The organism is Nostoc sp. DedSLP03 (assembly GCF_034530815.1).
Classification (GTDB): Bacteria; Cyanobacteriota; Cyanobacteriia; order Cyanobacteriales; family Nostocaceae; genus Nostoc.
The window spans coordinates 57,672-110,923 of record NZ_JAVRCK010000018.1 but is presented as its reverse complement, the minus strand read 5'-3'; the positions used below and the strand labels follow the sequence as shown (position 1 = coordinate 110,923).

The 53,252-nt window shown below is 41.7% G+C and carries 42 protein-coding genes and 1 tRNA gene (1 of these 43 only partly in view); 19 read left to right on the top strand and 24 right to left on the bottom strand.

Annotated features, from left to right (window positions below):
- Window positions 1-459: 459 nt before the first annotated feature.
- Together RM368_RS11495 and RM368_RS11490 are read right to left on the bottom strand one after the other, a co-directional pair.
- Complete coding sequence (locus tag RM368_RS11495) at window positions 460-4,602, bottom strand: PAS domain S-box protein (protein WP_322694183.1); 4,143 nt, start codon at window positions 4,600-4,602, stop codon at window positions 460-462.
- Window position 4,603: 1 nt separating this feature from the next.
- Entirely contained in the window at window positions 4,604-4,858 is a 255-nt protein-coding gene (locus RM368_RS11490; protein ID WP_322694182.1) for a helix-turn-helix transcriptional regulator, read from the bottom strand.
- A gap of 620 nt (window positions 4,859-5,478) precedes the next feature.
- Here RM368_RS11490 and RM368_RS11485 point away from each other — a divergent pair.
- A complete protein-coding gene (locus tag RM368_RS11485; protein ID WP_322694181.1) occupies window positions 5,479-6,510 on the top strand; it encodes a 1-acyl-sn-glycerol-3-phosphate acyltransferase in 1,032 nt (343 codons plus the stop codon).
- A gap of 21 nt (window positions 6,511-6,531) precedes the next feature.
- On the opposite strand, the gene RM368_RS11480 is transcribed toward RM368_RS11485, so the two are convergent.
- Together RM368_RS11480 and rppA are read right to left on the bottom strand one after the other, a co-directional pair.
- A complete protein-coding gene (locus RM368_RS11480) occupies window positions 6,532-6,696 on the bottom strand; it encodes a helix-turn-helix transcriptional regulator (protein WP_322694180.1) in 165 nt (54 codons plus the stop codon).
- Between the two features lie 234 nt (window positions 6,697-6,930).
- Window positions 6,931-7,635 (bottom strand): two-component system response regulator RppA, encoded by a 705-nt coding sequence (gene rppA, locus RM368_RS11475; protein ID WP_322694187.1) that lies wholly within the window; start codon window positions 7,633-7,635, stop codon window positions 6,931-6,933.
- 76 nt (window positions 7,636-7,711) lie between these two features.
- On the opposite strand from rppA, the gene hisG reads away from it, so the two are divergent.
- From hisG to RM368_RS11460, 3 genes are all read left to right on the top strand, one after another.
- The gene (gene hisG / locus RM368_RS11470) at window positions 7,712-8,356 is read left to right on the top strand and encodes an ATP phosphoribosyltransferase (protein ID WP_322694179.1); all 645 of its coding nucleotides are present in this window, start codon (window positions 7,712-7,714) and stop codon (window positions 8,354-8,356) included.
- Between the two features lie 523 nt (window positions 8,357-8,879).
- Window positions 8,880-10,328: a sensor histidine kinase gene (locus RM368_RS11465; protein ID WP_322694178.1), complete on the top strand. Its 1,449-nt coding sequence runs from the start codon at window positions 8,880-8,882 to the stop codon at window positions 10,326-10,328.
- Window positions 10,329-10,663: 335 nt separating this feature from the next.
- The gene (locus RM368_RS11460; protein ID WP_322694177.1) at window positions 10,664-11,380 is read left to right on the top strand and encodes a hypothetical protein; all 717 of its coding nucleotides are present in this window, start codon (window positions 10,664-10,666) and stop codon (window positions 11,378-11,380) included.
- A gap of 112 nt (window positions 11,381-11,492) precedes the next feature.
- Here RM368_RS11460 and RM368_RS11455 read toward each other — a convergent pair whose 3' ends face one another.
- Both RM368_RS11455 and RM368_RS11450 read right to left on the bottom strand, forming a co-directional pair.
- Window positions 11,493-12,572, bottom strand: coding sequence for a tetratricopeptide repeat protein (locus tag RM368_RS11455; RefSeq protein ID WP_322694176.1), 1,080 nt, complete (start codon window positions 12,570-12,572; stop codon window positions 11,493-11,495).
- A gap of 97 nt (window positions 12,573-12,669) precedes the next feature.
- Window positions 12,670-13,299 carry a sigma-70 family RNA polymerase sigma factor gene (locus RM368_RS11450; protein WP_322694175.1) on the bottom strand — a complete coding sequence of 210 codons (630 nt, stop codon included), beginning with the start codon at window positions 13,297-13,299 and terminating at the stop codon, window positions 12,670-12,672.
- Window positions 13,300-13,495: 196 nt separating this feature from the next.
- Between RM368_RS11450 and RM368_RS11445 the strand changes: the two genes are divergently transcribed.
- Window positions 13,496-14,092, top strand: coding sequence for a glyoxalase-like domain protein (locus tag RM368_RS11445; RefSeq protein ID WP_322691325.1), 597 nt, complete (start codon window positions 13,496-13,498; stop codon window positions 14,090-14,092).
- 166 nt (window positions 14,093-14,258) lie between these two features.
- Window positions 14,259-14,825: a Uma2 family endonuclease gene (locus tag RM368_RS11440; RefSeq protein WP_322694174.1), complete on the top strand. Its 567-nt coding sequence runs from the start codon at window positions 14,259-14,261 to the stop codon at window positions 14,823-14,825.
- 46 nt (window positions 14,826-14,871) lie between these two features.
- On the opposite strand, the gene RM368_RS11435 is transcribed toward RM368_RS11440, so the two are convergent.
- The 5 genes from RM368_RS11435 to pstS form a co-directional block, all read right to left on the bottom strand.
- Entirely contained in the window at window positions 14,872-15,153 is a 282-nt protein-coding gene (locus RM368_RS11435) for a hypothetical protein (protein ID WP_322694173.1), read from the bottom strand.
- Between the two features lie 124 nt (window positions 15,154-15,277).
- Window positions 15,278-16,084 (bottom strand): phosphate ABC transporter ATP-binding protein PstB, encoded by an 807-nt coding sequence (gene pstB / locus RM368_RS11430; protein ID WP_322694172.1) that lies wholly within the window; start codon window positions 16,082-16,084, stop codon window positions 15,278-15,280.
- Between the two features lie 56 nt (window positions 16,085-16,140).
- On the bottom strand, window positions 16,141-17,022 hold the full coding sequence (gene pstA / locus RM368_RS11425; RefSeq protein WP_292871905.1) for a phosphate ABC transporter permease PstA: 882 nt from the start codon (window positions 17,020-17,022) through the stop codon (window positions 16,141-16,143).
- Between the two features lie 19 nt (window positions 17,023-17,041).
- Complete coding sequence (gene pstC / locus RM368_RS11420; protein ID WP_322694171.1) at window positions 17,042-17,992, bottom strand: phosphate ABC transporter permease subunit PstC; 951 nt, start codon at window positions 17,990-17,992, stop codon at window positions 17,042-17,044.
- A gap of 148 nt (window positions 17,993-18,140) precedes the next feature.
- A complete protein-coding gene (gene pstS / locus RM368_RS11415; protein ID WP_322694170.1) occupies window positions 18,141-19,322 on the bottom strand; it encodes a phosphate ABC transporter substrate-binding protein PstS in 1,182 nt (393 codons plus the stop codon).
- A 668-nt stretch (window positions 19,323-19,990) separates the two neighbouring features.
- Here pstS and RM368_RS11410 point away from each other — a divergent pair.
- The 4 genes from RM368_RS11410 to RM368_RS11395 all read left to right on the top strand — a co-directional run bounded on the left by RM368_RS11410 (window position 19,991) and on the right by RM368_RS11395 (window position 24,768).
- Complete coding sequence (locus RM368_RS11410) at window positions 19,991-20,578, top strand: biotin transporter BioY (RefSeq protein WP_322675294.1); 588 nt, start codon at window positions 19,991-19,993, stop codon at window positions 20,576-20,578.
- 94 nt (window positions 20,579-20,672) lie between these two features.
- A complete protein-coding gene (gene lspA / locus RM368_RS11405) occupies window positions 20,673-21,149 on the top strand; it encodes a signal peptidase II (protein WP_289795760.1) in 477 nt (158 codons plus the stop codon).
- A 220-nt stretch (window positions 21,150-21,369) separates the two neighbouring features.
- Window positions 21,370-22,119: a hypothetical protein gene (locus RM368_RS11400; protein ID WP_322694169.1), complete on the top strand. Its 750-nt coding sequence runs from the start codon at window positions 21,370-21,372 to the stop codon at window positions 22,117-22,119.
- 378 nt (window positions 22,120-22,497) lie between these two features.
- On the top strand, window positions 22,498-24,768 hold the full coding sequence (locus tag RM368_RS11395) for a transglycosylase domain-containing protein (protein WP_322694168.1): 2,271 nt from the start codon (window positions 22,498-22,500) through the stop codon (window positions 24,766-24,768).
- Window positions 24,769-24,844: 76 nt separating this feature from the next.
- Here the strand turns inward: RM368_RS11395 and RM368_RS11390 are convergent, their stop codons facing one another.
- The 3 genes from RM368_RS11390 to RM368_RS11380 all read right to left on the bottom strand — a co-directional run bounded on the left by RM368_RS11390 (window position 24,845) and on the right by RM368_RS11380 (window position 27,351).
- Window positions 24,845-25,210, bottom strand: a complete 366-nt coding sequence (locus RM368_RS11390; RefSeq protein ID WP_322694167.1) for a four helix bundle protein — start codon at window positions 25,208-25,210, stop codon at window positions 24,845-24,847.
- A gap of 87 nt (window positions 25,211-25,297) precedes the next feature.
- Window positions 25,298-26,728, bottom strand: coding sequence for a DUF4335 domain-containing protein (locus RM368_RS11385; protein ID WP_322694166.1), 1,431 nt, complete (start codon window positions 26,726-26,728; stop codon window positions 25,298-25,300).
- Window positions 26,725-27,351 carry a DUF3038 domain-containing protein gene (locus tag RM368_RS11380; protein ID WP_322675299.1) on the bottom strand — a complete coding sequence of 209 codons (627 nt, stop codon included), beginning with the start codon at window positions 27,349-27,351 and terminating at the stop codon, window positions 26,725-26,727. The genes RM368_RS11385 and RM368_RS11380 overlap by 4 nt, the downstream gene beginning before the upstream one ends.
- Window positions 27,352-27,924: 573 nt before the next feature.
- Here RM368_RS11380 and RM368_RS11375 point away from each other — a divergent pair.
- Together RM368_RS11375 and RM368_RS11370 are read left to right on the top strand one after the other, a co-directional pair.
- Complete coding sequence (locus tag RM368_RS11375) at window positions 27,925-28,443, top strand: adenine phosphoribosyltransferase (RefSeq protein ID WP_322694165.1); 519 nt, start codon at window positions 27,925-27,927, stop codon at window positions 28,441-28,443.
- Window positions 28,444-28,556: 113 nt separating this feature from the next.
- On the top strand, window positions 28,557-29,603 hold the full coding sequence (locus RM368_RS11370; protein ID WP_322675301.1) for an ABC transporter permease: 1,047 nt from the start codon (window positions 28,557-28,559) through the stop codon (window positions 29,601-29,603).
- Between the two features lie 258 nt (window positions 29,604-29,861).
- Here RM368_RS11370 and RM368_RS11365 read toward each other — a convergent pair.
- The 3 genes from RM368_RS11365 to RM368_RS11355 all read right to left on the bottom strand — a co-directional run bounded on the left by RM368_RS11365 (window position 29,862) and on the right by RM368_RS11355 (window position 34,829).
- Window positions 29,862-29,932 (bottom strand) — tRNA-Gly (locus RM368_RS11365).
- A gap of 50 nt (window positions 29,933-29,982) precedes the next feature.
- Window positions 29,983-31,230, bottom strand: a complete 1,248-nt coding sequence (locus tag RM368_RS11360) for a hypothetical protein (protein ID WP_322694164.1) — start codon at window positions 31,228-31,230, stop codon at window positions 29,983-29,985.
- Between the two features lie 68 nt (window positions 31,231-31,298).
- Window positions 31,299-34,829, bottom strand: a complete 3,531-nt coding sequence (locus tag RM368_RS11355; protein WP_322694163.1) for a response regulator — start codon at window positions 34,827-34,829, stop codon at window positions 31,299-31,301.
- A 1,215-nt stretch (window positions 34,830-36,044) separates the two neighbouring features.
- Here RM368_RS11355 and RM368_RS11350 point away from each other — a divergent pair.
- Both RM368_RS11350 and RM368_RS11345 read left to right on the top strand, forming a co-directional pair.
- A complete protein-coding gene (locus tag RM368_RS11350; RefSeq protein WP_416212229.1) occupies window positions 36,045-36,683 on the top strand; it encodes a GNAT family N-acetyltransferase in 639 nt (212 codons plus the stop codon).
- A gap of 1,049 nt (window positions 36,684-37,732) precedes the next feature.
- Complete coding sequence (locus RM368_RS11345) at window positions 37,733-38,287, top strand: hypothetical protein (protein WP_194043947.1); 555 nt, start codon at window positions 37,733-37,735, stop codon at window positions 38,285-38,287.
- Between the two features lie 8 nt (window positions 38,288-38,295).
- Here RM368_RS11345 and RM368_RS11340 read toward each other — a convergent pair whose 3' ends face one another.
- The 4 genes from RM368_RS11340 to RM368_RS11325 all read right to left on the bottom strand — a co-directional run bounded on the left by RM368_RS11340 (window position 38,296) and on the right by RM368_RS11325 (window position 43,730).
- The gene (locus RM368_RS11340; RefSeq protein ID WP_322694185.1) at window positions 38,296-39,444 is read right to left on the bottom strand and encodes a histidinol-phosphate transaminase; all 1,149 of its coding nucleotides are present in this window, start codon (window positions 39,442-39,444) and stop codon (window positions 38,296-38,298) included.
- A gap of 105 nt (window positions 39,445-39,549) precedes the next feature.
- Complete coding sequence (locus RM368_RS11335) at window positions 39,550-40,185, bottom strand: YqiA/YcfP family alpha/beta fold hydrolase (protein WP_322694162.1); 636 nt, start codon at window positions 40,183-40,185, stop codon at window positions 39,550-39,552.
- An 87-nt stretch (window positions 40,186-40,272) separates the two neighbouring features.
- Window positions 40,273-41,649, bottom strand: a complete 1,377-nt coding sequence (gor, locus tag RM368_RS11330; protein WP_322694161.1) for a glutathione-disulfide reductase — start codon at window positions 41,647-41,649, stop codon at window positions 40,273-40,275.
- Between the two features lie 332 nt (window positions 41,650-41,981).
- Window positions 41,982-43,730, bottom strand: a complete 1,749-nt coding sequence (locus tag RM368_RS11325; protein ID WP_322694160.1) for a FecR domain-containing protein — start codon at window positions 43,728-43,730, stop codon at window positions 41,982-41,984.
- A 679-nt stretch (window positions 43,731-44,409) separates the two neighbouring features.
- Here RM368_RS11325 and RM368_RS11320 point away from each other — a divergent pair.
- On the top strand, window positions 44,410-45,726 hold the full coding sequence (locus RM368_RS11320; protein ID WP_322694184.1) for a hypothetical protein: 1,317 nt from the start codon (window positions 44,410-44,412) through the stop codon (window positions 45,724-45,726).
- Window positions 45,727-45,809: 83 nt separating this feature from the next.
- Here RM368_RS11320 and RM368_RS11315 read toward each other — a convergent pair whose 3' ends face one another.
- Together RM368_RS11315 and RM368_RS11310 are read right to left on the bottom strand one after the other, a co-directional pair.
- The gene (locus tag RM368_RS11315; RefSeq protein ID WP_322694159.1) at window positions 45,810-46,631 is read right to left on the bottom strand and encodes a sulfurtransferase; all 822 of its coding nucleotides are present in this window, start codon (window positions 46,629-46,631) and stop codon (window positions 45,810-45,812) included.
- A 394-nt stretch (window positions 46,632-47,025) separates the two neighbouring features.
- Window positions 47,026-47,301, bottom strand: a complete 276-nt coding sequence (locus RM368_RS11310) for a hypothetical protein (protein WP_322694158.1) — start codon at window positions 47,299-47,301, stop codon at window positions 47,026-47,028.
- Between the two features lie 340 nt (window positions 47,302-47,641).
- On the opposite strand from RM368_RS11310, the gene RM368_RS11305 reads away from it, so the two are divergent.
- From RM368_RS11305 to RM368_RS11290, 4 genes are all read left to right on the top strand, one after another.
- The gene (locus RM368_RS11305) at window positions 47,642-48,565 is read left to right on the top strand and encodes a tRNA (5-methylaminomethyl-2-thiouridine)(34)-methyltransferase MnmD (protein WP_322694157.1); all 924 of its coding nucleotides are present in this window, start codon (window positions 47,642-47,644) and stop codon (window positions 48,563-48,565) included.
- A 511-nt stretch (window positions 48,566-49,076) separates the two neighbouring features.
- A complete protein-coding gene (locus RM368_RS11300; protein ID WP_322694156.1) occupies window positions 49,077-50,321 on the top strand; it encodes a two-component system response regulator in 1,245 nt (414 codons plus the stop codon).
- A gap of 204 nt (window positions 50,322-50,525) precedes the next feature.
- Window positions 50,526-51,905, top strand: coding sequence for a bifunctional UDP-N-acetylglucosamine diphosphorylase/glucosamine-1-phosphate N-acetyltransferase GlmU (gene glmU / locus RM368_RS11295; RefSeq protein ID WP_322694155.1), 1,380 nt, complete (start codon window positions 50,526-50,528; stop codon window positions 51,903-51,905).
- A 115-nt stretch (window positions 51,906-52,020) separates the two neighbouring features.
- Window positions 52,021-52,443, top strand: a complete 423-nt coding sequence (locus RM368_RS11290; RefSeq protein ID WP_322694154.1) for a DUF29 family protein — start codon at window positions 52,021-52,023, stop codon at window positions 52,441-52,443.
- Here the strand turns inward: RM368_RS11290 and RM368_RS11285 are convergent.
- A protein-coding gene (locus RM368_RS11285; RefSeq protein WP_322694153.1) for an isoaspartyl peptidase/L-asparaginase crosses the window boundary here: on the bottom strand, window positions 52,434-53,252 show its 3' portion. The gene runs 135 nt beyond the window's last position; the window shows 819 of its 954 coding nt (coding positions 136-954); the start codon falls outside the window, past its right edge — the gene reads right to left on this strand; the stop codon is at window positions 52,434-52,436. The two genes, RM368_RS11290 and RM368_RS11285, sit on opposite strands and share 10 nt — an antisense overlap.

Sequence of the window (53,252 nt, the reverse complement as noted above, 5' to 3'; positions counted from 1 at the left end):
TTATAATTCTAACTTTAAGCCCCAAGCTCATCCCGCCTGGGGCTTTTTGTTTCTCCCAGAAATGCCACATTAGGTGGGTTAATTTAACGCAAGTTCGATGGATAAAAAACGGCAAAAAGCTTGCTAGACATAAAACATGAGAAATTGGGCAGGTGTAGTCGGGAGAGGTTAAGGTCAAATACTATTTGTCAATAAGCAATAGTACTTAAAATATTGCTAAAAGTTGGATCGGAAAGATAATTTTTGAGCAGGCGATCGCGTCATCTTGATACGTATGATTCATTCTTGCCCAATAAGTTCAGTAAAAAAGTTAATTTAATTACCTTGTTCCTGGTCGATTTTCAGGATAATTTCTAATTGAAAAATATTAAGCTTATCTTAAAATCTCACCGATGAGGCAAGTGTAATGTTGCTTTCTGGTTTGAAAGCTTATAAATACAAAATTATGGAGTCTTTCAATTAACAATTGCTACAACTATAAATTAGGTTAGCGATCGCACGAAGTAATTTAGCTGGCTCCACTGGTTTGGTGATATGCTGCCCAAATCCGGCGGCAATTGCCTGTTGATAATCAACCTCACCAGCATAAGCTGTAAGGGCGATCGCGGGAATTTTTCCTCCAAGTTCCGGTGACATAGCTCTAATTTGACGAATCAGCATATAGCCGTCTACTTCTGGCATTCCAATGTCGCTTAACAGCAAATTTGGCTGTAACTGAGGCATAATTCGTAGTGCTTCCATCGCAGATGCCGCCTGGATTACTACCGCACCAGATTGCTCTAATATGAAAGCAATTAACTCTCGTGTATCCCGCTCATCATCCACAAGCAGAACTTTCAACCCCTTGAAGTTGGGCAAATTATCAGCTTGAGAGGCAATCTGATGGCTATTTATATCGACCTGGATGAGCGGTAGCATGACTGTAAAGGTTGCTCCCTGTTCTTCACCCAAACTTTCTGCTTTAACTGTGCCGCCATGTAGCTCAATAATGTGACGAACAATAGCTAATCCTAAGCCCAGTCCGCCGAATTTTCTAGTGGTTGCGCCATCAGCTTGTCGAAAGTAGTCAAAGACGAATGGTAAAAAGTCAGGGCTAATTCCCTTACCTGTATCACTGACTCGCAATTGAACCTGAGACGCAACAGACTCTAAACTGATTTCTATCTTTCCATCTTGGGGTGTAAACTTAATAGCATTGGAAAGTAGATTCCAGATAACTTGCTGCAAGCGATTAAAATCACCTCTGACTAAAAATTTAGAATTTGAAGTTTGGTATTTTAAATTGTTAAGTTGCTGATTAAAATCGATTGAGTCTAAATTTATTTGAGAATTGTCTAATCCCAAATCGTTCGATGGTTCCTGAGCCTTGTCGTTCGCGTAGTGTCCCACAGGGAAAGACTGAGTACCCGCGTCGAAGTCTAAAATCGTAAATTGCAAATCGATCGATTTGGCTTCAGCAGCTAGACGTACAGTTTCTATTGCTGCGGCGATCGCAGTTTCTAGATTCACATGAGCAATATTCAGACTCAGCTTACCTTGGAGAATGCGAGAGACATCCAGTAAATCTTCGATTAATTGGGTTTGCAGCTTGGCATTGCGCTCAATGGTTTCGAGAGCGCGAGTAGTGGTTTCTTCATCATACTTTTTCATTTGTAGTAATTTCGACCATCCCAAAATCGGGTTTAGCGGCGTGCGAAGTTCGTGGGAAAGCACTGCCAAAAACTCATCTTTGATTCGATTAGCTTGGATTAATTCTTCTTTCCGTCGCTGCAACGAAGCCATTAACTGAGCGCGTTCCAGAGCAACCGCCACCTGATCGGAAGTTGCTTGTAATAAAGCTATTTCCCCAGAAGTGAAATTGGTACGGGTGCGACTGGCAAAGCAAAGGACACCAAGCAGCTTTCCTTGAGCAATTAACGGTTGACCTGCATAAGCTGTAATTCCTAAAGCATGGAGGATGTTGGCATGAGGATGGGTAGAGTGCGGCACATTATTGACGACGACTTGACGACGTTCTTGCACCACTTGTCCGCATATCCCTTGATTAAATTCCAGGTATTCAATTGCTTGAAATACTTCATCAGTAATGCCGTTCCAAGCTACTAACCGAAGTTTCTGCTTATTTTCGTGTGTATCGATTAAATAGTGAAAGTAACAGTGCAAATCCATTTGCGCCGAGAGTTTGTTAAACAAGCTGTTCATTAGATCCAAGGGGCGCTCGGTTGAAAGCAAATCACTGGTCGTTTCCGAAAGCAGTTTAAGTCTTTCACTGCGCTCTTGTAAAGCTTGTTCTGCAAGCTGACGTTCGCGAAGGGCGCGTTCGCGTTCGGTAATGTCAATTGCAACCCCTCCTACCAAGCGTTGGCCAGAGGCATCGGCAATGGGAAACTTATAAACAAAAAATTCGCCAAGGGTGCCATCTGTGCGTGGGGCAGACTCAATCGTTTGAACAACCTGATTCCTTTCGGCAACTCTTCTAATGTTATCGAGGAGAGGTTGAGCAATTTGGACTGGAAATAAGTCAAAAATGTTTTTATCGATCGCCTTATTTGTTGCTACATTGAATGTGCTCAAATAAGTTGGACTGAGATAAAGTACGCGTCCGTATGCATTCGTAATCCATGCGGCGGCGGGAATATTATCCATAAAAGCTTGAAATTGCTCTTGGCTCTGACTCAGTGCTTTTTTAACTTGTTTGAGATCGCTAATATCCAGAATGAATGCGACTGATTTATGCCGAGATTCTCCTAAAAGGGAGTAGCCAACTACAACTGGAACGCTGGAACCATCTTTGCGAATAAATTCCTTCTCATAAGGAGTACAGGTTCCCTTCGCTATTGCTTCGGCGATAGCCAGTTCATCTAAATATTGATACTCAGATGGCGTGATATCAGCCCAGCTTAATCTACCTGCTTGGATATCCTCTTGGGTATAGCCGACAATTCGCAAAAACTCGTCGTTGGCTTCAGTGATGCTACCATTCACATCACCAAAGAGAATGCCAACTATATTAGCTTTCACAAAACTCCTGAGCCGTTCCTCACTTGCTTGGATTGCTGCTTCTGCCTGTTTGCGTTTGCTGATATCTGTAGTGCTACCAACTAAACGTACTGGCTTTCCATCAGCATCCCGTTGCACTACTATCCCTCGATCTAATACATAAATATACTGATTGTTTTTGTTGCGAATTCGGTATTCAGCAGCATAGCGATCGCTATTTGCCAAAGCAACTCGCGTCTCTTCTTGTACATATTGCAAATCTTCTGGATGGACAAGCTCGCGCCACCAACTACCAGTTGCTTCCGCTTCTGCGAGAGAATAGCCCAAAATTCGAGTTAACCCATCAGTTCTTTCAACGCTATCTTGTTCTATATTCCAGTCATAAATCAGACAGTTGACCGCAGATGCAGCTAACTCAAACCGTTCGTTCGCTAACCTCAGACGCTCCTCTTTCTGTCGCAAAGTTCGTTCTACTTGTTTGCGTTCAGTGATGTCTCGGAAGAAAATGTCAAGACCATCTTCACTGGGATAAGCGTGAATCTCTAGCCACAAGTCATATTTGGGTGGTAAGTAGTGATGATACTCGAAATGGACGGGAATTTGCTCTGCCATCGCCCGTCGGTAATTTAGCTCTAAATTTGTGCCTAACGATATCGGCCACTCCTCCCAGTGCGACTTACCAATAACCTCTGTGCGGGGTTTATTGTTAATTCGCTCTGCTTGGGCATTTTGGTAGATGATTCGCCAATCTCGGTCTAGAGTCATAAATGCATCACTCATGTTTTCTAGAGTGCGTGTGTTCCGCTGATTGGCTTGCTGTAATGCCGCTTCTGCTTGTTTGCGTTCGCGTAGCGCAGCTTGCTGTTCGCTCAAATCAACAACAAAGGCAATGACCGTTTCTTGAGTGTCTCCCAGGATTACAGAACCGAGCAGAACCGGAATGCGATCGCCATCTTTACGAATGTATTCTTTCTCAAAAGGCTTACATATTCCAGTAGTTTTTACTTCTTCCACCGAACGTTCGCTCAAAGGAAGATATTCAGGTGGGGTAATCTCGCGCCAGTTGATTTGGTTAGCAGAAAAATCTTCTCGCGTATAGCCGATCATCTTCAGAAAAGCATCATTGGCTTCGATGATGCAGCCGTTGTTCATATTAGTTACGATTACCCCAATGATGTTGGATTCTGCCAATCGGCTAAACCGCATTTCGCTATTTTGTAGCAATTTGAGGCTTGTCTCTGCTTTGCGTCTAGCAGTTCGCAACTCTGAAGAAAGCGCAGTAATTAAGAAGGAGACTAGTGAGAATGTGGTTAATCGTACCAGAACTTTCAGGCTGAGGAAATCGAAGCAGTAGACTGGATCGATCAAAAAATAGAGCGCAGTTATCACAGATAAAGCGATCGCTAGCACTCCCAGTCTCATACCACCATACCAGGCGCTAACTGCCACAACAGCATAAAATAATGTAAATATGCTCGGATCGAAAACTGGCAATAATACTTTTGTCAACAGCATTGCCGTCATGACTGCCAGAATCATCACACTAAAAGCTATGAACCGAGAACGCATCATCAAAAATTTTTCAGGTACTTTCACCATCATCTTAAGAGTCCTCCCGTTGCTCCGATTTTGGGAGAGACTTGTGTGCTAGTCTTTTGTCTGCTTTGCCCATCTTCTCTAACATTTCTTCAATCAGCTTTAGTGCCATCTGTGAAGGCACTGTAGCTCCGTTCTCCCAACGATTGATTGTTCGTAGAGAAACTCCTAACTTAGCTGCAAACTTTTCTTGAGAGAGATCGAGTTGCTGCCGAAGTTGACGGATCAAATCTGAAATTTTGAGTGGCTTTTCTAGTTCCATAGTAGGAAGAGTAGGACAGATGTCTCGCCATTCGTCTCCAGCTTGAGGAAGAATTTAAATAATCATTAGTCGTTATCAATTTCATCTTTTGGCGAAACATCAAAATTCAGTTATCGTCTTCACGGCTTAGTGTTTAGTGTAGAAGGTATATCTAAAATAAACATTAAGTTTTGCTTAATATGGGATAGCAAGATAGTATTATCTAAAGCAATTTGACTAAATAATTATTGGCGATCGCACACAGCCAAACAATTGCTAGTGCGCCACACTTTCATGATTCATATTTAAATTAATTTGTTATATATAAAGTTAATTTTGTACTTGATAAAAGCTTTTTTATCTCGCTAATTGAGTAACTATAGCAGCTGACAACTTTTTTACGAACGCGAACAGCGTTTTGCAGACAGAGGCTACGCCAAGGTGAGTACAGATAATTGTATGGTAAAACATGTTGTTATCTCTACTTTTGTACTGCATTCAACCGAACTACGTTGTCAATCTAAAATAGATTCTAAAATATGTAGTTATTTTTACTTCTATGGTCAGATGCTAGTCAAAAAATTATAAAGTTACGATCCACTATTGATAAAACTTTTGCCTAACCCTCATCTTTAACTGTTTTGATTAATCAACACTCCGAAAACTTATTAAACAGTCAACAGGAAAATTCACCAGATGAAGGCTATATATTTAACTGGTTTGATTGGTTTTGTCTTTGGTATCCTCCAGGGTGGTTAATTTTATTCAACCGCCATTGGCAGCACTATCACACAGATCCAGATGGTTGGAATTGGCTAGAATATGGATTATTTTTAATTCCTGGCGGATTTTATCTAGCATTGCTGAGTCGCTGGTTGCGTCTGGGTTTTCGTTCGCCTCGAAAAGAAGTTGGTGAATTCGATCCTAAATATCAACAAGCTTTTCGTAAAGAACTTTTGGTTCCTATAGTTAAATACTATTTTCAAGGAGAGTTGCAACAAGTTGAAAACTTGCCACCAACAGGGCCATTGATTGTGGCGATGAATCATGCCGGAATGTGTTTTCCTTGGGACTTTTTAACCTTGGCTTATTTATTAAGTGAAGCCAAAGGATGGGTAGTACAACCCATAGCAAATCCAGTATTATTTGAGCATCCTTGGATGATTTGGTGGCTACCACCTCAATGGTCGCAGGTTTTAGGTGGTGTGCGAGCCGAATTAGATGATTTTGAGGGGGCGCTTGCTCAAGGTAAAATTCTTTTATATGCACCCGAAGGTGTTCGCGGGCCTTTGAAAGGTTGGAGAAGACGCTATCAACTAGAAAAGTTTGATGTGAGCTTTATTCAGTTGAGCGATCGCTATCATATTCCCATTCTGCCAGTAGTTTGCATCGGCAGTGAATCTCTGCATCCTTGGGCCGTTAATTTCACCAAGTTACAACGACTAGTCAAACTACCATTCTTACCTTTGTCACCTTTAATGTTTGCCTTACTTCTGTTTCCCTCAATGGGAGTTTGGGCAATGAGAACTCGTTTGCGTTACTTTATTCAACCTTTGCACCCAGTAGAATTGGACAACTACTCCAAGAAATGGCGTGCAGCAGCTTATCAACAAGCGCAACAATTAAGAGACAAACTGCAACTTCAAATTAATCATTTTTTGGGCATATCTTAAGCTCGACTTTATCCATTTTTTTCAAAACGGCCGTCCAATCACAGGCTGTTTTGTGTCAACAAGTTCAGCCAGTTGTTTCTGTGTTAACCCTGCTTTTGTTCTAGCTTCATAAATCAACTGTGCCACTTCTGCATTGATTGAAGCTTTTGCCACCATTGCCTCAAGCTCAGGGTCGCTGCTAGTCATTTTGTCAATGATTTTTATAGCATAATCCCTGTATAGCAAAGAATTTGAAAGCCAGTATTGTGCAACTTGGTTTCTGTCCCAAATGTCTTGACTTTTTTGTTACGAATGCTTATCTGTTAGTAACGACAACTTATGTATTCTTACCAATACAACCTGTTTTGTTACCAACACTTATTAGTTAGTAACGACAGCTTGTCCGTTTGTTACTAACATAACCTGTTTCGTTCCCAATGCTTATCCGTTAGTAACTGACTCCATTGAGGAAGCACCAAAACGATAGCCTTTGCCGTAGACTGTGTGAATCAGCGCAGTTTCTTTACCTACCTCAATCTTACGGCGCAGCAAACGAATTAATGCCGCTATCACATTACTACTAGGTTCTTCTTCTTGCCACAAATTTTGCATAATCTGGGCATGAGTCAGAAGTTGTCCAGTGTGTTCCATAAAGTATTGCAACAACTGGCTTTCCTTTTGCGATAGCTCAATTATTCGTCCTTGGCGATAGGCTACTTGATTTTCACAATCCAGTTCTAAATCAGCGACAGTAAGTCGTCCGCTGGTAGTCTCATAAGTTTGAGTACCGGAACGACGCAATAAAGCACGAACTCTTGCTAATAACTCTCGCAGTTCAAAAGGTTTAACCAAATAATCATCCGCACCAGCATCTAAACCTTGTACGCGGTCATCAAGAGTATCTTTAGCCGTCAAGAACAATACGGGAGTGGTTTTGCTTTGGCGGCGCAATTCCTGACAAATCTCTAACCCCGTTTTTCCTGGCAGCATCCAATCTAAAATAAGTAGGTCATAACTGCCCGCCTGTGCAAGTTCGCTGCCAGATGTCCCATCATAAACTGCATCTACGGCATAACCTTCACGAGTTAACAAGCGGCTCAAAGGTTGAGTTAGTTCAACTTCATCATCAACTAATAAAATTCTCATACTGCTTGTGGTAAGCATATAGAGATATTCTCAATATTATTCAACTACCAAGACGCTAAGGATACCAATAAAAAAAATGCTGACTGTTGCATTGCCAAAAGGGGAACTACTTAAAAATAGCATCCGTTTGCTACAAGCTGTCGGATTAGATTTTAGTGCTTTTTTAGATTCAGGAACTCGCCAACTTCAAATTCCTGATACTAAAGGAGTTGCAAAAGCTTTACTGGTGCGGGCGCAAGATGTGCCCGTTTATGTGGAATATGGTCAAGCACAACTAGGGGTTGTTGGTTATGATGTGCTGCGGGAGAAGCAGCCGCAAGTTGCTCACTTGGTAGATTTGCAGTTTGGTCATTGTCGGATGTCAGTGGCGGTAAAAGAATCAAGTGCTTACCGATCGCCTTTAGATTTACCACCGCATGGTAGAGTTGCTTCAAAATATGTCAATTGCGCTCGTGAATATTTCCATAGTCTGGATTTACCTGTGGAAATAGTGCCATTGTATGGTTCAGTAGAGCTAGGCCCGATTACTGGAATGTCAGAAGCGATCGTAGATTTGGTTTCTACAGGGCGGACTTTACGCGAAAATGGTTTGATTGAAATTGCTAGTCTGTATGAAAGCACGGCGCGATTGATTGCTCATCCTCTGAGTTACCGCTTGAATACAGGTAATCTGAGTGATGTGATTGACAATCTGCGCAAGGCCGTTTTGGTAGAGGTTTAATAAGCTAAAAATCTTTTAATTTGGATCTTCCAAAAAAATAAATCTCTTGTGAGGTGGGCATCTTGCCCCCCCTAGTTGTGCAAATTAAATGCGCGACAGCCGATCATTTGTAATTCGTAATAACGCTTCTTTAGATGCTCGTTCCTAACATCCTTGGGTAAAGACGCGATTCATCGCGTCTCTACAAATAGTCTATTTGTCGGATTCTTTTTTAAAATTGATATAACTTCTGGCTAGAGACTAGGTTTTAAAAGCCCTTACCTTTTGTTGCATAAGACGCGTAGAAACTCATCACATACAAAAATTAAATTTTGTATTTAACCCCTCAGCTAATGGAATCAAAGTTATATTGAGATTATTTTTGCAGAGAAAGTAATATTTTTTTGAGCGTTAAAGTTGGATGCGATCGCCAATAATTTAACCAGTATTTTTTTGAAATAATGTTGATAATTAAAAGTAATTTAAAATTATTCTGAAGACGTAATCTGATGATATTTAGTCAAAAAAAGTAGGTGATAAGAAGATGTTTCAAGCTACTCGCCGCCGTCTTGCAATTTGGTACACTGCCGTCACTGCTGTATTACTGCTACTGTTTGCCAGTGGCGTTTATTTATACGTTCGTACTACACTGATTGAGCGGATTGATGACACCCTTAACCATGTAGTGGAAATAGTAGAGCGTTGTCTCACAAGCAGTGGTTGTGCATCTACACTAATATTTGAGCCAATTAATACTGATGCAGATAAATTTCGCATTAATGTAGAAGCCAGTTTTGGTAATAATACCGACGCTGTAGAAGATGACCACATTGATTTAGAATGGTTTAGTCCAACTGGTAAATTACTTTGGTCAACGCTATCTGAACCCCTAAATATTCCCATTCGTGTCAATCGCACTGGTGAAACTGTACGCGTAGTCAAAGCAGAGAGTGAAAATTCAAAATTCAAAATTCCTAACTCCCCACTCTTATTACGACAAGTCACCCAACGCGTAGAGGTGAAACGCCAAGTATTAGGATATCTGCGCGTTAGTCATCCTTGGTTTGAAGTTACTAAACCTAGTCGCCAGTTAATTTTTGATTTGGCATTAGGTATTGGGTTAATGTTGCTTTCTGTAGGTGCAAGTGGTTGGTTTCTTTCGGGTAAAGCGATGGAACCGGTGGGTGAATCTTATCAACGTCTTAAACAATTCACTGCTGATGCTTCCCACGAACTGAGAAGTCCGATTACTTTGATTCAAACTAATGTCCAAGTTGCGCTTGCTGACTTGGATTTAGCAGAGACAGAAACGACTACTTCTTTGCAATATCGACAACAGTTAAAGGTGGTGGAACGGTTAACGCAGCGTTTGGGTAAGTTAGTCAATGACTTACTCTTCCTAGCACGACAGGATAGTGGTATTAGCAAAGATACTTTTTCGCCTTGTCCGTTGGACGCTTTGCTAATAGAGGTGGTTGAAGAACAACAATTGTTAATCCCTGAGAAAGAAATCGCCCTTTCTCTAAACTTAGTTGACCCTCCTATCTCTGAAACTAGCCCCGAATTACTGGAGAATTGGTTTACTCTTGTAGGTAATTGGGATCAATTGATGCGGCTGTTCACAAATTTAATTGCTAACGCTTTGCATTACACTCCAGCAGGTGGACGAGTGAAAGTGGAATTGGCGCGAATAGAAGGAATAAATCGTGTTTCTGGACTACGTAACACCAGTGCCCAGTTGCAAGTTAAGGTGAGTGATACCGGAGTTGGAATTCCAGCCGAAGCCCTACCACGCTTGTTTGACCGCTTTTATCGAGTAGACCCGGCACGTACTCATAGGGCGGAGAATACAGCCAGCGCTACAGGTTCAGGATTGGGATTAGCGATCGCTCAAGCTATTGTCGAACATCATCACGGTCATATTCAAGTTGAAAGTACCCAAGGCATTGGCACTACCTTTACTATCACTTTGCCAATAACTCTTGAGTATTAATTTGTTAATAAATTTTTACTTCTTGTGATAGATGTAAAATTTTAAATTATTCAAAATAACCTTAGTTATTAGCGCGAAAATTTATTTTTTAGCAGTATATTAAATTTGGCTATTACACAAAGTGCTTAATGACAATGATTAAGACTTTAAATCTTGAGAATGAAATCTGTTCATTTTTTTTAGATACTTTTCGTATCCTTAGCTAGATGCGATAAATCGAGTAGTTTGTTAAAAATTTAAATATATTCAACGACCGATAAAACCTAATTTTATTTCCGGTTGGAGAAATTCTTTGTAACAAAAATTGAACTTTTTTTTAGGAGTTAAGAACAAATATGAAGTCTCAAAATTTCCGCAAGTCTGGCAAGTTATTTGGCGCTCTTTGTGGGGGGTTGCTAATTAGTCTGCCAGCAATTCCTCAAGCATTAGCACAAGAATCTACTGTTAAGGTTAACCCAAGTCCTAGCATTTTTAGCGAACCACCCTACAACCGCTCTCAAGCTCCCGGATCGCCGGAATCAGGTGTCACACCACCTCGCCCAGTTCCTCCGGCTGAAGGGCAAGTGTCTCCCGTACCACCACGCCCAATTCCTCCGGCTGAAGGGCAAGTGTCTCCCGTACCACCACGCCCAGGTGCTAGACCACCACGCCCAATTCCTGGCGATCGAACTCAACAGCCTTCATCACCAGCGGTTTCCAATGACCAACAACCACTGGTAGAACCACGGCAAACCCCTAGTGCGACGATCGCACTCACCAATGGGATGGTTAATATCAAGTTAGTGAATGATACTGCGGCTAAGATAACTTTCCAAGTGATTGGCGATACGGCACCGCGATCGCTAGAAGGTAAGTCAGATGTAACGCTGCAAGCTTTAAAAGCACCAGTAACAGTAACATTTGAACGACAAGATGGCGGACAGTTGATAGTGACTCCACAAGGTTCTTCAGAACCAGGAAGCTTGGAAGTCACATTTAAGGAAGCTACCAATGCAGCACAAGGCAGAAGTGCTATGAGAATTGAACGAAACGGTTCAGTGTTCTTGAATTAATTAATTTAGAGCTAGGGCGAAGGTAATTCGCGGCTACTTTTATAAACCACATAAGTGGATTTTGCCTGTGTAGACGCGGTTTCCAACCGCCCTTGTAGTGTTAAATTGACTGCTACTTTCGCTGAAGCATTTTAGTTAATTGCTCCCGCAATTGCACTTCTTGCTTGCTGTCTTGCAATGTCCGCGCCAGTATAATTGCCCTTTCGTAAAAATTGCGGGCAGTTAGGTAGTTACCTTGTTGCTTATATAACTGAGCATAAGATTCAAAAGATTTTAATTCTTCGCGTAAATTTTGTAATTCTTTAGCGAGTGCTAAACGTTGTTCTAGTAAGTCAAAGGCGCGTTCGTAACGTCCGACAGCAGTGTGAGCCGTAACTAAACCATCAATTGCCCGTAATTGATTAGTGCGATCGCGGTTGGTTTTAGCTGTCCGCATTGCTTCACCATAAGTAGCAATGGTATCTTGATAATTTCCAGATGCTAAATAAGCATCTCCTAAATTATTCAAGGTATTTGCTTCACCGATGGCATCGCCAGTCTGACGACGGAAAGTTAAAGCATTTTCGTACAGTTTAATCGCCTTGTTATAATCTCCCAACCTGGCACTTACCAAGCCTAAATTACTCAAAGACAGTCCTTCACCTTCAATATTTTTCACGCCGCGAGCAATTGCGAGTGCATCTTCAATTGTTTCACCAGCAGCAGCAAATTCGCCTTTTTGCAGCAGAAATGTACCGATATTATTCAGCACAAAAATCTGAGATTGCAAGTCTTGAGTATCACGAGCGATCGCTAATCCTCTTCTGAAAGCATCTTCTGCCTGTTTTGAATTACCAAGCTGCACATAAGCCTTAGCAAGCAAATTGTATGTCAAACCTTGTGCTTTCAGGTCGCCAATGGAATGATATAGTTCTAATGCTCGCAAACAAGACGCAATTGTTTTGTCGGCATATCCTGAAGCGTATTCTTGTTGACCAATACGCAGCAAACCGTCTGCTTCATCTCTTGATTGTCGCCCAACGGAATTATTTAAAGGGCGATGGAGTTGTTCGGAAATATCAACCGCACCCGCTACAGGACTCAGCAAAAAAGCAAACAATAAAAAGCTGTGTAAAAGTACCTGGGGACTAGAAATCGCACCTACACAAATTAAGCCTACCTTTTGGTAGGGAAATACAAGCCGTTGTTTCATAAAAATTACCCGTAAAGTTGCGGGTTTAAGTAGAAGGTCTAAGAAAAAGTTTTAAGTTTAAAATTGAAGACAAGTAATATACGCATTTCTACTTAAGTTATGATTGAGCTAAATCTTCTCCAAAGTATATAGCACGGATATCTGTGGGCAATTTGTCCTCTAGCATACGATAGCCTTCCTGGAGAAAATTGGCTACTTCATGAGGAGCGATCGCTTCTCCTTCAGCTTGTAAATAAGCAGCGATTCTAGTTTCACTCCAGTGGAAAGTTTGAGCCATTAATACAATTAATCGTAAAATTGGTGGTAGTTGGTCTAATGCCTGTTGTACATAGCACCATAGCGGCGGTGAAGTCGTTTGCAGAGAATAATGAATTGCTTCTGTGGGTGGTAGTTTAATCTCATTTATACAGAAAGCTGTCATATTAATTAACCAATTCTGCATGGTTAAAGCTTCCTCACCTGATTCCGAGTCAGTTAACTTGAGTCCACCGAGTTCGTAATAAATATGTCGCCACGTAAGGGCAAACAGATAATCTGCCTGCACAGGCGATCGCGCCGAATGCCGAATTAAGGTGTAGACTATGGGGCTATAACGGCAAAAAATCACCGTAAAGTACTTTCCGGCATCTGGATAGCGCTGAAACAGAGTCAGTAATTCATGGTCACTGTGATGGAACAGCGACTTCACCAGTGGGTGATTAGCTTCGGGAAAATGAGGAATTTGCACAAGTCTTGGAGTTGATAATTGTTAAAATAGTTCTGGGAATTGCACTCCCCTAGTTAATCGCATAATATCTTGGTGTTGCTCAGTTTGTAGATGAGATTCAGACTAGTTGAGTATTGATAAACTAGAAACAAGGACTTAATTTTAGTCTTAATCGACAATCATAAAATCAACTCTCTTAAAGAATCCTTATTTGTTCATGGTTATAGTAGTTAGTGTGGTATCATTCTTGCTCAGTCCCCTTACTTTAGGCTCCTTTCTGCCTTCCCTGCCCTTAGATAGCCTGTTCTCCACCCAAGGCATTATGGTGATGCTGCTAGCAGCTTACGCTGGTGCTATGTGGATGTTTCTCACTAGTGCCCCAAAAGTACACACTGTAATGGTGTCAGATTTGGAGATTGCCCGACAGTTGTATGAAGGACTGCTAGATTTGCCAGCAGCAGAGGTGCCATTGCACTACTACTACAACTACGAACAAACTATAGGCGCAACTGGCATCGATCCGTTATATATGTCTACTGGGCCGAGCTTGTCTAGTAAAATGATGAATAATGCCAACGATGGGCTGTGGTATCAATTGAAGAAAAATACCCAGCTACACGTGATTACTGGTGCAAGTTTAGGTAGCAAAAATCAGCAACGCCACGTTTGTTTTGACCACGACTGTCTAGAAATGATTTTAATGCGAGTCGAAATGCGCGGTTTGAAATTGAAGATTCGTAACCACAAACCCCTGAACTTTTTGGTCAAGGACTATGAAGGGCGAGTCATTGAGGTGGCTGAGGTAGCGAATTAGTACTTAATGATTAGATTATTTTAAGTTGGGTGGGGCGTAGCTTGCTGCCGTAGGCATCACTCCACCCAATATTTTTGGAATTTAAATTGACTCCATACTTAGCTCCTAATTAATGTCCCATTTCCACCCAGGCTAAAATAGGTAAATCCCCTAACCGAGATGATTTATGAACCAGCCGATATCTGAGACAGTGCGCTGGACTACCGCCGATTTAAAGTTGTTTCCAGATAACGGAAATCGCTATGAAATTATTGACGGGGAATTATTTGTGACTAGAGCGCCTCATTGGAAGCATCAAAAAACTTGTGTCAGAATTAGCACTTCTTTGGATAACTGGTCACAAACTACTGGTCTGGGAGAAGTTGTGACGGCTCCAGGAATAATTTTTGGCGACAATGATAATGTTATTCCTGATGTTGTCTGGGCTAGCAACGAGAGATTACCCCTACTTTTAGACGAGGCGGGGCATTTGACTGGTGCGCCAGAATTGGTTGTGGAGGTGCTATCTGCTGGTAGTGAAAATGAAAAGCGGGACAGAGAACTAAAACTTAAGCTCTACTCATCACGAGGTGTTAGAGAATATTGGATTGTAGATTGGCGCAAGCAACAGGTGGAAGTATATCGACGCGAACAAGCAAGTTTAAAGTTAGTTGCAACGTTATTCAATAGTGATGAATTGAGTTCACCTATATTGCCTAATTTTACTTGTGCGATCGCACAAGTATTTAATTAATATAAAATTACGAATTACGAATTACGAATTACGAATTACGAATTAGTTAATTGTGCTGTAAAAACTCAACTTTGGGCAATAACGGGTCAGTTACAATCCCCACACCACTAAAACCCCAGCGTTTGAGCAAATTTCCCAACTGTGTACGCGCAATAGATTCCACAGCAAAGCGATTTGCCACTTCTGCTGCGTGCGCGTTGAGATAGCTAAGGGCGTCAAAGTTTTCTTGAAACAGCAATAAATAGCCCGATGTTTCAGCATCAGGACGAGCTATAAGATAATTCCCGTCAGTTTTTGAGCGCACCAAGTAATAGACATCAGACAACATGGAGATGAAGTTGTTGGGGAGAAAAAAGTCCTTCAAATAAAAAACATAGAGGAATATCGCACAACTTTAATTTTCGAGTATTCCTCATTGCTTTAATATCAACAATGTAATATGAAATATTTATTTATCCAAATTTGCCGCTGACGTAATCTCTGGTATCTTCCTGCTGAGGATTGTTGAAAATTACTTCTGTTGCATCATACTCTACCATATAGCCATTACGGGTTCCTGTCTCTGAAGTCCGAACATTAAAAAAGGCTGTTTTATCAGAAACACGCGCTGCTTGCTGCATGTTATGGGTGACAATGACAATAGTATATTGCTCTTTAAGTTCGTGAATCAGTTCTTCAACACGCAAGGTGGAAATAGGGTCAAGAGCAGAGCAAGGTTCATCCATCAGTATAATTTCAGGTTGGACTGCGATCGCACGAGCAATACATAACCGTTGTTGTTGTCCACCTGATAAAGACGAGCCACTTTGCTGTAGTTTATCTTTGACTTCATCCCACAAAGCTGCTTTTCTGAGACTGCTTTCTACCAATTCATCCAAATTACCTTTATAGCCGTTGATTTTGGCTCCAAAAGTAATATTGTCATAAATTGATTTGGGAAATGGGTTTGGTCTTTGAAACACCATCCCAATCCTCCGACGCACTTCTACAGGGTCGATATCTGATGCATACAAATTTTTGTCGTAAAAAAGTATTTTACCTTCTGCCCGAAATGACTCAATCAGGTCATTGAGACGATTATAGCATCGCAACAATGTACTTTTACCACAACCAGAAGGGCCGATAAAAGCAGTAACCTGATTTTTGGGTATATCTAGCCAAATATTCTGTAAGGCTAAAAACTTGCCGTAGTAAACGTTGAGATTTTCAGTGCGTAAAACGGTATCAGTGTCATTCACTGTCCTAGTATTAGTAGCCATAAATTAAATCTAGTGTTAGTTTAAGCGATGGGATATGCACTGTGGATGGTTGTTTACTAAGCTTTTTTGCGAGTTGCCCAGCGAGCGATGATACTTGTGATTAGAACCATCAATACCAAAATCAAAGATGCTGCCCAAGCTAGAGATTGCCAATTTTTAAACGGAGAAATGGCGTATTTGTAAACCAAAACAGCTAGAGAAGCTGTTGGTTGGAATAAACCATCTGGCCAAAAGTTAGAAAATAGGGCAGTAAATAGCAAAGGTGCGGTTTCTCCAGATGCTCTGGCGATCGCTAGCGTTGCCCCAGTTACAATAGCTGGTAAAGCTGCTGGTAAGACTACTTGACTTACAGTTTGAAAGTTAGTCGCTCCCAACCCTACAGAAGCTTGTCGCAAATCTTGCGATACTAACTGTAACGCTTCATCAGTAGTTCGCAGAATAATGGGCAACATCAAAATTGCCAGTGCAAACCCTCCAGCTAGAGCTGAATACGATCCTAAATTCAACTTTACCATTGTCAAAACTACAATCCCATAGGCAAATACCCCAGCAATAATTGAGGGGACTCCACTAAGGACATTAGCTGCAAAACGCACCCATCTAGCTACTCTTGCCGAACTAAATTCTGTGATGTAAATCGCCCCTAAAACTCCAAAGGGGATACTAATCAAGGCAGCAATTCCTACCATCAGTAGCGTGCCTAAAATTGCATTACCAAAGCCTCCTCCTTTTTGGAGAGCTTTGGGTGGCAATTCCACAAACACGGCCAGATTCAGACTGCTAAAGCCTTTAATAATCACGTAAGAAAGCACTGCTAGCAAAGGTAAAAGTGCCAATACTCCGCAGATAAATGCGACTACAGTCATCACTGTATTGAACAGTGTCCTTTGAGACGTGGGAGAGCGAGTTAAACTGCGCTCTGGAAAATTAGAAGTCATAATTTAACTCAAAACTAAGCTATATTCGCTTGACTCTCAAAACGATCAACTCTGCCAGAATATTGACTACCAGTGTCAAAAAAAATAGAATTAAAGCCGCGTACATTAAAGCCGCAACTTGCAAACCACTCGCTTCTGAAAATTGATTTGCCAATAGAGAAGAAATCGTATTGGCTGGTGCTAACAAAGAGAGACTGATGTTGTTGGAGTTTCCAATTAACATCGTTACAGCCATTGTCTCTCCCATTGCGCGGCCAAGTCCCAACATTACAGCACTAACTATGCCCGAAAAGGCTGCTGGGATAAGAACTTGCAAAATCGTTTCCCAGCGGGTTGCTCCTAGCCCTATAGAGGCTTGGCGCAAGCTGGGGGGTACAGAAATCAAGGCATCGCGGGATAGAGCTGTGATGATGGGCAAAGTCATAATCGCTAATATGACTCCCGCTGGCAACATTCCTGGCCCTGTAGGAGAAGTGCTAAAAAATGGCAGCCAGCCAAAGTAACCATTGAGCCATTTTCCCAAGCTGGTTAATATTGGCACCAAAACAAAAATACCCCACACGCCATAGACAACGCTGGGAATAGCTGCGAGCAGTTCTACCGCAAAAACCAGTACCAGTTTCACTTTTGCAGGTAAAAAATCCTCGCTGAGGACAATGGCAGTACCAACACCAATTGGTACTGCTATCAGCAGACCAATAAAAGAACTCACGAGAGTTCCATAAATTTGAGGTAGCACCCCATAGCTATCATTAACTGGATTCCAAGTGGTATTGGCTAAAAAGCTGACACCAAACTGTTGAATAGCAGGCCAAGCACCAATTGCAACCTGCCACCCAATCCATAATAAAGTACCAGCAACCCCAAAAGCGAAAATTTTAGTCAGCCAGATAAAACCCAAATCTAGGGATTTTTCGGCGTCAGAGCGATTTTTCATCGCTGATGACAGATTTTGAGAATTTGTAGTCATGAATACCGACTTTCAGAATTAAATCAGAGAAAAATATGGAGGCAACCAGATTAGTAAAATTGTCGCCTCATCATCTATTTAAACTGACTTATACAATAGTAACTCTGTGTCCAAAGTTACTACTGGATAGACATGTTTTATTGCTTGCTTACTTGCTAGCGCTATTACCACTGGCAACAGAAATTTTGTACTCTGGACTGATTTGGTCAGCAGCAGCAGCTACTTTTGTAATCACATTTGAGGGTAAAGGAACATATCCTAATGCACTAGCTTGCTTCTGTCCATCAGTTAAAGCGTATTCGATCGCAGCTTCAATCGCCTTGGCTTTTGCCGCATTGGGGTATTTCTTGTAAGCCAAAATCCAGGTGTAAGTGACAATGGGATAGGAATCAGCCCCTTCGGGATCGGAAATGAAGGAGCGGAGATTTGCGGGTAGAGGTACTGATTCGAGAGTTTTAGAAGCGGACTCTTCACTAGCTACAACAAACTTACCGCCTTTATTTTCCAAAGCAGCAAACTTGAGACTATTTTGTTTGGCATAGCCATACTCGACATAACCAATGGAACCTTGAGTTTGTTGGATTTGGGCAGTAACACCCTCGTTACCTTTAGCACCTACTCCTTTAGGCCAGTTGACGGTTTTGCCTTCACCAACTTTACTCTTCCACTCAGGGCTGATAGCGCTAAGGTGTTTTGTGAACACACCCGTAGTTCCACTACCATCAGAACGATAAACGACTGTGATTGCCTCTTTAGGAAGCTTTGCACCTGGGTTAGCCTTGGCAATTTGGGCATCATCCCAAGACGTGATTTTGCCTAGTAGAATATCGGCGTAAACGGCTCGTGGCAGTTTAAGTTCTGGAACATCAGGCAAGTTGTAAGCCAGCACGATGCTACCAGCAGTTACAGGTAGTAAAATAACACCTCTATCTGCTGGTACTTTCTGGATTTCTTCATCCTTCATTGCAACATCGCTGGCACCAAAGTCTACAGTGCCTTTGATAAATTGTTCAACTCCAGAACCGCTACCAACTGATGCATAGTCAACTTGCAGATTGGGATATTTTTTGTTTAAATCTGTGAACCAGGTATCGTACAGTGGTGCCGGAAAAGACGCACCAGCCCCGCTTAATTTTACGGTTCCGCCAAGGTCTAATTTAGCTGGGCTAGAAGCAGTAGTATCTGTAGCAGTGCCAGAAGGCGTATCTTTGGTGGCTGTACCATCTGGTGTTTGCTGTCCGCCACAAGCTGCTAGGCTGATTGTCAGTGCTAACACTGAAATTGAACCTGTGAGGCGATGAGTTTTTATTGCACTAAGACGTGAGAGCATCGCTATCAATTTTTTAGTAACTTTTCAGGTGAGCGTTTCTAAGATACTCCTAAAGGACAGCAATAAAGATTAACAATAGGTTAATAGAACAAAAAATGCTTGTTTTTTTTTGATGAAGAACAAACCCTTATTTTTTGTTTTGCTTGATAATTTTTATACTCTTACTTAATTTATAAGTTACATTTAGTACTAGGTTAAATAGATTGTACGCATTTACAAAGCTTTATTATTAGAGTAATTTTTTTGGCTCAGTTGTGAAAAAGTTTGAGTATGGAATAGCGCTTTTGCTTTGTATCCAATACACTTCTACCTCTCCTAAAAGGATAAAGGCTGTGAATCTTATTTCACTTCCTTGGGAAGTGGCTGTTCTTGTTAGGTCTGTATTAGACTCAACTGATAAGCACTATAAATATTAAGCACTTTGTAGCTCAATTTAGGCAATTATCTGAAAAAATAGTATAAATACCAGAATTCAGAACACGCCTCAGTTAATAAAATTAGACAATAGACACCTAAGCTGAAATTCGTAAAACTGAAAAATTACATACCAAAAAGGCAAAAGAAAATATGCTAGTTCTTAAGATGTCAGCACAAATTTCATTTCAATATTAATGAATATACTAGTTGCTGTTGATTTTCCCTTTTGCTTTTCCTTGGTTGCCTGATAAATGTTTGCTGCTTCCAATCAATTACTATGGTCTATGATTGGCTTACTCCTGACAATGGGTGGTACCTTCTTAGAAGTTTATGGCATCACCTTTCCTTGGACTTGGAGTCAGCACGGAATTCAGACTTTTTCTTTAGGTGTCACTTTTCAAATTGGCGCAGTATTGTTGGTGGGTTGTTTAGGAGGCAAAAATGCGGGTGCCCTCTCGCAAATTGCCTATTTAGTCATGGGGTTAACCTTATTACCAGTATTTGCCGATGGCGGCGGTATTGGTTATGTCAAGTTGTCTCAATTTGGCTATCTACTAGGTTTTATTCCTGGAGCTTGGATTTGTGGCTTAGTTGCTTTTAAAGCGAGACCTCGACTAGAAACTCTTGCCTTTAGTTGTGTCTGTGGCTTATTAACTCTCCACCTATGCGGTATTACTTATTTAATTATTAGCTATTTTTTTCAGTGGAAAGGCACAGAAAATCTAACCTTGATACAAGCAATCCTCAGATATTCCTGGTTTGCACTACCAGGTCAACTAACCGTGGTCTGTGCAGTTAGTGTAATAGCATATATATTGCGTCACTTAATGTTTTATTAGTTCATTGCCTTTCGTCCTTTGTCATTTGTCAAAAGCTCATGACCAATGACCAATGACTAATGACCAACGACCAACGACCAATGACTAATTTGCCATGCATTTAAAAAATCGTCTTTTCTGGATCGCTGCCTTCATTGCCTTTTTCTTAGACCAAATAACAAAGTACTGGGTAGTACAAAGCTTTAGCTTGGGGCAGACACTACCACTCTTACCTGGTATCTTTCACTTTACGTATGTCACTAACACTGGTGCGGCTTTTAGTCTGTTGAGTGGGAAAGTAGAGTGGTTGCGCTGGCTATCTTTAGGAGTGAGTTTAGTATTGATAGCATTGGCGTTAATTGGTCCAACATTAAATTTGTGGGATCAGTTAGGCTATGGCTTGATTTTAGGTGGAGCTATGGGCAACGGTATCGATCGTTTTGTTTTAGGCTACGTCGTTGATTTTCTTGATTTTCGCCTGATTAACTTTGCTGTATTTAATGTGGCAGATTCATTTATTAGTATCGGTATTGTTTGCCTGTTAATTGCTTCCTTGCAAAAAACACCGACCTCAACTGGCAGATCTCATTAAACTATTAAGCCTGGGATGATTCATCCCAGGCTATTGACTCAGTAAAACCCTTGCTCAGTCTTATATGCGAAGACTTTACTTATAAGGTTTTTATCAATTTTTATTTGTCACTTAACACCAGTTATACAAACTGGTGCAAAAGTTCACGTAAAGATGCACCGACGATCGCTGATGGCAAACCATTATTTAGATTATGCCCCAGCTTTAAAGTTAGTTACCTGTGGTAGGAGTTTTTGGTGAACTAGAGCCAGGAGTACTGGGAGAGCTACCGGGTTCGAGGCTGCTGCCAGGAGTGCCAGGAGTGCCAGGTTGTTCTGGTGTAGTTGAGCTACCTGGTTCGGTAGTGCTGCCAGGAGTAGTAGGTGCGCTTTCAGGAGTGGTTGGGCTTCCTGATGGTGGAGTTAAGTTGCTAGGTGCGCCTTCAGGAGTGGTTGAGCTTCCTGGTGGAGTTAAGTTGCTAGGTGCGCCTTCAGGAGTGGTTGGAGTAACGCTTCCTGGTGGTGGAGTTAAGTTGCTAGGTGCGCCAGGTGCCGATGGGGTTGTGCTTCCTGGTGCTGGAGTGGTTTCGGGAGTACCAGATCCAGAAGGAGTGCTTCCTGGTGCAGTTGTGCTGTCAGGAGTGGTGGTGCTATCAGGCGTTGTTGTTTCTGCTGGTGTTGTTTCTGCTGGTACTGTAGTACTACCAGGAGCGCTAGGGGTGAGTGCTGTGCCGCCGGGACAACGTGAATTAAGTGGAAAATTCTCGCACAGAATTTTCTTACCTTCTGGTGACAGCTTGATTTCCGCTGGTGCACTAGTGGAGTCGGTACTAGATTGGGCTATGGGGGATTTACTGGATTCGGCTACAGCAATATTAGTGGTAAGTGCCAAAGATAAAGCTGTACCAATCAAGCTCAGAGATTTTCCCATCATTTCTCAAATTAACCTCAACAGAACACTCGGCCCATTAAAGCAGATAACCAAGATTTAGAAAATCCTCCTAAATGAAGATATTTAGGTTTGTTTCAGAATATGTGGATATGTAAAATTGGTAAAAATTAAATCAGTTATTTATTGGCAACTAGTGTTTAAAAAGACAAAAGTAAAAAGTATATCTGTAGTTAGTGAACTATTGATACTAGCTTATATAAGCTTTTGAAAATAATATACAAAAATATTTTTATAGAAAAAAGTGATTAAAGTTACAATTTTAGTTTAGCTTTAACATAAATTAAAGTATAAATTAGCTCAAAAAGTTACGTATAGCTAATTTATGCTTTGGCTTATGAGTAAAATGATGAAAGACTAACATCTAAAATTGATTGTAATTCGCCCGATTCTTCATTAAAAACTGTGATGTGAATAGCCGATGAGTTCTCCCCAACCCCCTCACAAGCCACAAACGTTACTAGGTCAACTGACTCAAGCAGTACATACGATTCAAGCTAGGGTCGATTTTTCAAAATTGGCGCTCAAGCCTAATGCCAAAGTACCAGAACTTTGGGTGCAGGATGCGGGGGCGGATAAAGCAGAAGTATATCCACTGTTGGGCGATCGCTATATTCTTGGACGTAGCTCGAAATCCAGCGATATTGTTATCCGTAACCCTGTTGTCAGCCAAATTCACCTCTCATTATCGCGGAATTCTAGTCAGCGCACACCAGTTTTCACGATCAAAGACGAAAACTCCACCAATGGCATTTATCGTGGCAAACGTCGTGTTAGTTCTCTAGAACTGCGTCACGGCGATATTCTGACTCTAGGACCCCCAGAACTCGCCGCTTCTGTACGCTTGCAATATGTCGATCCACCAGCATGGTATGTCAAAGCTGCAACTTGGACAGCTTATGGTGTCGGTGGCGTCACTGCCCTGTTAACATTAGTGATTGGCGTCGAATGGCTAAAATTTAAAGTCAAACCTCTACCGACAGCGACACGCGCCCCAGTAGTTGTTTACGCCCGTGATGGAGCCACTCCTCTGAGAGAACCTCGGACAATCTCTCATGTAGACATGAAGCGATTAGAGGAATTTGGCCCTTATTTGCCTGCTGCGGTAGTGGCTTCAGAAGATAGTCGTTATTACTGGCACTTTGGGGTTGATCCTCTGGGGATTTTACGAGCTGTGTTGATTAATAGCCGCACCGGAGATGTGCAACAAGGAGCCAGCACTGTCACCCAGCAAGTTGCCCGCAGTTTGTTCCGCGAGTATGTAGGTAGACAAGATACCCTTGGCCGGAAATTGCGGGAGGCAGTTGTCGCCCTAAAACTCGAAACATTTTACAGCAAAGATGATATTTTGCTGATGTACTTAAATCGGGTTTTTTTGGGAGGAGATACCTCTGGCTTTGAGGATGCAGCCCGATATTACTTTGAAAAGTCGGCTAAAGAATTAACTTTGGCAGAAGCAGCAACATTGGTAGGAATTTTACCAGCACCCAACGCCTTCGATTTTTGTGGGGATGGGCCAAATAAGCTAGAAGCAGCTGAATACCGAAATCGCGTAATTAAGCGGTTGCTGGAGATGGGCAAAATTAAAGCAGAGGATGCAAACCGAGCTAGACGTTCCACTGTTCAAATTAGTCCTAAAGTCTGCGAACAGCAAGCTAAAACGATCGCACCTTATTTTTACAGTTACGTTTTCTCTGAACTCGAATCAATTTTGGGGGAAGGAGCTGCAAGAGAGGGAAACTATATCATTGAAACCAAGCTCGATCCAGCCATACAGAGACAAGCAGAAGCAGCGTTGAATAATTCGGTGAACAACTCTGGTAGAAGTTTTAATTTTTCTCAAGGAGCATTAGTCACTCTTGACTCTAGTACAGGCAGTATCCTGGCAATGGTAGGCGGGACTGATTACAAAAAAAGTCAGTTCAATCGTGCTGTTCAAGCCAAAAGACAACCAGGTTCTACCTTTAAAATTTTTGCTTACACCGCCGCTATTCAACAGGGAATTTCGCCATCCAACAGTTATTCCTGCGCCCCTTTAACTTGGCAAGGCTTTACTTATAAACCCTGTCGTGCTGGTGCTGACACTAGTTTAGATATTGCCACCGGACTGGCGCTTTCAGAGAATCCCATCGCCTTGCGAGTTGCCAGACAAGTCGGGCTGGATAAAGTCGTGGCAATGGCGCAGCGTTTGGGGATAAAATCAAACCTCGATCCGGTTCCTGGCTTGGTATTGGGTCAAAGCGTAGTCAATGTTTTGGAAATGACTGGTGCTTTTGGCGCTATTGGCAATCGCGGTGTGTTAAATCCTCCCCATGCTATTAGCCGAATTTTAGACAGTGGTGATTGCAGCGATCGCAATGATATCAAAACCTGTCGTGTAATCTACTCCTTCGACCAAGATCCAGGTGCCAACAAACGAGTGTTGAAAAATGATGTCGCCGATGAAATGACTAGTTTGATGCGCGGTGTAATCGCAAGAGGTACTGGTCGTAGTGCTGCCATTGGACTAGGGGAAGCTGGTAAAACTGGCACGACTGATAAAAACGTTGACTTGTGGTTTATTGGTTTTATCCCCAGTCAGCGACTTGTAACTGGCGTTTGGCTGGGAAACGACAATAATTCCCCGACATCTGGCAGCAGTGCTCAAGCAGCTCAATTATGGGGGAATTATATGCGGAGAATTACAAGGTAATTGGGCATTGGGCATTGGGCATGGGGCATGGGGCATTGGGTAGAGAATTAAGTTGGAATTCCTTATTCTCCATGCCCTATTCTCTATTCCCTATGGATTTTAGATAAGCATTGAGCTTGGGTAATAGTTCATCAAGAATTGGTTTAAATTTACTTACCTGTTCATTTGTCAATAACTGTCTGGCGTAGGCTAACCTCAACCAACTGATAGTTTCATACAAAGACCCTCTCGCAATCTTGACAAAACGTCGATTGTCTTGGTCATTGTACCTGCCTCTACCTTCTGCGATGTTCGCACAAATACTATCAGCAGACCGAACAATTTGTTTGCCCAATGTATCTTTAGTAAAATTGTCCCATCCTTTAGCAATACGCCAAATTTCATTAGCTAACTTTTCAGCAAGTTGATAAACTTCTAAGTCCTCAAAATCAGGTCTTCTCACAAAAGTCCATCGAGCATTTATCGATCAATAGTTCCCAATTATCAATGCCCAATGCCCAATGCCCCATATTCCATGCCCAATGCCCAATTACTGATATCCCTTCCAAGGAGTGACTTCCAGCTTGCCGTTAGGCTTGAATATCACTTGGAAATGGGCTAGAGGTTCTTTGTTATTGGGAGCAGCTACATTAGAACCATAAATGTCGTTAAACATCTTAGGAAGAGGTGTTTCTCGGAAATAATCAAAGGCGACTTGATTGAGTGGTTCGTAGTCAGCAATTACACCATCTTTGTTGACTGCTACTCGATATTTTAAATCTCGCGTAAAGGTAGGAGTGCCATTCCAGTTTTGACGAACTGTATTATAAAGCTTTTGATTTAAACCTTTAGTGATATTAGAGTCAGTAATTTTTGCACCGACTACCTCTGGTGTTTTAGCATATCCTCGCCAAGGGCTAACTTGCAGCACACCATTTGTAGTAAACACTATTCGGAATTGGGCGATTGGTTCATTAGAAATGGGAGCGCGGTTGGCAGGATTATAAAGTAGGTTAGGCAGAGGAGTTTGCCCGACTTCTTGATTGGCTTCTTTATTCACCGCTTTATAACCAACGATCGCTCCATCCGCAGCTACACCCAAACGATAGATCAAATCCTGTTGCAATCCTGAACGCTTAGTCCAAGCTGGATGAACTTGGTTATACACTTGACGATTCAATGCACGCAACTGGGATGGATCGGTAATTTCTGGAACTGTATTTAAAAGTGCTTCTAAATCTTTAACTACTGGCTTTTCATTGGCTGTGGGTGGTGTCGTTGGTGTTGCAGCCTCGATCGGTGTTGCAGCTGCTGATGCTGGAGGATTAAGGTTGTTTGTTGTAGAGCTAGATTGTTCATCTGGCTTAGGCTGCGGTGGACGAATTTGGGGAGGTGGAATCAAGTTAAATGCGATCGCTGCTACTGCTAAACTTGATACTCCTATAGCCGCAGGAACAGCCTGCCTAATTACAGCCTGACTAGCACCGCCATAGCGTCTAGTAACTGGTTGTAGTTCTAAGGATAATTCTGGCAAAGTCTGAGTATCAGCAAAAAATTGATCCACTGCTTCTACTAAATCAAACAACTGTACCGTATTCAAATCTATTTCAATCGGCGGACGTTTAGAATTATTAGAGCGATCGAACCCCTCTGGAGCATTCTCTGAATGTATGATTAACCTGTGGCGGGTGCCGTCAATTTTTTGAAACTCTACTAGCTCCGATTCCTGGTTGTGTGCTTGCGGATTGGGTACAGTACTCAGAAATTCTTGAGCATAACCACTAACAGCCCTCACCAAACTTTCAAAAAATTCTCGCCCTCCCGTTAAAGGTTGATTGTAACCAGATAAATAGCATTCTGCATTTACCAATATTGATAATTCTGGGCGCATTTCCTGAAACTGTGCAGCCCTAGTGACATCACTTAACCCTTCTAAAAGAAGAGTACAATTAGGTAGACTGTATTTACGTTGAATATTCATTCCACTTCACCGTCAAAAAGACTAATCCAGAACCGCTGCATTCCAGCAGTACCAGTACAAAATAGTAATTGTCCTAACAAATTTATTGCTAGCGCATCTAATTTTTCATCAGAAGTTAATGCTAGTACACCAGAACGTCGAGCATTCATCCGGCTTTTAAAATGCGCTCTAAACCGCTCTAAATAATTAGATAGCCGCAAATTCTGTTCTAATGGAATCTGTTTTTCTTCCATTTGTTGACATATCATTAATAACTGACGGATGACAACAGTTAAACGCCGTGCTATATAGCAAGCAATGACCACCAAAGCTTTTGCTTCCATAATAGTTAAAGGACGGCGTATGTGCGCTCTTCGTAGCGGGTTAGAGCTACGCATCCGCCATAAATTCACCCTGTCTTTAACAATTCCTTTAAGATCCAACTCTTGAGCAAAAGCCAGGATTGCTTCCGAACCACCAAGCTCTAAAGCTTCAATTGCCAGTAAAATCAGGTCAATTTGCAGCCTGGTTCTCCGAGGACACGTTTTGGAAGCGATCGCAGGATCTGGTAAAGTGTCCAGAATCATCGGCAGTGAGTCTTGGGTTGGACTGTTGAACGGCGTTAAACTTGCTGAAACATTCATTCTATAAATACCTTGTGCGGTTCCAACAGACTAGATAAAACAAATTTAAGATCGGTAGCCAAGACTTGAGCCTTAGACTTGTGGCAGTAGCATGACTACCTGATATATACATTACTTAACTCTTTCTACTCAAAGTTTTCCCTATATTGAAATCAAAATTTTAAAACATAACTAAATTCACCTCATTTCTTAGTGAAATACCTTTTATAGCTTGGTTTAGATTCTAATTATCGTCAATGAAGAGCGAAGCTTCAGCTTTTATCCCCACTTGACCCCCAGCGTATGACATTATAGTGTACGATTTTTCAGGTATCTGAAATTGGGCATTGGGCATTGGGCAAAACAGTGTTGAGTGCTAAGTGCTGAGTTCAGAGTTAAAAGTTAAGAGTTATTCTCCCCTCTCCCCCACTCAGCACTCGAAACTCGGAACTCAGTATTCTTGAGGGGCATTGAACATTGGGCATTTGTCAATAATCAATAGTTCTTCTTCCCCTGCTTCCCTTGCTCCCTCACTTACCCACTCTCCATGCCCCATGCCCCATCCCCCATGCCCCATTCCCTAATCCCTATTTTATGGATTTAAAGTCTCTCGTTCGTAACATTCCAGATTTCCCGAAACCCGGAATTTTATTTCGGGATATTACTACGTTACTGCGCGACCCAGAGGGACTGCGCTACACTATTGACTTTTTAGCACAAAAATGCGATGAAGCTGGAATAACTGTTGATTATGTCATTGGTATGGAGTCGAGAGGATTCATTTTTGGTTCGCCTCTAGCTTATAAATTAGGAGCTGGTTTTATTCCCATCCGCAAAAAAGGGAAGTTACCAGCAGCCGTTCACTCAATTGAATATCAACTAGAGTATGGTACAGATTGCCTAGAAGTGCATCAAGACGCTTTACACCAAGGTAGCCGAGTTTTGATTGTCGACGACTTGATTGCCACAGGTGGGACAGCGAGTGCCACAGCTAAATTGGTGCAGAAAATTGGCTGCGAACTAGTAGGATTTGGGTTTATTATCGAGCTACGGGATTTACAAGGGCGTACACATTTACCGGACGTGCCGATTATCTCTTTAATTGAATATTAGTCATTAGTCATTGGTCATTAGTCATTAGTCAATAGAAAAACAACAGACAAATGACGAAGGACAAAGGACAAATGACAAATGACAAAAGACAAAAGACAAAGGACAAAATATAAATGACATCTACGAAAATTTCCTTGGAGACAGGTCGGGATTGGCTAATCAGGCTAGTCACGAGCGAAACTTTTGTTTATGTGGCAAAGCGACTATTGCAGGCACTGCTAACTTTGTTGTTGGCGTCAGCGTTGTCGTTTTTCATCATTCAACTCGCTCCCGGTGATTATGTAGATACGCTGCGGCAAAATCCGAAGATATCTCCTGAAAGAATTGAGGAAATCAAACGGCAGTTTGGTCTAGATAAGTCTTGGCCAGAGCAGTTTGGGCTGTGGCTATGGCGAATCTTGACCAAAGGGGATTTTGGCACGAGTTTTATTTATCAACGTTCAGTGGCATCGCTGTTGTGGGAACGAGTACCAGCGACTTTGCTATTAGCGATCGCATCTTTAATTGTTACATGGGCGATCGCCATCCCTCTAGGGATCTTTGCCGCTGTCAAACAAAATAGGCCAGCAGACCGGATTTTACAAGTGATTAGTTACGCAGGACAAGGCTTTCCTAGTTTCATCACTGCCTTAGCGCTGCTGGTTTTAGCTCAAATCACCTCACCATTTTTTCCAGTGGGTAGCATGACTAGCATCAATCACTCAGAACTGTCGTGGTTTGGCAGAATCTTAGATATCGGCTGGCACATGATTTTACCCACCATCGCACTCTCAATTACTAGTTTTGCGGGTTTGCAACGCATCACTCGCGGCGAACTATTAGATGTCCTGCGTCAAGATTACATCCAAACGGCTCGTGCCAAAGGTTTACCAGAAAACCGCGTCATCTATGTTCATGCACTCCGCAACGCTATAAATCCCTTAATTACTTTATTAGGTTTTGAATTAGCTGGTTTATTAAATGGTGCCTTCATCGCCGAATTTTTCTTCAACTGGCCTGGTTTAGGGAGATTGGCTTTACAGGCTTTACAAGCTCAAGATTTATATTTATTAATGGCAAGCTTGGTTATGGGCGCAGTACTTCTGATTGTTGGCAATTTAATCGCCGACTTGATGCTCAAAGCAGCCGACCCACGCATTCGCCTAGAAAATCTTAATTAGCAGCAATTATAAAATTCAAAAAATCAAAACTTCTTGGGCGTTTTCCAGAGTCTTGTCAACTATAAAACAACAAAGAGATAGCCAGAGTGCGGATGTTGTTGAAGAAAGTGTTGCTTATTCCTCATCCTAGAATTTGGCTATTCTCAGTTTCAAGCTATTTCTGTACGCTGCAAAAAACTGTGAATTGCTGTTTAACTAATTATTTTACTAAGATTTAGACTTAGGTTTTTGCACTCGTGTATTTAAGAGTTTTTTCTAAGCGGGCGGCGGGAATCGAACCCGCATTAATAGCTTGGAAGGCTATAGTTTTACCACTAAACTACGCCCGCAATTTTCCAACTTTATAAGTCTAACACAGTTTTTGTAAAAATTCAAGCATTTAGTTGGAATTTGCGGGTTGCATTTTGATCCTGACATACAAATTGCTCAATTCTGGTTTTGTGCCATCGTTATTGTGGGCAGCAAGAAAGTTTTCTGTTTTGAAAACTTCCCTCAAGACTTGCTCGTATGTACTTTTTTCACTTTGCAGTTTTGCTGGTTCTATTTCTAGAACTACAGCCTGTTGAAAGTTGCCATTCTGATCGATTATCAAGCTAGCCAAAAGTTGTGCTGGTTCGAGTTCCGAATTGGGGACAAGAAAACTTGGGTCTAATTGTTTTGTGTTGCTTCCCTTGTATAAAGCGATAACATCGGGTAAAGCATCTTGTCGGAATCCTTTTGATTGTATCAAGCTAATCACTTCATTTCTAGATAAGGGAGCTACTATTGCTACCGATGCTCCTCCAGTCGAAGTTGCTGGAGTTTCTCTAGTGGAAGGCGCTGGAGTTTCTCCAGTCGAAGTTGCTGGAGTTTCTCTAGTGGAAGGCGCTGGAGTTTCTCTAGTCGAAGGCGCTGGAGTTTCTCTATTTTCAGGTTCTAAAACTGGTCGATTTGATGGAATACCTGTTGGTAGTTGCGTTCCCTTTCCCAGTTTAATTTCTTGACGACGCTTCCAAGGTAAATTACCGACTGGAAATGTAGGTGTCGGCGTGGCTTTAGCTATAGGTGTCGGTGTCGGTGTGGCTTTAGCTATAGGTGTCGGCGTCGGTGTGGCTTTAGCTATAGGTGTCGGCGTGGCTTTAGCTATAGGTGTCGGTGTGGCTTTAGCTATAGGTTTCGGTGTGGCTTTAGCTATAGGTTTCGGTGTTGGCGTGGGGACTATCTGCTGTCTAGAAGGTTCCCTATTAGGTTGAGAGGCGTAAATTCGGCTCTTTTTCTGGAGATTTTCAGAAGCATTTATTGCGCCAATATCTTCATTTTTAGGCGCAGTTCGTGCTGTTTGTGATGAACGTGCTGGTACAGACTTTTGACTAGAGGATAGTGGCTTTGACGAAACTATTTTGGCTGTTGATTTTGATTTTATTGATGTTGTTTTAGGAGCAATTTCTATCAATTCAACGGGAACAGCAGATTGATTTTGCTGGGGAAACCACAGACTAAATGCATTAGATGAGCGCATCAGCCAGAACACCAGCAAGTGCAGAGAGACTGAACTGACAACGACAAAAATCCACAAACCTGGTGGATCGGTGTGTCGTCTCCAGACCTTGGCTGGAATTGGAGTTTTGTCTGCAACCGATGGTGTCATATTATATAAACTGGATATGATTATGCACTTTTACTCATTGGTAATGCTTTAAAATACCAGTCTAAATTTTAGCGATTAACCATTACCTCTGGTGAAACAGCAAAAGTCAAAACTGTTTCATCTACTCCTTTAAGTTCTAGCGGACTCCCTTTAGTAATTTCTCCTTCTTGCAAATAATCTGCTACGGCAGCAGAAACCAGAATCGTACCGGGAACAGCGGCAGCTTGCAACCTTGCGGCAATATTGACACTTGGGCCAATAGCAGTATAATCGGCGCGTTCAGCGCTACCAAACATCCCCACAACAGCAGTACCTTGGTGAATACCACACCGGAACTGTACACTAGTAAGTTTGTCGCTATCGAATACACCTTGCTCTCGCCAGCGCTGGTTCAAGTCAGCCAGTGAGTGGTGCATTGCTCTTGCTGTATTAATAGCACGACGCACTTGTTCGTTCGGGGTTAGTTCTTCCGGCGCTCCATATAAAGCTAAGATAGCATCTCCCATAAATTTATCTACAGTGCCGCCATTGCTAAAGACAACTTTGGTCATTGCTTCTAAATATTCATTTAGCAGCTCTGCAACTCGTCGGGATCTGAGAGTATTTGCTAGCTGTGTAAAACCCACAATGTCGCTAAACAAAACTGTAATTAAGCGTGGTTCTGGGCGTAAATCTAACGTTAAATCTCCGGTTGCGGCTTTTTGCACCAATACAGCAGGCAAAAAGCGCTTTAGCACCGATTCTGTTAGATAAGTATTTAACTCCACAATTCGCCGTTCATTTTCTTTCAACGCTAGAAGATTGCGAACTTCCGCCAAAAGTTCCCGATCGTTGAATGGTTTTGCTAAATAAGCGTCCGCGCCATGTTCTGTACCTTCGATGCGGGTTTCTTCATCTACTTTCGCTGTCAGCAGAATGATTGGTGTTCCTTTCAACGTCTCCTCATTGCGGATCATCTGAATCATCTCAAGTCCGCTCACTAATGGCATCATTAAGTCAGTCACAATCAAGCTGGGTAGAATTTCCTTCGCTCGACTGTGCCCTTCATGACCGTTACGAGCTGTCTGTACATGATAGCCATTACGGCGGAAAATTTCAGATACATAGGTTCGCAAATCAGGGTTGTCATCTACAACTAAAATTGAGTGCTGAGTCTTATGTGCTGAGTCTTGAGTATCAACACTGGGGGAGAGGTTTATTGTAATATCTTCAATATTGTCTGTTGTTGACTCTACTAGTTCTAAATCAGCTAATTCTACGCTAGCGCGGTTTGTATTCAGTTCGGTAGGCGTTTCTAGTACTTGCTGTGCGTGTAAATGAGCATTTCCAGTCACCAGCCATAAACTAAAAGTAGTACCTTCACCATAAACTGATTCCACAGTGACTTGACCACCATGTAATTCTACTAATTCTTTAACTAAAGCTAAACCCAAACCACTGCCTTCATAGGAGCGGTTTGCTGAACCTTCAGCTTGGCGAAAGCGCTCAAATAGGTGGGGAATTTGTTCTTTAACAATACCAATTCCAGTATCTTGCACTTGTAATATGCAGCGATCGCGCTCAGATTTTAGCCTGACACCGATCGTGCCACCTTCGGGAGTAAACTTCATGGCATTTGACAAGAGGTTATAAACCACCTTGTCAAATTTTTCCATGTCCAAGTACACCGTCGAACATTCATCTAATTGGGTGACGAGATGCAGTCTCTTTTTCTCACAATAGGGACGAAAAGATTCCACTATTTGGCTGACAAATTCGACCAAATCGCAGGGATGGAAGCTAGGCTGCATTCTCCCAGCATTCAGGCGTTGTAAATCCAGGAGTTGATTTACCAGTCGCAGGAGGCGGCGGGAGTTACGCAGGGCGATCGCACTTTGAGAGTAAGATAATCCCTCACCAGCCGCTACTGCCGACTCTAAAGGCCCTTGAATCAAGGTAATCGGTGTGCGGAACTCATGGGAAATATTTTGAAAAAATTCAGTTTTTTGTTTGTCTAATTCCAGTAAGCGTTCAGCTTGTTGGCGAGTTTTTTGATATAAGTGTGACTGCTGCACAGCGATCGCGGCTTGCGCTGCTACTGCTTTCGCCAAATCGATATCAGATGGCAACCATTGGCGTATTTTTTTGCCTTCGTGCAAAGTAATACTACCGATACATTTACCATCAGCCAATAATGGCACAAACATTAGCGATCGCGCTGGCATTTTTAAAGGTAAATCAAGACCCCACACATCTGAAGGAGAATGGCTTACATTAGCAATTACCACAGGTTCATGTGTCTGTAGCATTTGTTGGAGAATGGGATTTTCCTGAATCGATGCTTGAGAATAGGGTAATCTCTGGTTTGATAAGTGATGATTGCTACTTGAATTATTATCTGGGGCTGGCGCTCTGAAATTTTCTAGATGTTGAAAACTATCATACAAGCCCACACATTCAACAAACTTATCTTCCTCTGTCCACAAAGACAAGACGCACCCATCAACTTGTAAAGCTTGTCCCAATTGTTGCGTAATAGCCGCAAAAATATCTTGAGGATCTAAGCTAGAGCGAATCGCGCTAGTAATTGTATTAATCAAGCTCTCTCGCTTGGCAAGGGCACGTACTTGTTCGTAAGCATAAGCTTGAGACAAAGCCAAGGCTGCCTGATCTGCTACCATCAAAACTAACTGCACCTCATCATCGCTCCAGAAGCGAGGAACAGAACACTGGTGCAGTGCTAGCACTGCCATCAGTTCTTGTTGGCAGATCAATGGCACAACTAAACTAGAACAAATCTTAGCAGCAGCAAAAGCTTGCCCCCGCTCACGCAGTTCGGGAGTGTTACCGTGAATGCGCTCATCATCAATCACATCGTGAATCACTTGAACTTCGCGGGTTTCCCACACTGTCTGAGCCAAAAGAGGCAGAGGAGTTGCAGAGGATATAGCGGGCAGAGGGGAAAGACTTACTGCCACTTCCCCTTTGCTCTCCTGCACCTCTGCCTCTTCAGAAAGCGGCTTCTGATAAATAAACCCTTTATCCGCCAACTGCTCATCTTGGAAGGGACGTAGCAGACAAACATCCACCTCCAACATTTCACCCACTGTATCTACAATTGCTTGCAAAATTTGTCTGTAGTCTAAAGCACTGCGAATCGTATTGGTAACAGTGTTCAGCAGCGATTCTTGACGGAGTGTGCGGGTAAGTTCGCGGGTTCTAGCTTTGAGGACATTGTGGGTATCCAAAGCTTGGCGTACCACTGCTTTGAGTTCCTCCGCCTCCCACGGTTTAGTGACATATTTAAATACCTTACCAGCGTTGATTGCTTCCACCAAGTCTTCGACATCGGTGTAGCCAGTTAAAATTATCCGAATAATATCTGGATATTGAGTTGCTGTCAGGCTCAAAAATTCTGTACCGCTCATCATTGGCATCCGCTGATCGGAGATGATCACCGCGATCTCTCCCTCTTGAGCCAGCAGATCGAGGGCCGCAGGGCCAGAGGTTGCCCTTAGCACCTTATAATCACGATAAAAAGTGCGGTAAAGCAAGTCAAGGTTGTCTGGTTCATCATCGACAACCAAAATTTTAGGCTTACTGTTTGCTTGGGATTTCATGCACCGCTTTCCTGCTGCAACGGCAGTCGGATAAAGAATAATCTGATCAGGTAAGGATTTTTCTGAGTCAGGTAAGAGCAGAGCATTTCGACCAATAGGGCTGTTTGGCTACATGACTGCTGAGTGTAGGAGCGTTTACTCACAGTAATTCGTCTCAATTGCTTGTGCCGATTACCGTTTGCGTTGGTGCAGGGTAATTGCTTTCATTGTCAGTTTTAGTGTTATAGAGTCGACGCTTGCTTGCCAAATCTTTTTTCACCTCCTGTGAGCAATGTCTGATAATACATACAGCGCTCATAGCCAGCAGAAAAATCCAGATAAAGCTGCATATTAAGTTTTCCCTCCACAGTTGTTGTAATAACACTTGCAGGTAAATTTTATTTATGGTAGTCATGGTAGAGTCGGCAAAATTAAAACAATAAGATTTAAAGCCAAAGTATACTATTAGACAAATACCTCTTTCTAATTTAGCAATCAGAACTATCATTAAGACAAGTGGTAGTGGTTGAGGAGTTAGAGATTAGGGATTAGGAAACCTTACAGATTCTTGTCACAGTAACTGTACAGCTTACTTCTAGGACTTAGTAGCAAAGTAGTACCAGTGTGCGGTAACTGCAAAAAACAAGTTCAGTACTGTAACCAAGGGTAGTTTGAAACCAGAGTTTGCCAATAGTGTACTTACTTAACAATTTTGGAGATGCTGCTTACAGATAAGTTATGCTATTCCTCTGCCCACTTGCTGAAGGCTCTATCACTTTAGAGATGTTTTGTGGTAATCAGTTTGATATTCTGCCTACCTAAAAGAAGGTATGCAATGAATATACTGAGTTTAAATAGATTTATGAAGTTGTAACTCCTAACAGGATGTTTGAAAAGTCGTAAAGTATACTATAAACCCCTTTCAAAACCTCTCCCCGTCGGCGTCAGCCTGCCGTTAGGCAAGCGGAGAAAGGCTTTGAAACCCCCATTCCCTCGTGAGTGTTGGGGGCTAGGGGGGTTAGGTTTCCAAGGCTTTGATGTGATGAAAAATACTTGTTTATTCATCCTCTAATACTCTTTCAAAAATGCAGGTTATAAAACTCCAAACTAAAATGTAAAATTTGTTTAATCTACAAGAAAAAGCGAATTAGCAATATTGGTTCAGTTAAATCTCCTGGGCAACTCTATAAGTTCTGATTTAGTTTAAATCTTGTTTTAGGATATTTGAGAAAATTTTTGTTGAATAAAATCAATACTAAACTAGCCTTGAAATATCGGTTTTTTCACCCATACCACCAACAGCCAATCGATCCAGCTTCCTACCAATTCCAAATTCGTACAGCTACACCTGCTGATTTGATTGATGTTGCCCAAATTATTACTGAAAGCTTTCACTCCCACAATGGGATATGGGGATGGGCTTTTCCGTTGCTACGTCTGGGTATTTACGAAGACTTAAGGCATCGGATGGCATCACCTGCGCCCCGTCATCTGTGCTTAGTTGCCCTTGAAGTTACTACTGGTGAGGCTAATAACTTAGTAGGGAGTGTGGAAATGGGTGTACGCTACAGTAGTGATTCATGGAGTGAGGTTGGTGTAGGTTTTCCTTACTTATCTAATTTAGCGGTTCACCCAAAATACCGTAGACATGGTGTGGCTTCAGGATTACTTACTAGCTGTGAAAAAGTCTCTCGCGAGTGGGGATTTCAAGACTTATATCTCCATGTTTTAGAAAATAACCATGAAGCACGACAGCTTTATTTCAAGCTGGGATATCGAGTCCATAAAGTCGAATCTAATTGGAATACATTTCTTCTAAGACGCTCAAGCCAGATGTTATTACACAAGCGCCTGAGTGCTGATTCCATTCTCTGAATTTTATTTTGGCAATTCTCAAGTTTTGTATTCCATTCCAATTAATTCAATAAAATCTGTAACTCATAGCGGTAATTAAACACAAACTAAGCTAAACCACGTCTATCTTTAGAACCATAATTATTTTGACTTCGAGAAAGCTCGAAACTCAAGCTAGGACTAGATAATATACTCTTTTTAAGAACTCTAGCTTTTAAAATGAACGGGGTTTAATTATAAATTTAGCCAATATTATCTAAATATCCAGATAAATCTGCTTTGATTTCCAGGATTTACTTCATTTAGCAGTGAAGAGCTAATGATAACGTGAATTCGACAAGTCTTATTTAACCTCTCCCCCAACCCCTCTCCGACACGGAGAGGGGAGCAAAAAGCTGAATTTTTCGTTGCTCCTCCCTTTCCGTTTCGGAGAGGGAGGCTGGGAGGGAGAGGTTCATCGAACTCACGTTAATGATAAAGAACGCTCTTTGAGTTATACTGAGTTTTTCACGCAATCAAATAGGAGTTTTAATTTATTAAAACTAAAACATGTTTGTTAATTTACTTGCTTCTTAAATAGCTTTTGATAATTTTTTCTCAAAAGAATATTTAATTTAAACTTTTTACGAAAAATCCCCTCATCCCTATAAACAAATTATCTTTTTGGTAAATATTTTTAATATTAAAAAATGTTAAACTTAGCTTTTGGGATTTATGGTTAACAAATTTTTGAAAGCTTCAATATAGATGAAAATAGACTATAATCGGAAGATAAGCGAAATCGCGTTGAAAGAAATCATTACTTCCTCATAAAAACTTTGTAATTAATATATTCATCTTTATAAAAACTTTAAGAAAACACTCGTATAGTTTACAGACAAATCTAGTTATATCTCATAAAATATAATCACTCAATTACTGAAACAACGCCCATATCTTGTTATTTTTAGTTGGTTAGATTGGCCAGAAAGGTCTTGATAATAAAAGAATTCAAAAACTTGATTTGATATAACAGCTAGTTCCGTTTTGAAGTGCATACTACAACAACATTCATTAAAAGTTTAAAAAACATGGATAGCGAACAGCATCGACGCTATCAGACCTCTATGGTATCAACTTATTACCCTGAAACTACTTTCCTTGACTCTGTTGTCATGTCAGACGGAACTGAGCAATCGCAAGGCTCGGATATCCTTACACGTTTGCACAGTGGAGAAGTTTTCATCGTCAATAGTCGTAGGCGAAATGGATTAATACTCTTTAAACGCTACCATGCAGAGTTTGCTGGGCCTGGGGCTGCTGTGGGTGGGGATTACGATTGTGATTGCCAAAGGGCACTGCCCATAGGTAATCTTTCTTTATTAACTCCTGAATCTAATGAAGAACGCCAGAAGGCTTACTTGATTAGGCGACAATGGATTCGATTGATCAAACAAATTACAGAAAATCCACTGCCTGGGCAGCGAGTGCAGAAGATTCTCGATCAATTTGAACAATACTTTCCACCAGAAATAGTGGCTCTTTTGCCGGATGTTGCTTTTGCTCTTTTAGTAGGTGTGCTGCCACAAACAGTGGGAGTAGTACGCCGTTTGGGCAGTGAGGTAAATAGCAGGTTTAATTACTAAGTAAATTGCTAAGATGATAAATTTGCCAAAGCAGCTTTTACTTGATTAACGGTGCGGGCGTTTTCTTCTATCGTTCCGACAGTAATTCGTAATCCTCCGCTAATGTGCCGTACAAGAGTGCCGAGTGTTCTAAGTTTCTGGTGGAAAGTTTTTAAAGCAGCTTCTTGTGAATTAAAGCCATTTGGTTTAAGACGCAAGAAAATAAAGTTGGCAGTACTTGGAGTAATTTGTAATTCCGGTTGCTGGGATAAAATTTCGATGAGTTTAGCTCGTTCACTCAAGGTCTGGGGAATTGATTCCAGCAAGAGTGTACGATTTTGTAAACCAACTAAGGCAGCTGCTATGGAAAAACTGGGGAGATTGTAGGGTAAGCGAACTTTTTCTAAAATGGCGATCGCTTCGGGATGGGCAACGCAATAACCAATACGGAGAGATGCCAATCGGAAAGCTTTAGAAAAAGTGCGTAATATTACCCAATTAGTATGCTGTGCTAATTCACCTACTAGGGTAGTTTGACTGAATTCAAAGTAAGCTTCATCAATTACTACTAAAATATGGTGTGGCAAGCTTCTTAACCACGCTAACTCTGCCTCAGTTAAGCTGTTAGCAGTCGGCGAATTGGGATGAACTACGAAAACTACGCGAATCGGAGGATTTTGAGTTTGTTCGATCGCAGACTGTGCGGCGCTTATGTCAATTTCAAAATTTGTTTCATTTCTCCCCACCGCCACTACAGGAATGCCCAAAGTTTGCGCCAAAATCCCGTACATCGAGAAAGTGGGATTGGCAACGAGAATTGACCCTTCTCCTCCTAAACAGGTGGCGATTAATAAAGAGCGGATTAGTTCATCTGAACCATTACCAACAGAAATATTGGCACCAGTAAATAAGGATGATGAGAGGTCGGCTGACTGATTAACGTACTGTGCGATCGCATCCTTAAGTGTTTCATGTCCGCCATCAGGATAACGATTTGTTTCAATTACTTGCTGATAAGTCCACGCTAGCTTCTCTTTTAACTCAGGAGGTAAATCGTAGGGGCTTTCATTTGTATCTAACCGATCGAACTGTGTGGCAACAGAATTGGCTGTATCGCTGCTAGGATGAGGTTTATAGGCACTGAATTGGGCTAAATCTGACCGGATGAAGGGAAGCATAGTTTTAGTCATTAGTCATTAGTCATTAGTCATTGGTCATTAGTGACTAACAAAGCACAAATGACTAAGGACATTATTTATGTGTGAGTTTAATATTTTACAACTTCAAGGTAATTGGCAAAAGAGGCGAATTGCCTGCCAAATTTCTTCCATAACATTACCCAAAGCGTGATCGCTGTCGAGTTCAACTAACTCCACCCAAGGACGGGAACACGCAAAGTCGCGACTAGCTTCTATCGGAATGACTTCATCCTTTTTTCCGTGCAAAATTAGCGTGGGGATAGGACGTTGCAAAAGCTTTTCTTGGTATTGGGCAGCATCTGTAACGAAATCGTAACTTAAAGGAATTAATTGCTGCTCCCCATAGTGGTAGACCATGATATATTTTTCTTGCTGCCAACGCTGTACTTCTTCATCTCCTAGCTTGGGCAACCAATGAGATAAAAACCTAAAAGCTGGTGCTAGCAAAACTAAGCGTTGCACTTGCAAATTTTTTTGTCCCAGGTGAGCAGCGGTCAAACCACCCAAACTTGAGCCAATGAGTGTTACTAGTGTAGAGTGATTGCTGAATTCTGCGGCAACTTGAGTGAGCTGACGAGTGATTGTTAATTGGGAAAAATCGCCAGCATTGAGATCGGGAATTTTCAGCTTTGTCTGAATTTGGGTAAAGCGATCGCCTATATCCCGCGCTTTGGCAGATTTAGGACTAGAAGCAAATCCGTGAAGATATATGTAGTCCAAGAGTGTTAATAGTTAGGAGTGAGAAGTTATAAATTTTAAGTTTTAAGTTATGAGTTTATTTTTTCAACTCATAACCCATAACTCTTATTACCGCAATGTGACAAATTCCTCTGCGGATGAGGGATGGATACCCACAGTAGCATCAAAGTCTTTTTTAGTTGCGCCCATCTTGACTGCGATCGCCACACCTTGGATAATCTCAGCGGCACTTTCACCTACCATGTGAGCGCCTAGAACTTTGTCAGTGTTGCCATCAACTACCAACTTCATCATTGTCTTCTCTTGCTTACCAGTCAAACTGTGGTACATAGGGCGAAAGCGAGTACGAAAAATTTTGACGGCATCACCAAGTTTTTCTCGTGCTTCGGCTTCTGTCCAGCCGACTGTTGCGGCTTCTGGGCTAGAAAATATGGCTGTAGGCACAGTTTGGTGACTGAATTCGCGGCGGTTATCCCCAAATTCACTATCAGCAAAGGCACGACCTTCGCCAATAGCCACAGGAGTTAAATTGATTCGGTCGGTGACATCGCCAACAGCAAAAATATTCGGTTGACTAGTTTGACTATATTCATTGACTGCGATCGCATTTGTGGTTGGGTATCCAGGCCCTTCGATAGAACTAGCCACAACATCAATCCCAGCGTTTTCTAAACCTAATCCATCTACATTGGGAGTCCGACCGGTCGCTACTAAAAACACATCGGCAATTAGTGGTTCTTGGTCATCCCCTGATAAAGTCAGTTTCAACCCTTCTGGGACACGTTCAATTGCTTTCACCACATTATTCTTAATCAAACGAATTCCGTGGTTCGTCATACCCTCTTCAATTTCTATGCGGACATCTTCATCAAAACCATTTAAAATCTTTTCACCTCTGGTAATTTGTGTCACCTCAGAACCCAAACCGCGCATAATACAAGCAAATTCCGTGCCGATATAACCAGCGCCAATAATAACGATGTGTTTTGGTTGTTCTTTTAGATGAAAGATTTCGTCGGAGGTAATGCCATGTTCCATGCCTGGTAAATCTGGCTTGATAGGACGCCCACCAACAGCAATTAAAATTTTGTCTGCTGTAACTTTACGTCCATCAACTTCTACAGTGTGGGGGTCTACCAATGTGGCGCGACCAGAAAATAGTTCTACTCCGGCTTTTTCCAAGAAGCTTATGTGCAGTTGCGATAGTCGCCGAACTTCCTTATCTATAGATGTAATGAAATATTCCCAGTCAAACTCAGCATTACCTACTTTCCAGCCATAGCCTGAAGCGTCACTGAACAGTTCGGGAAAGTGAGAGCCATAGACCATGAGTTTTTTGGGAACGCAACCGCGAATCACACAAGTGCCACCAACTAAATCATATTCAGCGATCGCCACTTTTGCGCCGTAGCTAGCCGCTCGTTTGGAAGCCGCCAAACCTCCAGAACCCGCACCAATTACAAACAGGTCGTAATCAAAAGTCATAAGTTTATGTTCTCTTTAGCAACAAGTGAGTTCCTGGGAACTTACACACAGAACCTGATTGAACTATATAAGGATATCCGGTGAACGCTGTGTAAGTCCTGTCCTTGATTTAATCTAGCGTTAGCAGATGCTATATGGTCGTAGGGAATATCACTTTTTGCTTTGGCGGCAGTAAAAGCAGTAGTTAACAGTTGTATAGTTCTGCCCCTAATCGAGCATAAGTCTGTGCTACCGCATTGGAGCAGCTAAGTTCCACAGGAATTAGGCAAAATTACGACAAAACGTACTGTCTTCGCCTTTTGCGTAGCATTTTTTACCCCAATTAGCAATTTTTATGTACTTGGAGAGTCACTTGGAGTTACAGGTGTTACAGGTATTACTGGCGTTGGAGTTACTGGTGTTACGGGTGTTGGAGTTACTGTTGTTGGAGTTACTGTTGTTGGAGTTACTGGTGTTGGAGTGACGGGTGTTACGGGTGTTGGAGTTACTGGAGTTACTGGTGTTACGGGTGTTGGAGTGACAGGTGTTGGAGTTACTGGTGTTACAGGTACTACTGGTATTACAGGTATTACTGGCGTTACGGGTGTTGGAGTTACGGGTGTTGGAGTTACGGGTGTTACGGGTGTCGGAGTGACAGGTATTGGAGTGACAGGTGTTGGATCTGTTGGAGTGACGGGTGTTGGATCTGGTGAGGTTACAGGTGTTGGAGTTACGGGTATTACGGGTATTACAGGTGTTGGATCTGTTGGAGTGACGGGTGTTGGATCTGTTGAGGTTACAGGTGTTGGAGTTACGGGTGTTACGGGTGTTACAGGTGTTGGATCTGTTGGAGTGACGGGTGTTGGATCTGTTGGAGTGATGGGTACTACGGGTGTTACGGGTATTACGGGTGTTGGATCTGTTGAGGTTACAGGTGTTGGAGTGACGGGTATTACGGGTGTTGGATCTGTTGAGGTTACAGGTGTTGGAGTTACGGGTGTTACGGGTGTTACAGGTGTTGGAGTGACGGGTGTTGGATCTGTCGAGGTTACAGGTGTTGGATTTGTTGAGGTGTTGGGTAATTTCTCAGTTGCAGTTGAGGTGTTGGGTAATTTCTCAGTTGCAGTTGAGGTGTTGGGTAATTTCTCAGTTGCAGTTGAGGTGTTGGGTAATTTCTCAGTTGCAGTTGAGGTGTTGGGTAATTTCTCAGTTGCAGTTGAGGTGTTGGGTAATTTCTCAGTTGCAGTTGAGGTGTTAGGTGATTTCTCAGTTGCAGTTGAGGTGTTAGGTGATTTCTCAGTTGCAGTTGAGGTGTTAGGTGATTTCTCAGTTTGGCCAACTGGTGGAGTTAGCTGCACAAAAGAGGGGTTTTCAATTACTCCCTCGCCTTTTATCGGTGCCTGTGCTTTCAAAGCCGCAGCAGTTTCGGCTTGAACACTAGTAATTGCAGGATCGGGCGTAGGCACAGGACTCTGCCTGTTCAAATCAAGTTCCCGAACCATCTGGCTCGTTTCATAAAAATTTCTTAGATCAAAATCATATAATCTTTGAAATTCGCCTTTAATTATAATCACCATTTGTCCTGCTTCCAACACCTGAGTTTGAGAAGCCTTCTTGTTAGAAACTTCAATGCCGCTATTTGTTAGCGCACCTACAATTGTGGTGTCTGTTTGTTGGTCGTAGCGGACAAATAATGCTGAACCACGAATTGCTGCTGCTGCATTTGGTGTTTGTATACGTGTTTGCCCCTTTCCTGGTGGGATGAGCAACAACACAGTCCCATTTGTCAGTTTAAAGTCACGAGTCTTCGGCAAAAATTGAAATAACGCCTGTTCTCCAACTCGTGCCAAAGAGCCATCATTAAAACGCAAATCTGCGAGAGAAGCTCGACCAGTTGACAGCCCGTCTCCAGGGGTCATTGCATCTAATTTGCGTGCAGGACGTTTCTTGAATTTATCTTTGGGTATCAGTTGTACGATGTTGCGGAGATTTTGAATCTCTGCTCGCGTTAGAGGAGTTGTAGCACTTACCCGATTTGGCAAAGGCAGTACTATAAGTCCCCATAAACCAATCACTAATAATGGAAACGATTTATAAAACATAGTTTGAGAAATTTTGACCTTCAACTAATATCATAAAAATTGAATTTTAAGCTAATGCTAATTGTTGTAAGACTTTTTTAGGTAAATTATTTTAAACTTTAATTTAGATTTAATGCATAAAATAGAGAATGATTGAAATAAATGACTCAGATTTGATTTTTGAAAACACTCAGTACACATCTATTGCTTTTTTTCTGTCTACCTGTTTCTTATCTATGTAAGCAAGTTCATGAACCAAATTGGATTACTAATTACTATATGTATTTAGTTGATTTAACTTTTCCTGCTGAAAAGAAAATTGTCTACAATAAATTTTGTAGCATATTTAAAAGTTAGCATTTGATATAAATAATTAAAGCAGAAGTACCTTACATATAATCCTTTATAATCAGTTCAGTTAGAGGATCGTTAATTATGAGGGACAATAATTTTCTAAAAATTTATTGTTAAATTACCCACTAGCTGTATTTCACTAAAATTTAAACAGCAATTTATCGGAGCATCTCAGTTTTACAAAAAAATCTAGGGAAAAATCCGAAAAGCAGTAATTTTAGTTTGTAGTTTCAGTATATACCTACAAAGCTAAAATAGATGCAATCAACTGTATCTTTGTAGTCGGAACTTTCGATACAGCTTGTGGGTCTACATTTGCCAAACGCAATCAATGCGATCTAACCAGATGCGACTCAAGAACTGGAAAAATTTGTTTTTTTGTATTTTGTTAACGTCCAGTGGTGCAAGCTGGTGTTGCATTAGAGTAAATGCGGCAGAATCTGCAATTACAGATGTTTTGCATTCTAATCATTTAGCAACTACACAGTTAACTCATGAGCAGTTATGTCATAAGTTGGAGCAAAAAGCAATTAACTCTTTGTGCAAGCTGTCGAGTGAGTCACATACTTTAGATTCTCGGATGCCGTTAAATCTGGCACAGCAAACACCAGAAACGACTCAAATCCCAGATCAAACCGAAGAACCTATAGATACTCAAAAGCAAAATGAACCGCCACAGCTAGAATCTCCACCAAATAATTTGCCCATATCTCCTTCAGACTCTAAGGAGCAACTATTAAATTTACCTGACAAAGAGTATTCTCAAAGGCGAGAGAGGTTGATAGAACTGCTACGATCGCCAAAACAACCGTTTGAATCTAATAGCGATCGCGAATTGGGGTTACGGGTGCGGTTACGACCCCTAGAACAACAACCCCTTGAACAACAGCTACCACCACCAACAGAACAACCTGTACCTCAGTTTAAACCTATCGGTTATCTACAAGGACGTGTCGGCTACTTCCAAACGAATAACATATTTTCATCAAATGATAGTCCCATAGAAGATGGTTTAATTATTTCTGGACTGACATTAGCCTCTACATATTTTCCTTTAGGATCTAAGACTTTTATAAATGGCTCAATCGATGGCAATCTGATTCGTTATATAAATCAGTCACAATATCATTACAATCAGGTGAGATTCAATCTCAGTCTTTACCAGCAGCTATCCCAACGGATGTATGGAGAAATCAGTTGGAGCAATCAACAGTTATTTTATGCCAACAGCAGCGATCTCCCCAATAGCTTCAAAGCAGGCGATCGCTTTTTAAATGAAAATTCCCTACAGCTATCTTTGGGACGCCGAGATCCCTTAACTTCAAAATTAACCCTAGATAGCTTCTACGAGTTGAGTGTAAATTTTGCCGATCCCCAAAGTCGTAATCGGATAATCAATACCTTTTGGGTATCTCTAAACTACTACTTGCAAAAGCCTCTTCAGGTTGGTATTGACTACCAAATGAGTTTATCAGACTTTACACAGCGCGATCGAGAAGACGAATTTTATCGGCTATTCGGACACTTAAATTACCAAATATCCGATACCATTTATATGAATGTCCAGGCTGGAGTAAGTTTAGGTAGTTCAACCGCCGAAAACATTGATTTTGACGGCTGGTTCTTCAGTATTAATTATGGTTTGCAATTAGGTGGGTTTTGAAATTTGTCCTTTGTCATTTGTCATTTGTCCTTTGTTATTTATCCTTTATTAAAAACTAATGACCAATGACCAATGACTAATGACTATAAATAAGAAATCCAATCACTCCAGCTACCAGCATAAAGTTTACCCTTGCTAATACCAGCTAATTCTAAAGAAAGTAAATTCACACAAGCAGTAACGCCAGAACCGCAATATACCAATATTTCTTCGGCTGTTTTTAGCTTTTCCCACCGACGGCGTTGTTCTTCTGGAGGGATTAGGTAGCCGGAAGAGTCTGTAACTTCTTGCCAGGGATAGTTGACTGCACCGGGAATATGTCCAGCAATTCGATCGATTGGCTCTCGTTTGCCTCGGTAGCGATCGCTCTCTCTTGAATCGACCAATACTACCTCATGGCTATCTTTCCGGCTTTTCACCGTTGTAATATCTACCACCTTTTCTGTTTGTACTTGAGGGACAAACGTACCCATTCGAGGGGAAGGAATAACATCTGTAACAGAATATCCAGCTTTTTGCCATCCAGCCAAGCCGCCATCCAGTACTGCTACTTGCTCATGTCCTAGATAGCGCAACAGCCACCAGAGACGAGATGCAAAGGCAAAGCGCGAATCATCATAAGCTACAACTAAACTTTTTTGGTAATTTACCCCAATCGCTGCCAATTTGTTAGCTATATCATTAGGGTTAGGTAAAGGATGTCTTCCGCCATGCTTACCCACTGGACTGGAAAGATCCTGATTCAAATCTAAGTAATATGACCCCTCTATGTGACTTGTTTGATACTGTTGTTGTCCTAGTTGTGGATCGGCTAAAGAAAAGCGACAATCCACTATAACGACTTGCGGATCTTCTAGATGTTCAAACAGCCAAGCTGGCGAAACAACAAATTGGGAATTGGGCATTGGGAATTGGGCATTATCTTAAAGGACTTACGCAACTGGCACAAATACGATTTATTACGTTTGTGCTTGGTTGATGGTGGCAGTGTCATCGGTTGCAATCGCGCTAATCAGGTTTTTGTACTGTAGGATAACGTTACCAATGATGACTTTATTATCTTTTATACCGAAGTTTAGCGATCGGTTATAGGTTGGGTTAAGGAACGAATACTAAGTTGCCAAACAGCTTGCTCTTTCTTTAGTTAACGAAATGTAGATATTTTTCTTTTGTATAGGGGATGGCAAAGACGAGTATAATTGCTCTTAATTAGCCGCCATCGCCGCAAAAAATCACCATCTGTAATGTTGGGTTTTGCTTTGTTCGACCCAAACTACAGAATCGATTCAATTAATTCTACTAAGGTGCATCTATTTCACTTCTGTGCTTAATATTATCAAAGCTGTATCCTAATTCCTCAATAAACTTTTCTAATTCATCTATATAAGAAAAGTAATAGTTATCTTTTTGCCTAATGTCCTCTCCTGTTTCATATTCTCCGCTTTCATGAACATCTCGCCGTAGTTCTTTGATAAGTACATGATATGGTGTTTTCTGTCTTTTTTCGGCTTCTCTGATTTTGATTAAATAGAGGTATTCTTCTAAGTAATCTTCTCTCTTCGGTGTAAATGTCAACTTCTGGAGTTTATTAATTAAAATTCAGCCTAAGTATTCATCATTATCTGTTTCTTTTTTATACCCCCATTGTTCTCCATCATTTAATTTTTTATCCAGTTCTATTTTATTCATATACCCTTTATTGAATTAATCTTTCATCAAATATTGTTTTCTTCTCGTACTCTAGTTTTATGGATTCGATAGTTGATTCATTTGGTCTCTTAATTATCCCAAATTTCCCCATTATTCGGTCAAGGCTCAAAGGTCAAAAAACTCTGGACTCTTGACTTTTTACTCTGGACAATCTATATCAAAAAAATATGACACTTACGTAAGTCCTAATTTAGTTTTTTGTTAAATGTCAGACATAGAGAATTTTACACCTAAATTAACAGCAGATGGCTCCTTCACCTTTGTCTCTCAAGAGTTTGGTGAATCCTTTCACAGCCATTATGGAGCTACACAGGAAAGTTTTTGCAAGTTTGTGGAACCTACTCAACTGGCTACAGCAGCCCAAAAACCGATCTTGCGACTATTGGATGTTTGTTATGGTCTAGGATATAACACAGCTGCTGCTTTGCAAACAATTTGGGCAGTGAATCCTAGTTGTTGTGTTGAAGTAATTGGTTTAGAACTGAATCCAGCAGTGCCACAAGCGGCGATCGCTCATCAGTTGTTCGACAATTGGAACTGTAACTATGTTGAAATTTTGAAAAAGCTAGCTTTTGAGCATCAAGTGCAAACACCTTGCCTGAAAGCGAAGCTACTGATTGGTGATGCTAGAACTACGATCGCGCTAGTACGTCAGTCGGGTTTCTGGGCAGATGCAATTTTCCTCGATCCCTTTTCACCGCCACAGTGTCCTCAATTATGGACTGTTGAATTTATTAAACAACTCTCATTGTGTTTACATCCAGATGGTTTATTAGCCACCTATTCTTGTGCTGCTGCTGTACGCACAGCACTTTTGTCTGCTGGTTTGGTTATATCTTCTACCCCACCTGTAGGAAGGCGATCGCCTGGTACCGTGGCAACACATTCTCAAAATGCTGAGTCTAAAGACGACTCTCTACTCACTACCCTTTCAGAAGTTGAAAAAGAACACTTGCTAACTCGTGCTGCTATTCCCTATCGCGATCCTCAATTGAGCGATCCAACTGAAGTCATAGTCAGGCGGCGACAACAGGAGCAAGAAACCTCTTGCTTAGAACCTGCCTCTCATTGGCGAAAAAGGTGGTTGTTGGGAACACAAGATAGGGATTTTATGGGAACTAGTTTGTAGTTTGATTACAATATCATACAATATGCTACGTCTATGGACTGCAAGCCTAATTCAACGAGTTTTTACGAGTCAAATAGCTTATCAATATGTTAGTATTCAATATCACATAGTCTATAACAGTAATGGAATATTGCTATAACTAAGTAAGTAAAAACATTTATATCAAATGATTACAATGATTACTATAAAAACTTGAAAGTCCAAATCCGATATTTAGATATAAAGAAGCCAAATATAACGCTTTCTGACGCCAAAAAACGAAAAAACCTCCGTAAAAAACCTGATTTAACATTTGCGAGAATTTATCATACTGAAATTAGAAGCAAAAAATTTGACAAAAAGATACACTTTGTTCGTAACATAAAAGATACATGCTGCGAAAAATTCCATCGCCAGCTTGACATCATGCATAATCCATATCGAAATTCTGACTCAGATACAGTCAAATCTTAAATTTGTTTTTAAAATCTGACACTGTTAACTAACTTGTGCAAAAACTTGGAGTGTCTTTGTGATTCAATGGAAATCCAACCATACAGGCTTTACAGAAAAAATTGTTAATGGATCAAACCCTATTAGCACAGTGAAGAGTATCGGTTCAAATCATGCCGTGGAATCGCAAAATGCGGAAGGTTATTCTTTAGGCTTATCTCAAGGAGACCTGATGCTTGAAGATAGGCAAGCAATGTTTTCTTGGATAGAATCCGATGTTAATTGTGATGATGATTCATTGGTCTCTAGAACACTACAAGCCAAAGGTTCTAAAGTGAATGGGTTTGATTTAGATCCGCCGAAGGTTTTAGTAGTTGACGATCATGCCGCCAGCCGGATGACTGCTGTTGCCCTCTTGGGGATGGAAGGATATGAAGTGATTGAGGCGGACAGTGGGTCTATTGTTGTGGGATTGGTAACTCAAAAACAACCAGATTTGATTTTGCTGGATGTGATGATGCCAGGAATGGATGGATTTGAAGTGTGCCAATTGCTTAAACAGGATGAGCAGACTAGGCTAATCCCAGTAATTTTTATTACAGCGTTAAATGACAGGCGATCGCGCATTCGGGGAATTGAAGTTGGGGCAGATGATTTTCTCACCAAACCCTTTGATCGGGTGGAACTCGCAGCGCGTGTAAAGTCCTTGGTGCGGCAGAAGCGTATGAACGAAGATTTAGATCATGCCGAACAAGTACTGTTTTCCATTGCCATGTCTATCGAAAGTCGCGATCCCAATACAGGCAACCATTGCGAACGTCTAGTAAAACTGGGACAAGTTTTTGGTGAATACCTCAACCTCACACGCTATCAAATTCGAGATTTGATGTGGGGTGGTTATCTCCACGATATTGGTAAGGTAGGCATTCCCGATGCTGTGCTACTAAAAAAAGGCAAACTCACTCCCGAAGATTGGCAAATTATGCAGCAGCACGTTTTGATTGGAGAAAAAATCTGCCAACCACTACGCAGTATGCGCGGTGTAATTCCGATTATTCGTCATCACCACGAACGTTGGGATGGTTCAGGCTACCCCGATCGACTCAAGGGCGATGATATTCCTTATCTAGCGCAAGTATTTCAGTTAATTGATATTTATGATGCCCTAACTAGCGAACGACCTTACAAAAGAGCTTTTACTTCAACAGAAGCCCTTTTAGTGATGCAAGAAGAAGCTGATTCTGGTTGGCGTAACCCCAAACTAATGCAGCAGTTTGCAGAGTTTATTTGCTCTTGTCAGGAAAATGGGAAGAGTGGGCAGTAGGAAGTAATGATTTGTAGCTGCTGTGATGAACGCTAACTTGCATTATTATAATCTCTGCTTTTTATGAGTAGAAGTTATACCGACTCCTGAATTCTGACTTTTTTGATATTTTCAGTCTTCTATGATTAGCTGGTATGATTTGAGCCGAGATTTTAAAGTACTAACAGCACTAATCACAATTTCACTGATAGCTGATAGCTAATTATGGTAGTTGTAGCAATTTTAGCGGCGGGACGCGGCACACGGATGAAATCACGCTTACCCAAGGTTTTACATTCTTTAGGTGGGCGATCGCTAGTAGAGAGAGTTCTCGAAAGTGTAGAACCACTTTCGCCCTCACGGCGAATCGTGATTGTGGGATATCAATCCGAGGAAGTGCAAGCCGCCATGCACTCGATTCCCAGTTTGGAGTTTGTCGAACAGACTGTGCAATTAGGGACAGGTCATGCTATCCAGCAATTACTTCCTCACTTGGAAGACTACACAGGAGATTTACTGGTACTTAACGGCGATTTACCGTTAATACGCAGCGAAACTCTTAAGCAGATGTTACAAACTCACGTCCAAAATCAAAACTCTGCCACTATTCTCACCTCGCATCTACCCGACCCCACAGGCTACGGGCGCGTTTTTTGTAACGATGAAAATATTGTGCAGAAAATGGTCGAACACAAGGATTGTACGGCTGCTCAACGAGAAAATCAGCGGATTAACGCTGGAGTTTACTGCTTTCGCTGGCCAGATTTAGCAAAGGTGCTTCCCCACCTAGAGGCAAACAATGCCCAAAAAGAATACTATCTTACCGATGCCGTGACTCAGGTAGGACAAGTAATGGCAGTGGATGTGGAAGATTACCAAGAAATTCTTGGCATCAACGATCGCTTGCAACTGGCAGCAGCATCCGAAATTTTGCAACAACGAGTCAAGGAAAAATGGATGCTGGCGGGTGTTACTCTCATCGACCCCACCAGCATCACCATTGATGAAACAGTGGAATTGCAACCGGATGTAATTATTGAACCCCAAACTCACCTGCGGGGAAATACGGTAATTCAAACAGGAAGTCACATCGGGCCGGGGAGTTTAATTGAAAATAGTCAATTAAGTGAAAATGTTACAGTGCAATATTCAGTAGTCATAAATAGCACTGTGCAAGCCGGAAGCCGAATTGGCCCTTATACTCATTTGCGCGGTCAGGTACAGGTGGGTGCTGGTTGCCGTGTAGGGAATTTTGTGGAATTAAAAAATACGCAATTAGGCGATCGCACCAATGCAGCCCATTTGTCATATATAGGTGATACTGTTGTCGGCAATCAGGTGAATATTGGTGCTGGTACAATTACTGCCAACTATGACGGCGTAAAGAAACATCGCACCAAAATAGGCAATCGGACAAAAACTGGCGCCAATAGCGTTTTAGTGGCTCCGCTCACTTTGGGAGATGATGTCTACATTGCAGCTGGTTCTACTGTGACAGAAGATGTGCCTGATGATTCTCTGGTAATTGCCCGTAGTCGTCAGGTGGTAAAACCAGCTTGGCGAAGGAAAAATGTTGAAAATGAAACCACAGATCGACATAAATAATTCATCGGTGTTAATCGCGCTCGATCTGTGGTTTTAGACTAGAAACCACGATTTTTGCTAGATGTCTAATCTAGCTAGATTAGTAGTATAGCCAAAATCTCAATATATAACATGCATGGAAGAACTGCTAGAACTTAGGCAATTTCTAGAACAAGGCAAAATCCATGAGGCGCTGCTGTTGGTGGATGAGTTAGAAGAAATGAGCCTCGGTGACAAAATCAATAAAATTGATAGTTATGGTGTGATTCTGCTCATCCATTTAATTAAACAAAAGGCCGAAAAACGTTCTACTCGCTCTTGGGATGTTTCGATAGAAAATACAGTGCGGGAAATCAACAAAATAAACAAGCGCCGCAAATCGGGTGATTTTTACTTGAATCAAGCAGAATTAATCGATATTCTGGAACAAGGATATCAAGTGGCACTGAAAAGAGCGGCGCTAGAAACTTTTGAGGGGCGTTATGAATCCCAAGAATTGGCCGCAATGGTTGACCAGCAAGAAATTTTAGCCAAAGCCCTGAAACTGATTCAACAATAGCCGATCAGTTCGTTGCCAGTCCATTCCAAAGTATCACCAACTTTTTCGCCGTCATGGTAGGCGGCAAGTAAGATTTCGCTAGTTTTTCCCCAAGCGATCGCTCCACTAGCATCTAAGGCGATCGCTCCCAAATCGCGTTTGTTCTCGTGAGCTTCCCCAAAGGAACGCTGCATCGCTTCCTTCAGTGACATCCCATCAGTAACACGCACTACAATCCGTGCGGCTAAACACTCATCAATGATATCTTCACCAATGCCAGTACAGCTAACACCAGCATTACTAGTAGCATAATTACCTGCTGGCATCGCTGAATCACTTACCCTACCAATCCGCTCAAATCCTTTACCACCAGTAGAAGTGCCAGCAGCTAACTTACCAGATGCATCTAAAGCTACTACACCGATGGTACCGCGTCCGGTATTGCTGGTTTCTAGCAGTTCGGGTTCTGCTACTACGCCTGCCATTGCGCTTTTAAAATTATCCTGGCGCTCTTGTATCCACTCTTGTAACCGCAAATCAGTTAAAGCGTTATAGCTGGGAATTTGCATTTCTCGCGCCAACTCAGCCGAACCGAAATCTGATAGCACTCGGTCTGGGGAGCTTTGTAAAAATTGCGCTAAATCAATCGGATTTTTTACCCGCGAGATATTAATCACACCACTAAACCGCCCTGATGCACCATCCATCAGGGAAGCACTCATACGGATTTGTCCATCGGATTGCAATACTGAACCAGTACCAGCATTAAAACGGGGGTTGTCTTCGAGCATTAGGCAACCCTGCACCACTGCCTCAGAGGCAGTTGCTCC

Bases quoted from the DNA above. Each gene is read 5' to 3' on its own strand.
- pstS (WP_322694170.1), bottom strand. From the start codon at position 19,322: ATGCTCTCACGTCTTAGTGCAATAAAAACTCATCGCCTCACAGGTTCA.
- RM368_RS11395 (WP_322694168.1), top strand. From the start codon at position 22,498: ATGAGTTCTCCCCAACCCCCTCACAAGCCACAAACGTTACTAGGTCAA.
- RM368_RS11440 (WP_322694174.1), top strand. From the start codon at position 14,259: ATGAACCAGCCGATATCTGAGACAGTGCGCTGGACTACCGCCGATTTA.
- pstA (WP_292871905.1), bottom strand. From the start codon at position 17,022: ATGACTTCTAATTTTCCAGAGCGCAGTTTAACTCGCTCTCCCACGTCT.
- RM368_RS11305 (WP_322694157.1), top strand. From the start codon at position 47,642: ATGTCAGACATAGAGAATTTTACACCTAAATTAACAGCAGATGGCTCC.
- RM368_RS11380 (WP_322675299.1), bottom strand. From the start codon at position 27,351: ATGAATGTTTCAGCAAGTTTAACGCCGTTCAACAGTCCAACCCAAGAC.
- RM368_RS11455 (WP_322694176.1), bottom strand. From the start codon at position 12,572: ATGAAACAACGGCTTGTATTTCCCTACCAAAAGGTAGGCTTAATTTGT.
- RM368_RS11345 (WP_194043947.1), top strand. From the start codon at position 37,733: ATGGATAGCGAACAGCATCGACGCTATCAGACCTCTATGGTATCAACT.
- RM368_RS11445 (WP_322691325.1), top strand. From the start codon at position 13,496: ATGGTTATAGTAGTTAGTGTGGTATCATTCTTGCTCAGTCCCCTTACT.
- RM368_RS11465 (WP_322694178.1), top strand. From the start codon at position 8,880: ATGTTTCAAGCTACTCGCCGCCGTCTTGCAATTTGGTACACTGCCGTC.
- RM368_RS11315 (WP_322694159.1), bottom strand. From the start codon at position 46,631: ATGCCCAATTCCCAATTTGTTGTTTCGCCAGCTTGGCTGTTTGAACAT.
- pstB (WP_322694172.1), bottom strand. From the start codon at position 16,084: ATGGCTACTAATACTAGGACAGTGAATGACACTGATACCGTTTTACGC.
- RM368_RS11460 (WP_322694177.1), top strand. From the start codon at position 10,664: ATGAAGTCTCAAAATTTCCGCAAGTCTGGCAAGTTATTTGGCGCTCTT.
- gor (WP_322694161.1), bottom strand. From the start codon at position 41,649: ATGACTTTTGATTACGACCTGTTTGTAATTGGTGCGGGTTCTGGAGGT.
- RM368_RS11320 (WP_322694184.1), top strand. From the start codon at position 44,410: ATGCGACTCAAGAACTGGAAAAATTTGTTTTTTTGTATTTTGTTAACG.
- lspA (WP_289795760.1), top strand. From the start codon at position 20,673: ATGCATTTAAAAAATCGTCTTTTCTGGATCGCTGCCTTCATTGCCTTT.
- RM368_RS11410 (WP_322675294.1), top strand. From the start codon at position 19,991: ATGTTTGCTGCTTCCAATCAATTACTATGGTCTATGATTGGCTTACTC.
- RM368_RS11360 (WP_322694164.1), bottom strand. From the start codon at position 31,230: ATGACACCATCGGTTGCAGACAAAACTCCAATTCCAGCCAAGGTCTGG.
- hisG (WP_322694179.1), top strand. From the start codon at position 7,712: ATGCTGACTGTTGCATTGCCAAAAGGGGAACTACTTAAAAATAGCATC.
- RM368_RS11340 (WP_322694185.1), bottom strand. From the start codon at position 39,444: ATGCTTCCCTTCATCCGGTCAGATTTAGCCCAATTCAGTGCCTATAAA.
- RM368_RS11290 (WP_322694154.1), top strand. From the start codon at position 52,021: ATGGAAGAACTGCTAGAACTTAGGCAATTTCTAGAACAAGGCAAAATC.
- rppA (WP_322694187.1), bottom strand. From the start codon at position 7,635: ATGAGAATTTTATTAGTTGATGATGAAGTTGAACTAACTCAACCTTTG.
- RM368_RS11355 (WP_322694163.1), bottom strand. From the start codon at position 34,829: ATGAAATCCCAAGCAAACAGTAAGCCTAAAATTTTGGTTGTCGATGAT.
- RM368_RS11495 (WP_322694183.1), bottom strand. From the start codon at position 4,602: ATGATGGTGAAAGTACCTGAAAAATTTTTGATGATGCGTTCTCGGTTC.
- RM368_RS11385 (WP_322694166.1), bottom strand. From the start codon at position 26,728: ATGAATATTCAACGTAAATACAGTCTACCTAATTGTACTCTTCTTTTA.
- glmU (WP_322694155.1), top strand. From the start codon at position 50,526: ATGGTAGTTGTAGCAATTTTAGCGGCGGGACGCGGCACACGGATGAAA.
- RM368_RS11325 (WP_322694160.1), bottom strand. From the start codon at position 43,730: ATGTTTTATAAATCGTTTCCATTATTAGTGATTGGTTTATGGGGACTT.
- RM368_RS11490 (WP_322694182.1), bottom strand. From the start codon at position 4,858: ATGGAACTAGAAAAGCCACTCAAAATTTCAGATTTGATCCGTCAACTT.
- RM368_RS11370 (WP_322675301.1), top strand. From the start codon at position 28,557: ATGACATCTACGAAAATTTCCTTGGAGACAGGTCGGGATTGGCTAATC.
- RM368_RS11480 (WP_322694180.1), bottom strand. From the start codon at position 6,696: ATGACTAGCAGCGACCCTGAGCTTGAGGCAATGGTGGCAAAAGCTTCA.
- RM368_RS11435 (WP_322694173.1), bottom strand. From the start codon at position 15,153: ATGTTGTCTGATGTCTATTACTTGGTGCGCTCAAAAACTGACGGGAAT.
- RM368_RS11375 (WP_322694165.1), top strand. From the start codon at position 27,925: ATGGATTTAAAGTCTCTCGTTCGTAACATTCCAGATTTCCCGAAACCC.
- pstC (WP_322694171.1), bottom strand. From the start codon at position 17,992: ATGACTACAAATTCTCAAAATCTGTCATCAGCGATGAAAAATCGCTCT.